Annotated in this window: 55 protein-coding genes and 2 riboswitches (2 of these 57 cut by a window edge); of the genes, 37 read left to right on the top strand and 18 right to left on the bottom strand. The window is 70.9% G+C overall.

The window, feature by feature from the left end; all coding sequences use genetic code 11:
- From ctaC to OHB13_RS08500, 4 genes are all read left to right on the top strand, one after another.
- A protein-coding gene (ctaC, locus tag OHB13_RS08515) for an aa3-type cytochrome oxidase subunit II (protein WP_266857820.1) crosses the window boundary here: on the top strand, positions 1-186 show its final stretch. It extends 780 nt beyond the left edge of the window; only the last 186 of its 966 coding nucleotides appear in the window; its start codon lies beyond the left edge, outside the window; it ends in the stop codon at positions 184-186.
- Complete coding sequence (ctaD, locus tag OHB13_RS08510; protein ID WP_164264237.1) at positions 183-1,919, top strand: aa3-type cytochrome oxidase subunit I; 1,737 nt, start codon at positions 183-185, stop codon at positions 1,917-1,919. Before ctaC ends, ctaD begins: the two co-directional genes overlap by 4 nt.
- Complete coding sequence (locus OHB13_RS08505; protein ID WP_266857821.1) at positions 1,916-2,314, top strand: cytochrome c oxidase subunit 4; 399 nt, start codon at positions 1,916-1,918, stop codon at positions 2,312-2,314. Before ctaD ends, OHB13_RS08505 begins: the two co-directional genes overlap by 4 nt.
- A gap of 118 nt (positions 2,315-2,432) precedes the next feature.
- The gene (locus OHB13_RS08500) at positions 2,433-3,689 is read left to right on the top strand and encodes a L,D-transpeptidase (RefSeq protein ID WP_328376609.1); all 1,257 of its coding nucleotides are present in this window, start codon (positions 2,433-2,435) and stop codon (positions 3,687-3,689) included.
- Positions 3,690-3,747: 58 nt separating this feature from the next.
- Here OHB13_RS08500 and OHB13_RS08495 read toward each other — a convergent pair whose 3' ends face one another.
- Positions 3,748-4,164, bottom strand: coding sequence for a hypothetical protein (locus OHB13_RS08495; RefSeq protein ID WP_266857825.1), 417 nt, complete (start codon positions 4,162-4,164; stop codon positions 3,748-3,750).
- A 214-nt stretch (positions 4,165-4,378) separates the two neighbouring features.
- On the opposite strand from OHB13_RS08495, the gene ctaE reads away from it, so the two are divergent.
- The 6 genes from ctaE to OHB13_RS08465 all read left to right on the top strand — a co-directional run bounded on the left by ctaE (position 4,379) and on the right by OHB13_RS08465 (position 11,516).
- Positions 4,379-4,999, top strand: coding sequence for an aa3-type cytochrome oxidase subunit III (ctaE, locus tag OHB13_RS08490; RefSeq protein WP_266857827.1), 621 nt, complete (start codon positions 4,379-4,381; stop codon positions 4,997-4,999).
- A gap of 65 nt (positions 5,000-5,064) precedes the next feature.
- Entirely contained in the window at positions 5,065-5,874 is an 810-nt protein-coding gene (gene qcrC, locus OHB13_RS08485) for a cytochrome bc1 complex diheme cytochrome c subunit (protein ID WP_266857828.1), read from the top strand.
- Positions 5,871-6,923, top strand: a complete 1,053-nt coding sequence (gene qcrA / locus OHB13_RS08480) for a cytochrome bc1 complex Rieske iron-sulfur subunit (protein WP_266857829.1) — start codon at positions 5,871-5,873, stop codon at positions 6,921-6,923. The genes qcrC and qcrA overlap by 4 nt, the downstream gene beginning before the upstream one ends.
- Positions 6,920-8,545: a cytochrome bc1 complex cytochrome b subunit gene (qcrB, locus tag OHB13_RS08475; protein ID WP_266857831.1), complete on the top strand. Its 1,626-nt coding sequence runs from the start codon at positions 6,920-6,922 to the stop codon at positions 8,543-8,545. Before qcrA ends, qcrB begins: the two co-directional genes overlap by 4 nt.
- Positions 8,546-8,675: 130 nt before the next feature.
- Positions 8,676-9,740 (top strand): anthranilate phosphoribosyltransferase, encoded by a 1,065-nt coding sequence (gene trpD / locus OHB13_RS08470; RefSeq protein ID WP_266857832.1) that lies wholly within the window; start codon positions 8,676-8,678, stop codon positions 9,738-9,740.
- A 133-nt stretch (positions 9,741-9,873) separates the two neighbouring features.
- Positions 9,874-9,991, top strand: a riboswitch (SAM riboswitch).
- Between the two features lie 148 nt (positions 9,992-10,139).
- Positions 10,140-11,516: an aminotransferase class V-fold PLP-dependent enzyme gene (locus OHB13_RS08465; RefSeq protein WP_328376605.1), complete on the top strand. Its 1,377-nt coding sequence runs from the start codon at positions 10,140-10,142 to the stop codon at positions 11,514-11,516.
- An 81-nt stretch (positions 11,517-11,597) separates the two neighbouring features.
- Here the strand turns inward: OHB13_RS08465 and OHB13_RS08460 are convergent, their stop codons facing one another.
- Together OHB13_RS08460 and OHB13_RS08455 are read right to left on the bottom strand one after the other, a co-directional pair.
- The gene (locus tag OHB13_RS08460; RefSeq protein WP_164264247.1) at positions 11,598-11,879 is read right to left on the bottom strand and encodes an Lrp/AsnC ligand binding domain-containing protein; all 282 of its coding nucleotides are present in this window, start codon (positions 11,877-11,879) and stop codon (positions 11,598-11,600) included.
- Positions 11,876-12,625 (bottom strand): rhomboid family intramembrane serine protease, encoded by a 750-nt coding sequence (locus OHB13_RS08455; protein WP_266857836.1) that lies wholly within the window; start codon positions 12,623-12,625, stop codon positions 11,876-11,878. Before OHB13_RS08455 ends, OHB13_RS08460 begins: the two co-directional genes overlap by 4 nt.
- A gap of 170 nt (positions 12,626-12,795) precedes the next feature.
- Here OHB13_RS08455 and OHB13_RS08450 point away from each other — a divergent pair, with 170 nt between their 5' ends.
- The 5 genes from OHB13_RS08450 (at position 12,796) to OHB13_RS08430 (ending at position 18,284) form a co-directional block, all read left to right on the top strand.
- Positions 12,796-13,038: a hypothetical protein gene (locus OHB13_RS08450; RefSeq protein ID WP_266857837.1), complete on the top strand. Its 243-nt coding sequence runs from the start codon at positions 12,796-12,798 to the stop codon at positions 13,036-13,038.
- 34 nt (positions 13,039-13,072) lie between these two features.
- Positions 13,073-14,434 carry an NYN domain-containing protein gene (locus OHB13_RS08445; RefSeq protein WP_328376604.1) on the top strand — a complete coding sequence of 454 codons (1,362 nt, stop codon included), beginning with the start codon at positions 13,073-13,075 and terminating at the stop codon, positions 14,432-14,434.
- A 273-nt stretch (positions 14,435-14,707) separates the two neighbouring features.
- A complete protein-coding gene (locus OHB13_RS08440; RefSeq protein WP_266857839.1) occupies positions 14,708-15,733 on the top strand; it encodes a C40 family peptidase in 1,026 nt (341 codons plus the stop codon).
- Between the two features lie 239 nt (positions 15,734-15,972).
- Entirely contained in the window at positions 15,973-16,998 is a 1,026-nt protein-coding gene (locus OHB13_RS08435; protein ID WP_328376601.1) for a C40 family peptidase, read from the top strand.
- 53 nt (positions 16,999-17,051) lie between these two features.
- Entirely contained in the window at positions 17,052-18,284 is a 1,233-nt protein-coding gene (locus OHB13_RS08430) for a hypothetical protein (RefSeq protein ID WP_443062935.1), read from the top strand.
- Here the strand turns inward: OHB13_RS08430 and OHB13_RS08425 are convergent.
- A complete protein-coding gene (locus OHB13_RS08425; RefSeq protein ID WP_443062934.1) occupies positions 18,265-19,623 on the bottom strand; it encodes a glycosyltransferase 87 family protein in 1,359 nt (452 codons plus the stop codon). The genes OHB13_RS08430 and OHB13_RS08425 overlap by 20 nt on opposite strands.
- Positions 19,624-19,692: 69 nt before the next feature.
- Here OHB13_RS08425 and OHB13_RS08420 point away from each other — a divergent pair, with 69 nt between their 5' ends.
- A complete protein-coding gene (locus tag OHB13_RS08420) occupies positions 19,693-20,835 on the top strand; it encodes a glycosyltransferase family 4 protein (protein ID WP_328376599.1) in 1,143 nt (380 codons plus the stop codon).
- 144 nt (positions 20,836-20,979) lie between these two features.
- Here OHB13_RS08420 and OHB13_RS08415 read toward each other — a convergent pair whose 3' ends face one another.
- Positions 20,980-22,776: an AMP-dependent synthetase/ligase gene (locus OHB13_RS08415; RefSeq protein ID WP_328376598.1), complete on the bottom strand. Its 1,797-nt coding sequence runs from the start codon at positions 22,774-22,776 to the stop codon at positions 20,980-20,982.
- A gap of 229 nt (positions 22,777-23,005) precedes the next feature.
- On the opposite strand from OHB13_RS08415, the gene OHB13_RS08410 reads away from it, so the two are divergent.
- The 6 genes from OHB13_RS08410 to OHB13_RS08385 all read left to right on the top strand — a co-directional run bounded on the left by OHB13_RS08410 (position 23,006) and on the right by OHB13_RS08385 (position 27,922).
- Positions 23,006-23,767, top strand: coding sequence for a metallophosphoesterase family protein (locus OHB13_RS08410; RefSeq protein ID WP_266857847.1), 762 nt, complete (start codon positions 23,006-23,008; stop codon positions 23,765-23,767).
- Between the two features lie 119 nt (positions 23,768-23,886).
- Complete coding sequence (locus OHB13_RS08405) at positions 23,887-24,342, top strand: SRPBCC family protein (protein ID WP_266857848.1); 456 nt, start codon at positions 23,887-23,889, stop codon at positions 24,340-24,342.
- Positions 24,343-24,348: 6 nt separating this feature from the next.
- A complete protein-coding gene (locus OHB13_RS08400) occupies positions 24,349-25,494 on the top strand; it encodes an ArsA family ATPase (RefSeq protein WP_328376595.1) in 1,146 nt (381 codons plus the stop codon).
- Positions 25,495-25,626: 132 nt separating this feature from the next.
- The gene (locus tag OHB13_RS08395; RefSeq protein ID WP_266857851.1) at positions 25,627-26,079 is read left to right on the top strand and encodes a DUF5304 domain-containing protein; all 453 of its coding nucleotides are present in this window, start codon (positions 25,627-25,629) and stop codon (positions 26,077-26,079) included.
- 69 nt (positions 26,080-26,148) lie between these two features.
- Positions 26,149-27,090 (top strand): ROK family glucokinase, encoded by a 942-nt coding sequence (locus OHB13_RS08390; protein ID WP_266857853.1) that lies wholly within the window; start codon positions 26,149-26,151, stop codon positions 27,088-27,090.
- A gap of 79 nt (positions 27,091-27,169) precedes the next feature.
- Entirely contained in the window at positions 27,170-27,922 is a 753-nt protein-coding gene (locus OHB13_RS08385) for an endonuclease/exonuclease/phosphatase family protein (RefSeq protein ID WP_328376592.1), read from the top strand.
- Positions 27,923-27,952: 30 nt separating this feature from the next.
- Here OHB13_RS08385 and OHB13_RS08380 read toward each other — a convergent pair whose 3' ends face one another.
- Both OHB13_RS08380 and OHB13_RS08375 read right to left on the bottom strand, forming a co-directional pair.
- Positions 27,953-28,531, bottom strand: a complete 579-nt coding sequence (locus OHB13_RS08380) for a hypothetical protein (protein WP_328376591.1) — start codon at positions 28,529-28,531, stop codon at positions 27,953-27,955.
- Positions 28,524-29,303 carry an alpha/beta hydrolase gene (locus tag OHB13_RS08375; protein ID WP_266857856.1) on the bottom strand — a complete coding sequence of 260 codons (780 nt, stop codon included), beginning with the start codon at positions 29,301-29,303 and terminating at the stop codon, positions 28,524-28,526. The genes OHB13_RS08380 and OHB13_RS08375 overlap by 8 nt, the downstream gene beginning before the upstream one ends.
- A gap of 160 nt (positions 29,304-29,463) precedes the next feature.
- Here OHB13_RS08375 and OHB13_RS08370 point away from each other — a divergent pair, with 160 nt between their 5' ends.
- The 4 genes from OHB13_RS08370 to OHB13_RS08355 all read left to right on the top strand — a co-directional run bounded on the left by OHB13_RS08370 (position 29,464) and on the right by OHB13_RS08355 (position 33,449).
- Positions 29,464-30,222, top strand: coding sequence for a lysophospholipid acyltransferase family protein (locus OHB13_RS08370; RefSeq protein ID WP_328376588.1), 759 nt, complete (start codon positions 29,464-29,466; stop codon positions 30,220-30,222).
- 27 nt (positions 30,223-30,249) lie between these two features.
- Positions 30,250-31,572, top strand: coding sequence for a MacS family sensor histidine kinase (gene macS / locus OHB13_RS08365; RefSeq protein WP_328376586.1), 1,323 nt, complete (start codon positions 30,250-30,252; stop codon positions 31,570-31,572).
- Positions 31,569-32,258, top strand: coding sequence for a response regulator (locus OHB13_RS08360; RefSeq protein ID WP_266857862.1), 690 nt, complete (start codon positions 31,569-31,571; stop codon positions 32,256-32,258). The genes macS and OHB13_RS08360 overlap by 4 nt, the downstream gene beginning before the upstream one ends.
- 162 nt (positions 32,259-32,420) lie before the next feature.
- Complete coding sequence (locus OHB13_RS08355) at positions 32,421-33,449, top strand: 6-phosphofructokinase (protein WP_266861148.1); 1,029 nt, start codon at positions 32,421-32,423, stop codon at positions 33,447-33,449.
- Positions 33,450-33,559: 110 nt separating this feature from the next.
- Here the strand turns inward: OHB13_RS08355 and OHB13_RS08350 are convergent, their stop codons facing one another.
- Both OHB13_RS08350 and OHB13_RS38730 read right to left on the bottom strand, forming a co-directional pair.
- A complete protein-coding gene (locus OHB13_RS08350) occupies positions 33,560-35,422 on the bottom strand; it encodes an anthranilate synthase family protein (RefSeq protein ID WP_328376585.1) in 1,863 nt (620 codons plus the stop codon).
- 117 nt (positions 35,423-35,539) lie between these two features.
- On the bottom strand, positions 35,540-35,596 hold the full coding sequence (locus tag OHB13_RS38730) for a trp operon leader peptide (RefSeq protein ID WP_405755813.1): 57 nt from the start codon (positions 35,594-35,596) through the stop codon (positions 35,540-35,542).
- Between the two features lie 104 nt (positions 35,597-35,700).
- On the opposite strand from OHB13_RS38730, the gene OHB13_RS08345 reads away from it, so the two are divergent.
- The gene (locus OHB13_RS08345; protein ID WP_266857866.1) at positions 35,701-37,056 is read left to right on the top strand and encodes a class II 3-deoxy-7-phosphoheptulonate synthase; all 1,356 of its coding nucleotides are present in this window, start codon (positions 35,701-35,703) and stop codon (positions 37,054-37,056) included.
- Between the two features lie 188 nt (positions 37,057-37,244).
- Positions 37,245-37,502 (top strand): (2Fe-2S)-binding protein, encoded by a 258-nt coding sequence (locus OHB13_RS08340; RefSeq protein WP_266857868.1) that lies wholly within the window; start codon positions 37,245-37,247, stop codon positions 37,500-37,502.
- A gap of 22 nt (positions 37,503-37,524) precedes the next feature.
- On the opposite strand, the gene bfr is transcribed toward OHB13_RS08340, so the two are convergent.
- Positions 37,525-38,004 (bottom strand): bacterioferritin, encoded by a 480-nt coding sequence (bfr, locus tag OHB13_RS08335; RefSeq protein ID WP_266857870.1) that lies wholly within the window; start codon positions 38,002-38,004, stop codon positions 37,525-37,527.
- A 154-nt stretch (positions 38,005-38,158) separates the two neighbouring features.
- On the opposite strand from bfr, the gene OHB13_RS08330 reads away from it, so the two are divergent.
- Entirely contained in the window at positions 38,159-38,791 is a 633-nt protein-coding gene (locus tag OHB13_RS08330) for a sulfite oxidase-like oxidoreductase (RefSeq protein WP_266857872.1), read from the top strand.
- A gap of 53 nt (positions 38,792-38,844) precedes the next feature.
- Here OHB13_RS08330 and OHB13_RS08325 read toward each other — a convergent pair whose 3' ends face one another.
- The 5 genes from OHB13_RS08325 to thiO all read right to left on the bottom strand — a co-directional run bounded on the left by OHB13_RS08325 (position 38,845) and on the right by thiO (position 44,096).
- Positions 38,845-39,696, bottom strand: a complete 852-nt coding sequence (locus OHB13_RS08325) for a deoxyribonuclease IV (RefSeq protein ID WP_266857874.1) — start codon at positions 39,694-39,696, stop codon at positions 38,845-38,847.
- Between the two features lie 7 nt (positions 39,697-39,703).
- Positions 39,704-41,647: a Stk1 family PASTA domain-containing Ser/Thr kinase gene (gene pknB, locus OHB13_RS08320; protein ID WP_328376580.1), complete on the bottom strand. Its 1,944-nt coding sequence runs from the start codon at positions 41,645-41,647 to the stop codon at positions 39,704-39,706.
- A gap of 196 nt (positions 41,648-41,843) precedes the next feature.
- Positions 41,844-42,638: a thiazole synthase gene (locus tag OHB13_RS08315; RefSeq protein WP_328376578.1), complete on the bottom strand. Its 795-nt coding sequence runs from the start codon at positions 42,636-42,638 to the stop codon at positions 41,844-41,846.
- A gap of 7 nt (positions 42,639-42,645) precedes the next feature.
- Positions 42,646-42,891 carry a sulfur carrier protein ThiS gene (gene thiS / locus OHB13_RS08310; protein ID WP_328380243.1) on the bottom strand — a complete coding sequence of 82 codons (246 nt, stop codon included), beginning with the start codon at positions 42,889-42,891 and terminating at the stop codon, positions 42,646-42,648.
- 2 nt (positions 42,892-42,893) lie between these two features.
- Entirely contained in the window at positions 42,894-44,096 is a 1,203-nt protein-coding gene (gene thiO / locus OHB13_RS08305) for a glycine oxidase ThiO (protein ID WP_328376576.1), read from the bottom strand.
- Positions 44,094-44,206, bottom strand: a riboswitch (TPP riboswitch). Its footprint overlaps the gene before it by 3 nt.
- A gap of 133 nt (positions 44,207-44,339) precedes the next feature.
- Between thiO and OHB13_RS08300 the strand changes: the two genes are divergently transcribed.
- The 5 genes from OHB13_RS08300 to OHB13_RS08280 all read left to right on the top strand — a co-directional run bounded on the left by OHB13_RS08300 (position 44,340) and on the right by OHB13_RS08280 (position 48,937).
- Positions 44,340-45,521 (top strand): NAD(P)/FAD-dependent oxidoreductase, encoded by a 1,182-nt coding sequence (locus tag OHB13_RS08300; protein ID WP_328380242.1) that lies wholly within the window; start codon positions 44,340-44,342, stop codon positions 45,519-45,521.
- 65 nt (positions 45,522-45,586) lie between these two features.
- Entirely contained in the window at positions 45,587-45,952 is a 366-nt protein-coding gene (locus OHB13_RS08295; RefSeq protein WP_266857886.1) for an Rv2175c family DNA-binding protein, read from the top strand.
- 130 nt (positions 45,953-46,082) lie between these two features.
- The gene (gene thiE, locus OHB13_RS08290) at positions 46,083-46,745 is read left to right on the top strand and encodes a thiamine phosphate synthase (RefSeq protein ID WP_328376575.1); all 663 of its coding nucleotides are present in this window, start codon (positions 46,083-46,085) and stop codon (positions 46,743-46,745) included.
- Positions 46,746-46,931: 186 nt separating this feature from the next.
- The gene (metF, locus tag OHB13_RS08285; RefSeq protein ID WP_266857890.1) at positions 46,932-47,849 is read left to right on the top strand and encodes a methylenetetrahydrofolate reductase [NAD(P)H]; all 918 of its coding nucleotides are present in this window, start codon (positions 46,932-46,934) and stop codon (positions 47,847-47,849) included.
- A 50-nt stretch (positions 47,850-47,899) separates the two neighbouring features.
- A complete protein-coding gene (locus tag OHB13_RS08280; RefSeq protein ID WP_328376572.1) occupies positions 47,900-48,937 on the top strand; it encodes a hypothetical protein in 1,038 nt (345 codons plus the stop codon).
- Positions 48,938-49,012: 75 nt separating this feature from the next.
- Here the strand turns inward: OHB13_RS08280 and OHB13_RS08275 are convergent, their stop codons facing one another.
- The gene (locus OHB13_RS08275) at positions 49,013-50,452 is read right to left on the bottom strand and encodes a phytoene desaturase family protein (RefSeq protein ID WP_328376570.1); all 1,440 of its coding nucleotides are present in this window, start codon (positions 50,450-50,452) and stop codon (positions 49,013-49,015) included.
- Between the two features lie 390 nt (positions 50,453-50,842).
- On the opposite strand from OHB13_RS08275, the gene OHB13_RS08270 reads away from it, so the two are divergent.
- From OHB13_RS08270 to OHB13_RS08260, 3 genes are all read left to right on the top strand, one after another.
- The gene (locus tag OHB13_RS08270) at positions 50,843-51,415 is read left to right on the top strand and encodes an SAV_6107 family HEPN domain-containing protein (protein ID WP_328376569.1); all 573 of its coding nucleotides are present in this window, start codon (positions 50,843-50,845) and stop codon (positions 51,413-51,415) included.
- 94 nt (positions 51,416-51,509) lie between these two features.
- Positions 51,510-52,268, top strand: a complete 759-nt coding sequence (locus OHB13_RS08265; protein WP_266857898.1) for a methyltransferase — start codon at positions 51,510-51,512, stop codon at positions 52,266-52,268.
- A 248-nt stretch (positions 52,269-52,516) separates the two neighbouring features.
- The gene (locus OHB13_RS08260; RefSeq protein ID WP_266857900.1) at positions 52,517-52,909 is read left to right on the top strand and encodes a DUF3040 domain-containing protein; all 393 of its coding nucleotides are present in this window, start codon (positions 52,517-52,519) and stop codon (positions 52,907-52,909) included.
- Positions 52,910-53,031: 122 nt separating this feature from the next.
- On the opposite strand, the gene OHB13_RS08255 is transcribed toward OHB13_RS08260, so the two are convergent.
- Both OHB13_RS08255 and OHB13_RS08250 read right to left on the bottom strand, forming a co-directional pair.
- A complete protein-coding gene (locus tag OHB13_RS08255) occupies positions 53,032-55,455 on the bottom strand; it encodes a transglutaminase TgpA family protein (RefSeq protein WP_328376568.1) in 2,424 nt (807 codons plus the stop codon).
- Positions 55,452-55,965, bottom strand: the final stretch of a protein-coding gene (locus tag OHB13_RS08250) for a DUF58 domain-containing protein (RefSeq protein WP_328376566.1). 920 nt of this gene lie beyond the right edge of the window; the window shows 514 of its 1,434 coding nt (coding positions 921-1,434); its start codon lies off the right edge, out of view; it ends in the stop codon at positions 55,452-55,454. Before OHB13_RS08250 ends, OHB13_RS08255 begins: the two co-directional genes overlap by 4 nt.

The raw sequence follows: 55,965 nt of genomic DNA, 5'->3' as shown, positions 1-55,965 counted from the left end.
CTGGGCAAGTGCGCTGAGCTGTGCGGCGTAGACCACTCCCGGATGCTCTTCAATGTGAAGGTCGTCTCCCCGGAGCGCTACAAGCAGCACCTCAAGGACCTGGCGGCCAAGCACCAGAACGGCTACATCCCCGCCGGGATCGCGCAGACTGGCCACGCCAAGAACGCGGAGACGAACAACCTGTGAGCATCCTCAACGAACCTCAGGGTGCCGCCGCAGCAGACGACTCCTACGAGAGCGAGCTGCCGGTACGGCGCAAAGAGCCGGGAAACATCGTCATCAAGTGGATGACCACCACTGATCACAAGACGATCGGCACGATGTATCTGGTCACATCGTTCGCCTTCTTCTGCATCGGCGGTGTGCTGGCGCTCGTCATGCGCGCCGAGCTGGCCCGTCCGGGTACGCAGATCGTGTCGAACGAGCAGTTCAACCAGGCGTTCACGATGCACGGCACGATCATGCTGCTGATGTTCGCGACGCCGCTCTTCGCCGGATTCGCGAACTGGATCATGCCGTTGCAGATCGGGGCGCCCGATGTGGCGTTCCCGCGGCTGAACATGTTCGCGTACTGGCTGTACCTCTTCGGCTCGCTCATCGCGGTCGGTGGCTTCATCACCCCGCAGGGCGCGGCCGACTTCGGCTGGTTCGCCTACTCCCCGCTGTCGGACGCCGTCCGGTCGCCGGGTGTCGGCGCCGACATGTGGATCATGGGTCTGGCCTTCTCGGGCTTCGGTACGATCCTCGGTTCGGTCAACTTCATCACCACGATCATCTGCATGCGTGCCCCTGGCATGACGATGTTCCGTATGCCGATCTTCGTGTGGAACGTCCTGCTGACCGGTGTGCTGGTCCTGCTGGCCTTCCCCGTCCTCGCCGCGGCACTCTTCGCGCTGGAGGCGGACCGCAAGTTCGGCGCTCATGTATTCGATGCGTCAAATGGCGGCGCGCTCCTATGGCAACACCTCTTCTGGTTCTTCGGCCATCCAGAGGTGTACATCATCGCGTTGCCATTCTTCGGAATTATTTCCGAAGTGATTCCAGTGTTCTCCAGAAAGCCGATGTTCGGATACATCGGCCTGGTCGCTGCGACGATTTCGATCGCCGGTCTTTCCGTGACGGTGTGGGCCCACCACATGTACGTCACCGGCGGTGTGCTCCTGCCGTTCTTCTCCTTCATGACCTTCCTGATCGCAGTGCCGACCGGTGTGAAGTTCTTCAACTGGATCGGCACGATGTGGAAGGGATCGCTGTCCTTCGAGACACCGATGCTCTGGGCCGTCGGCTTCCTGATCACCTTCACCTTCGGTGGTCTGACCGGCGTCATCCTGGCCTCGCCCCCGATGGACTTCCACGTCTCCGACTCGTACTTCGTGGTCGCGCACTTCCACTACGTCATCTTCGGCACCGTGGTCTTCGCGATGTTCTCCGGATTCCACTTCTGGTGGCCGAAGTTCACCGGCAAGATGCTGGACGAGCGGCTCGGCAAGATCACCTTCTGGACGCTGTTCGTGGGCTTCCACGGCACGTTCCTGGTGCAGCACTGGCTGGGTGTCGAGGGTATGCCGCGTCGTTACGCGGACTACCTCGCCGCTGACGGCTTCACCACGCTGAACACCATCTCGACCATCAGCTCCTTCCTGCTGGGCCTGTCGATCCTGCCGTTCTTCTACAACGTTTGGAAGACCGCCAAGTACGGCAAGAAGGTCGAGGTCGACGACCCGTGGGGCTACGGCCGTTCGCTCGAATGGGCGACGTCCTGCCCGCCGCCCCGGCACAACTTCACGACCCTCCCGAGGATCCGCTCCGAATCCCCGGCGTTCGACCTGCACCACCCGGAGATCGCGGCTCTCGACCAGCTTGAGAACCACGGCGCCGGTGACAAGGTCCTGTCCGGCGGCAAGGAGGCAGGCAAGTGAAGGTCCAAGGCAAGATGTTCATCTGGCTGGCCGTCTTCATCCTCGCCGTGGCGGTCGTCTACGGCGTGTGGTCGAAGGAAGCAGCCGGAACGACGGCCCTCTTCATGGCCTTCGGGCTGAGCATCATGATCGGCTTCTACCTGGCCTTCACGGCCAGGCGGATCGACGCCGGCGCGATGGACAACAAGGAGGCCGACGTCGCGGACGACGCCGGTGAGGTGGGCTTCTTCGCCCCGCACAGCTGGCAGCCGATCTCCCTGGCTGTCGGCGGCGCGCTCGCCTTCCTGGCCATCGCCATGGGCTGGTGGCTGCTGTACTTCTCGGCACCGCTCGTGGTGGTCGGCCTCTGGGGCTGGGTCTTCGAGTTCTACCGCGGAGAGAACCAGAACCAGTAGGGGCTGAACCCCACCGCTGGACCGTATGAGGAGGCCCGGACGCCAATCAGGCGTCCGGGCCTCCTCATTTGCAGTCATCCGGCGTGCCGTTACCAGGGGATCTTCTTAACGTGTGCATATGAGCCATGCACCTCGAATCCGTACGGTCCTGAGCTGCACGCTGCTGGTCGTGTCCCTTGGGGCAGCGGCGACCGCGTGCGGCAGTTCCGGCAGCAATCCGCTCTCGGCCTCGCCGTTCAACGCGGCCGATTCGATCTCCTTCAACGGCCCCAAGGGCGACGGCAAGGCCGACCCCGACAAGCCACTCGAAATCACCTCCAAGGATGACGACGGCCGCATCACTGACGTGACGGCCACCGACAGCACAGGACGCCAGCTGGCAGGCGAACTCTCCGCCGACGGCACCAGGTGGCACAGCACCGCTCCGCTGGCCGCAGGTGTCCACTACACGGTCCGGGTCGCCACTGAGGACGACCAGGGCGCGCCGGGCAACCGGACGATGGCGTTCGACACCAAGCCCGCCTCCAACCGGCTGAACGTCACCTTCGGCCCCAAGGCGGGGGAGTACGGAGTGGGCCAGCCCGTCACCGCCCAACTCAGCGCCCCGGTCAAGGACAAGGCGGCCAGGGCACAGGTCGAGCGCGCCCTGAAGGTCGACTCGGTGCCCGCCGTCGAAGGCGCCTGGTACTGGGTGGACAGCAAGACGCTGCACTACCGGCCGAAGGAGTACTGGCCCGCGCACGCCACGGTCAACGTGCACAGCAACCTCAACGGGATAAAGGTCAGCAAGAAGCTCTACGGCGGCACGGCCAAGCCGCTCAAGCTGAAGACAGGGGACCGCCTGGAGGCGATAACCGACGCCTCGTCCCACGAGATGACGGTCAAGCGCGACGGCCACGTGATCAACACCATCCCGGTGACCACGGGCAAACCGGGCTTCGCCACCCGCAACGGCGTCAAGGTCGTGCTGGGCAAGACGTACTACGTACGGATGACCAGTTCCAGCATCGGGATAGCCGCCGGCAGCTCCGACTCGTACGACCTGCCGGTCTACTACGCGACACAGGTCACACTCAGCGGTGAGTACGTGCACGCCGCGCCCTGGTCCGAGGGCTCGCAGGGGTCCGCCAACACCAGCCACGGCTGCACCGGTATGAGCACCGGCAACGCCGAGTGGTTCTTCAACCACGTGCGCCAGGGCGACGTAGTCTCCGTCGTCGGCAGCGACGGCGACACGATGACGCCCTTCGACAACGGCTACGGGGACTGGAACCTGTCCTGGGCCAAATGGGCCAAGGGCAGCGCCCTGACGAACGGAAAGCCGAACACGGAGACACCCGCGCAGACGGCCCGGCTGCGGCCCGCCGCGCTCTGAACCGCGACCCGCGCCGTGCTTCCGCGGGGGAGGGTCCGGGCCCCCTGTTCAGGACCCGTCAGGACCCCGCGGACACGGTGCCCGTCGCGAGCCTGTCACGCACCAGAGCGGCCAGTGAGGCCGCGAACTCCACCGGTTCCACCGGAAGGGTCACCGCGGCGTCCGCACGGCTCCAGGTGGCCAGCCAGGCGTCCTGCGGACGGCCGATCAGCAGCAGCACGGGCGGGCAACGGAAGACCTCGTCCTTGATCTGCCGGCAGACGCCCATACCGCCCGCGGGGACCGACTCGCCGTCCAGCACGCAGGCGTCGATCCCGCCCCTGTCCAGGGCGCTGAGGACCGCGTCGAGCGTCGCGCACTCCAGGTACTGCACCGGCGGCACGTCCGAGGCCGGCCTGCGACCCGCCGCGAGCCGTACCTGTTCCCGGGTATTCGCGTCGTCGCTGTAGACCAGGACCGTGGCGCTCGGCTGCATTGTTCCTCCGTGACGGCTGTGTCTTCGGGATCAGCGGGATCTGCCGGGCCCGCGGGGCCCGTTGGGGTCGGACCCTGGCGCGGATGCTACTCCGTCCGACACCCCGTCAACACCGTTACGGACCGCCTCGCGATGGGCTGTTAGGGCTGGACACGACCCGCTGACACACCGAACGGCACCCCCCAGGGTGAGGGCGGGATAAGCGACCGACATAATGTCGGTCGTGGCGACAGCAACGACAGTAGAAACCGGGCACGCGCACCCGTCGGTCAATCGGCCGAACCTCACCAGCGTCGGAACCATCATCTGGTTGAGTTCCGAGCTGATGTTCTTCGCGGCCCTCTTCGCGATGTACTTCACCCTGCGATCGGTGACGGGTCCCGAGCACTGGAAGGATATGGCGTCCTCGCTGAACGTTCCTTTCTCGGCGACGAACACCACGGTCCTTGTGCTCTCCTCTCTCACATGCCAGCTCGGCGTCTTTGCCGCCGAGCGTGGCGATGTGAAGAAGTTGCGCTCGTGGTTCTCGATCACGTTCGTGATGGGTGCGATCTTCATCGGAGGCCAGATCTTCGAGTACACCAACCTGGTGAAGGAGGACGGCCTCTCGCTCTCCTCCGACCCGTACGGTTCGGTGTTCTACCTGACCACGGGCTTCCATGGCTTGCATGTGACAGGCGGCCTGATCGCCTTCCTGTTCGTTCTCGGCAGGACATACGCAGCCAAGAGATTCACGCACCAGCAGGCGACCGCAGCCATCGTCGTGTCCTATTACTGGCACTTCGTCGATGTCGTGTGGATCGGCCTCTTCGCGACGATCTACCTGATCAAGTAATCGGGCCCGACGCCCCACTCATCCAGCAAGCACCGACGCAGAAGATCCTGACACCGGGGTAATCCGTGAAAAAGCTCTCCGCACGACGACGCCACCCGTTGGCGGCGGTCGTCGTCCTACTCCTCGCGCTGGCGGCCACCGGGGGGCTGTACGCCGCGTTCGCTCCCGCGGGCAAGGCGCAGGCCGACGACACCTCCCAGTCCCTCGCCATCAGTGAGGGCAAGAAGCTGTTCTCCGTGGGCTGCGCAAGCTGCCACGGAATGGGCGGCCAGGGCTCGTCCGACGGCCCCAGCTTGGTCGGCGTCGGCTCAGCCGCCGTGGACTTCCAGGTCGGCACCGGCCGTATGCCTGCCCAGCAGCCCGGCGCCCAGGTGCCGAAGAAGAAGGTCATCTACTCGCAGGGCCAGATCGACCAGCTGGCCGCGTACGTGGCCTCGCTCGGCGCCGGACCCATCGCGCCGACCTCGAAGCAGTACAGCGACCAGGGCGCCGACACCGCAGCCGGTGGCGACCTCTTCCGCACCAACTGCGCCCAGTGCCACAACTTCACGGGTGAGGGCGGTGCACTGACGCACGGCAAGTTCGCCCCGAGCCTTGAGGGCGCGAGCCCGAAGCACATCTACGAGGCCATGCAGACCGGCCCGCAGTCCATGCCGAACTTCCCCGACACCACGATGCCGGAGAAGCAGAAGCAGAACATCATCGCGTACATCAAGACCGTCAACGGCGACAACTCCGCCAGCGAGGGCGGCCTCAAGCTGGGCGGCCTCGGTCCGGTCAGTGAGGGTCTGTTCGGCTGGATCTTCGGACTTGGTGCGCTGATCGCAGTTGCCATCTGGGTCGCGGCCCACACCGCTAAGGCCAAGAAGTCATGAGTAGCCAAGAGAATTCCGAAGAGAACCTGCCGAGTGAGCAGGACCCCGCGCACGGCGCGGTGGAGCCCGCGGACGACCCGTTCGCGGACCCGGGACTGCCGGCCCACAAGCCGCGTATCCAGGACATCGACGAGCGGGCCGCCAAGCGCTCCGAGCGCGTGGTCGCCTTCCTGTTCACGCTCTCGATGCTGGCGACGATCGGGTTCATCGCGTCCTACGTGATCTTCCCCGTCGACAAGATCATCTTCGTCTTCCCGTTCGGGCACGTGAGCGCGCTCAACTTCTCCCTGGGCCTGACCCTGGGTGTGGCGCTCTTCACGATCGGCGCCGGCGCGGTCCACTGGGCCCGCACGCTGATGTCGGACGTCGAGATGCCGGCCGAGCGTCACCCGATCGAGGCCCCGGCCGAGGTCAAGGCGCAGGTCCTGGCCGACTTCGCGGCAGGTGCCGCCGAGTCCGGCTTCGGCCGCCGCAAGCTGATCCGCACCACGATGTTCGGCGCGATGGCCATGGTGCCGCTCGCCGGTGTGATGCTGCTGCGCGACCTCGGTCCGCTGCCGGAGAAGAAGCTCCGCAAGACGCTGTGGGCGCGCGGCAAGGTGCTCATCAACATGAACACCAACCAGCCGCTGCGTCCCGAGGACGTGTCCGTCGGTTCGCTGACCTTCGCCATGCCGCAGGGCCTTCAGGAGTCCGACGAGGACTTCCAGACGCAGATCGCCAAGGCTGCCCTGATGATCGTCCGTATCCAGCCGGAGAACATCAAGGACAAGAAGGAACGCGAGTGGGCCCACGACGGCATCGTCGCGTTCTCGAAGATCTGCACCCACGTCGGCTGCCCGATCAGCCTGTACGAGCAGCAGACGCACCACGTGCTCTGCCCGTGCCACCAGTCCACCTTCGACCTGTCCGACGGCGCCCGCGTCATCTTCGGCCCGGCCGGCCACCCGCTTCCGCAGCTGCGGATCGGTGTGAACGGCGAGGGTAATCTCGAAGCGCTCGGCGACTTCGCAGAGCCCGTCGGTCCTGCCTTCTGGGAGCGCGGATGAGCACCGTGACGGATACACAGCGCAAGGCGCCCGCCGGCGAGCGGGTGGCCGACTGGGCCGATGGCCGTCTGGGCATCTACGGCCTGGCCAAGACCAACATGCGCAAGATCTTCCCGGACCACTGGTCCTTCATGCTCGGGGAGATCTGCCTCTACACCTTCATCATCATCATCCTCACGGGTGTCTATCTGACGCTGTTCTTCCACCCGAGCATGAACGAGGTCGTCTACGACGGCCCGTACGTGCCGCTCCAGGGCATCCACATGTCCGAGGCGTACGCCTCGACGGTGAACATCAGCCTGGAGGTCCGCGGCGGTCTGCTCATCCGGCAGATCCACCACTGGGCCGCGCTGGTCTTCCTGGCCGGCATGCTGGTGCACATGATGCGCGTGTTCTTCACGGGCGCCTTCCGCAAGCCGCGCGAGATCAACTGGCTCTTCGGCTTCCTGCTGCTGGTGCTCGGGATGTTCACCGGCTTCACCGGCTACTCCCTCCCGGACGACCTGCTCTCCGGTACGGGTGTGCGGTTCATGGAGGGCGTCATGCTCTCCATCCCGATCGTCGGCTCGTACCTGTCGATGTTCCTGTACGGCGGTGAGTTCCCCGGCGGCGACTTCGTCTCCCGGTTCTACTCGGTCCACGTGCTACTGCTGCCGGGCATCATGCTCGGCCTGCTGGTCGGCCACCTGATCCTGGTCTTCTACCACAAGCACACGCAGTTCGCGGGTCCCGGCAAGACGAACAAGAACGTCGTCGGTATGCCCCTGCTGCCGGTCTACATGGCCAAGGCCGGAGGCTTCTTCTTCCTGGTCTTCGGTGTCATCGCCGCCATGGCCGCGATCGCCTCGATCAACCCGATCTGGGAGATCGGCCCGTACCGTCCGGACCAGGTGTCGACCGGCGCCCAGCCCGACTGGTACATGGGCTTCTCCGAGGGGCTCGTCCGCATCATGCCGGGCTGGGAGATCAACGCCTGGGGTCACACACTCGTCCTGGGTGTGTTCATCCCGATCGTGGTCTTCCCGCTGGTCCTGGTCGGTATCGGCGTCTATCCGTTCATCGAGTCCTGGATCACCGGGGACAAGCGCGAGCACCACATCCTGGACCGCCCGCGCAACGCCCCCACGCGTACGGGTCTCGGCGTCGCCTGGATCACGCTCTATCTGATCCTGCTCGTCGGCGGCGGCAACGACCTCTGGGCCACGCACTTCGATCTGTCGATCAACGCGATCACCTGGTTCGTCCGGATCGGGATGTTCGTCGGACCGGTCATCGCGTTCATCGTCGCCAAGCGCTGGTGCCTGGGTCTGCAGCGCCGTGACCGGGAGAAGGTGCTGCACGGACGCGAGTCCGGCGTCATCAAGCGCCTGCCGCACGGTGAGTTCATCGAGGTGCACGAGCCGCTCAAGCCCCAGCAGCTGCACACCCTGACCGCGCACGAGCAGTACCAGCCGCTCGAAATCGGCCCCGAGGTCGACGAGAACGGTGTCGCGCGCAAGGTGTCCCGTCTGACCCGGGTCCGCGCCAAGCTGAGCAAGGGCTACTACGGCGAGCACAACCAGATCGAGAAGCCCACTGCCGAGGAGTACAAGGAGATCACCAGCGGCCACGGTCACCACTGATCACCTGACCGACTGAAAAGTCGCCACAGCAGGAGCCCCGTCCATTCGCTGGACGGGGCTCTTCGCTGTCACCCGGAGCTGGATAAGCTTGGCCGCATCCCTATTCGACGGTGGACCCCAGGAGTGGACCATGAGCGTTGTGACCCCGGTCGGCGGCGACAGCGTGGCGGCACACTCCTGGCCGGGCGTGCTCGACTCGCTGCTCCGCGGCATCGACCAGAGTGCGGACGCCACCGCCTGGGCGATGGACCGCATCATGAGCGGCGAGGCGACGGACGCGCAGATCGCCGGGTTCGCGGTCGCCCTGCGTGCCAAGGGTGAGACGGTCGCGGAGATCAGCGGTCTCGTCCGGGCGATGTACGCGCACGCCAGGCTGATCGACGTGCCCGGCCCGAGCGTGGACATCGTCGGCACCGGCGGCGACGGCGCCAACACCGTGAACATCTCGACCATGTCCTCCATCGTCGTGGCGGGCACCGGCGCCAAGGTCGTCAAGCACGGCAACCGCGCGGCGTCGTCCCAGAGCGGGGCGTCCGACGTCCTGGAGAAGCTGGGCGTCAATCTCCAGCTGACCCCGGAGCGGGTCGTCGAGGTGGCCGCCGACGCCGGCATCACCTACTGCTTCGCGGTCAAGTTCCACCCCGCACTGCGCTATGTGGCCGCCGCCCGGAAGGAGTTGGGGATCCGCACCACCTTCAACTTCCTGGGTCCGCTCACCAACCCGGCGAAGGTCCGGGCACAGGCGACCGGTGTCTCCGACGCGCGGGTGGCGCCCATCATCGCGGGGGTGCTGGCCGAGCGCGGTTCGTCCGCCCTCGTGTTCCGCGGCGACGACGGGCTGGACGAGCTGACCACCACCGCCACATCCAGAGTCTGGACGGTGGCGGACGGCACGGTGCACGAGGAATCCTTCGACCCGCGCGACGTGGGCATCGGACTGGTCCCCGTGGAGGCGCTGCGCGGCGGCGACTCGTCGTACAACGCGGATGTGGCCCGCAGGCTGCTGTCCGGTGAAGCCGGTCCGGTACGGGACGCGGTCCTGCTGAACTCGGCGGCTGCGCTGGTCGCGCTGGACCCGGGCAGCGGATCCCTCAACGAGCGGATCGCGGCGGGCATCGCGCGGGCCGCCGATTCCATCGACTCCGGGTCGGCGGCCCGTGCGCTGGAGCGCTGGGTGGCCGCCAGCAACGCCTGAGCCCCTGTCCCTCTCACGACACCCCACCGCACAGGACACCCAGGGCGCAGTCGCGCAGCTCCGGCCGGCCACCGGTCTCATGCTGTGGACTGCGCCTTGGCACGTCCGGATACGTATGGCAGGATCCTCTGCAGGTCATGAGTGACAGCGACTACGGCCCCAGCCCGCTGTCCGGCAACCCTCCGTCCGTGGCGGGGTGCCCTGGGTGAAGACCAGGCCGTGGGCAGCGAAGTCCTCGGCAAGCGCGGATCCCTCGACAGGGATCCTGGTCGTCGAGGGAGATCTTCCGTGGTTCAGCGAATGCGATAGGGCAGTAGCCCCCTTCTCCGCACCCCTTTCCTTGCACTGCCGCGTGTGGCACGCGCAGTGAATTCGCCTGCCCTTTTCCGGGAGTTCGTCATGTCTGTTCCCAGTGCTGCCGTCAACGCGTCGGTTTGTAAGGATTCCTCCGAGAACCTCCCCGTCCTCGGGAGGGACGTCCTGGTCCCGCTCGTCACCGGAGGCGAGGTCACCTACGCGGCACTGGACTACGCGGCGAGCGCCCCGGCCCTCCAGCGCGTCTGGGACGACGTGGCGGCGTACGCCCCGTACTACGGCAGCGTGCACCGCGGCGCCGGGTACCTCTCGCAGCTCTCCACCGACCTCTTCGAGAACAGCCGGACGACTGTCGCCGAGTTCCTCGGCTGCCGTCCGGACGACCAGGTCGTCTTCACCCGTTCGACCACGGACTCGCTCAATCTGCTGGCCTCGGTGGTCCCCGCGGGCTGCGAGGTCTTCGTCTTCGAGACCGAGCACCACGCCTCGCTGCTGCCCTGGCGCGACGCCGCCGTGACCTACCTCAACGCCCCGCGCACCCCGCAGCAGGCAGTCGAGACCCTGGAGCGCGCGCTTGCGGACCGTACGACGCCGGAGGCACCCGCCCTCGTCTGTGTCACGGGCGCTTCCAACGTCACCGGTGAACTGTGGCCGGTCAAGGAGCTGGCGGCCGCCGCCCACGCCCACGGGGCGCGCATCGTGCTGGACGCGGCGCAGCTCGCACCGCACCACCCCGTGGACATCACGGAGCTGGACGTCGACTGGGTCGCCTTCTCCGGCCACAAGCTGTACGCGCCGTTCGGCTCCGGGGTCCTCGCGGGCCGCTCCGACTGGCTGCTCGCCGCCGAGCCGTACCTCGCGGGCGGCGGCGCCTCCCGCAGCGTGGCCCGGCGCGCCGACGGCGGTGTCGACGTCGAGTGGCACACCACCGCCGCCCGCCACGAGGCCGGATCGCCCAACGTCATCGGGGTCCACTCCATCGCGTCCGCCTGCCGGGCGCTCACCGACGCGGGCTTCGACTCCCTGGTCGAGCGCGAGCAGACGCTGGTCGGCAAGGTCCTCGACGGGCTCGGCGAGGTGGACGCGGTCCAGGTCCTCTCGCTCTTCGGCGACGATGCCCCGCGGGTCGGGGTCATCTCGTTCGTGGTGGACGGCTGGAACAGCTCGCACTTCGCGGCGGCGCTCTCCGCCGAGTACGGCATCGGGGTGCGCGACGGTCTGTTCTGCGCCCACCCGCTCGTACGCACCCTGCTCGGCAGCGACCCGCAGGACCAGGGCGAGTGCGGTGCTCCGGAGGGTGAGCCGGGCGAGCGTTCACTCAACGCCGTCCGGGTGAGCTTCGGCGCCGGTACGCCGGACGAGCACGTGGAGCGCTTCGTGGGCGCGGTGAAGGAACTGGTGCGCGACGGTGCCCGCTGGAACTACCGCACCGAGGACGGCCGCTGCGTGCCGGCTGTCTGACCGCGGCGACGCGGACGCGTGACGGCCGTCCGGCGCGGGGCGGGGCTTCTCAGGCCTCGCGGCCCTGCGGCAGGGCGGCCGTCACGCGTCCAGGCCGATGGCGAAAGCCGCTTCCAGGTCGTGCTGCGAGTAGGTACGGAACGCCACATGCGTGTCCGTCGCCTCCACCCCGGGGATCTTGCTGATCCGGCCGGGGATGATGTCCGCCAGATCGTCGTGGCGAGCCACCCGGACCAGTGCGATCAGGTCGTACGTACCGGTGACGGAGTAGACCTCGCTGATGTTCTCCAGGGCGGCGAGCGATTCGGCGATCTCGGGGATCCGGTCCACGCTGGTCTTGATGAGCACGATCGCGGTGATCACGGCTTGCTTTCTCCCTCGGTGGCCGTCGCTGGGAGTTTCACTCTAGTCGTACGCCAGTACCGCACCGCCGCGTAGCCGAAGCCCAGCGAGAACCCCACCAGATGGGCCGTGTAGGCGACCCCGGGGCCGGTGCCGGTCTGCTGCCCGGCCGCCAGCCACTGCAGGACGAACCAGAAGACCAGCACGATCCAGGCGGGGAAGCGCAGCGGCAGGAACAGCAGGAACGGGAAGATGCTCGTCACCCGGGCCCGGGGGAAGAGGCTCAGGAAGGCGCCGAGCACCGCCGAGATCGCACCCGACGCACCCACCAGGGTCTGGTCGGAGCCCGAGTGGGTGAGCGCGTACGCCGTCAGGGCGATATAGCCGCTCACCACATAGAAGACGGCGAAGTGCAGGCGCCCCATGCGCTCCTCGGCCATCGCGCCGAAGACGTACAGGAACAGCATGTTGCCCAGCAGATGCAGCCAGTTCGCGTGGATGAAGAGCGCGGTGAGCGGGGTGAGCAGGGCCCCCGCCGTACCGCTCATCAGTTCGGTGGGCACGACGCCCCAGTGTTCGAAGTACGCGCTCTGGGCGGCGAGGAGGTTGTCGCCGGTCCCGTAGGCCGGATCGAGCCCGGAGACGGGGCTCATCAGGAAGACCAGGCAGCACACCCCGATCAGGCCGTACGTCACCACCGGCCCGCCGAGCGCGTCCGCGCGCCGCCCCGGCGCCTTCCGTCCGGGTGCATCCCGCCACTTGAACATTGACCGAGCATGGCCCAACCGGACGCAATCGGGCAGATCGCCTCGCCGGGCCCCGTACGGTCGGCAGGTCCGCCCCCGGGGTATGCCGTAGGCCGTAGGGTTGCGGGGAGTACATCCGCAGTTCGATGGCGCACCGCGACCGAGGCAGTACGAACGAAGAGGACGCACGCATGACGACGGTTCCCACGCCGACCGCCGACACCCGGTGGCGCTGCACACTCTGCGGCAATCTCACCCGGTTCGACGTGACGCGCTCGTCGAAAGTTGTCGAGTACATACATCTCGACCTGGCCGGTGAGCCCACAGTGGAGGAGCGCGAGGTGGTCAGTGAGACCATCGAGCAGGTGCGCTGCCGGTGGTGCAACGCGGTGGACCAGATCGAGCTGGTGGACAGGCCGGGCGGCGGCTCCTGAGGGAGCCCCCCGAAGAGCGACAGTGGGGTGACGGATGGTGGAGGCTGAAGGCGGTGCGGAGCCGGCCGACGCGGCCGGCGACGCCGCAGAGGCGCTCGACCGTCCGCTGCCCGAAGCGGTACGGCGGCGTGTGGTCGCGCTCGTCTCCGACGCCTTCGGCGGGCTGACCGTACCCGAACTCCCGGCGCAGCTGCGGCAGTACGCCCGGTTCACCCCCACCAGGCGGGCCAAGTTCGCGGGCAACGCGATGGCGGCGGCCCTGGAGGGCGACGCACTGTTCCGCCGGCGCATCGGTGAGCGGCTGAAGGAGTCCCAGCCCGAACTGACCGGGGCGCTCGAAGCCGGCTCGCCGCCCGCGGCCGCCGACCCGGTGGACGTGGCTGCGGCCGCCTACGTACTGCGTCCGGCCGGCTGGGTGAAGCTCGTCGCCGCCGCGGGCGAGGAGGCCCAGCGCGTGGTCGCCGAGCGCGCCGACGAGGCGGGCCGGCACGAGCTGGAGCGGCTGCGCGCGGAGCTGGCGGACGCGCGGGCGCAGACCAGGACCGAGAACGAGCGGCTGCGTACGGAGCTGGACGCGGCCCGCAAGGATGCTGAATCGCTTCAGCGCAAGCTGCGCAGCGCGCAGAGCGATGTGAAGCGTGGCGAGGCGGCGCTGCGCCGCTCCGGCTCCGAGATCGAAACGGTCCGGTCCGACGCCGCGGCGCGCGTCGCCGCGGCGGAGAGCGAGTCGCGGCGGCTGAAGGCGCGGCTCGGTGAGGCCGAGGCGGCGGTCGAGGCCGGCCGCCGAGCCGTACGCGAGGGGCGTTCGGTCGAGGACATGCGGCTGCGGCTGCTGCTCGACACGGTGCTCGACGCTGCTCAGGGGCTGCGGCGCGAGCTGGCCCTGCCACCGGTGACCACGCGCCCCGCCGACTCCGTCGACGCGGTCGAGCCGGGCCGGCTCTCGCCCAAGGACATCGCGGCCAGGGCGCTTTCCGACACCGACCCGGCCCTGCTCGATCAGCTGCTCTCGCTGCCGCAGGCCCATCTGGTGGTGGACGGCTACAACGTCACCAAGACCGGCTATCCGCAACTGCCCCTGGAGAAGCAGCGGTTGCGCCTGCTCGGCGGTCTCTCGATGCTCGCGGCGCAGACGGGCGCCGAGATGACCTGTGTCTTCGACGGGGCCGAGCTCGCGGCGCCGGTGCTGCTCGCGCCGCCGCGCGGCGTGCGGGTGCTGTTCAGCAAGCCCGGGGTGACCGCGGACGAGGTGATCCGTCAGCTGGTCAGGGCGGAGCCCTCCGGGCGTCCCGTGGTGGTCGTGTCGGCGGACCGCGAGGTCGCCGACGGCGTGGCGAGATCGGGCGCCAGGCCCGTTGCGTCCGTCTTGTTGCTGAAGAGGCTTTCGCGCGCCTGATAACTCCTGCGCACAATGCCCGACTTCGCGCCGGGCGTTTTCCACCACAGCGTCAAGTGACCGTTACTGCCCGTGCGGTGTCTGTAAAATATGCACTCAGTGACCAAGATTTTTGGCAACAGGATTTGAACTGATCACAAGAAGGTCACTAAGGTCGGGCCTCGAACCTTCGCGCGGTCGATCACTCATCCAGGGTGGCAGCGAAGGAACCGCCGAAGCCTTCACGGTTTTGCTACGTGTTCGGCGGCTCTGAGGAAGAAGGAGCTCGCCTCCGTGGCGTCCCACCGTCGACTGAAGCAGCCGAGCCGCACCCGCGTGACCGTGCTCACCGCGACCGCTGCCGCTGCTGTGGCCCTGACAGCTCAGGCCGCACACGCAGACCCGAAGCCGACCAAGAGCGAGGTCAAGGCGAAGGTCGACAAGCTCTACGAAGACGTCGACGCGGTCAGCCAGAAGTACGACGGCGCCAAGGACCAGCAGAACAAGCTCAAGAAGCAGGTCGACGACCTCCAGGACAGCGTCGCTCGCGGCCAGGGCGACCTCAACAAGCTGCGGGGCCAGCTCGGTTCGATCGCGAGCGCCCAGTACCGCTCGGGCGGCATCGACCCGTCGGTCCAGCTCTTCCTCTCGTCCGACCCGAACACCTTCCTCGACAAGGCCACCGCGCAGGACCAGCTGAGCGATCAGCAGGCCGACGCGGTCAAGAAGATCCAGGCCAAGCAGCGGGCCCTCGCCCAGGAGCGTGCCGAGGCGCAGGACAAGCTCAAGGACCTGGCGTCGACGCGCACGGAACTCGGCAAGAAGAAGCAGGAAGTCCAGGACAAGCTCGCCGACGCGCGCAAGCTGCTCTCCTCCCTGACCGCTGCCGAGCGCGCCTCGATAGCCGCGGAGAACCAGCGCGCCAACCGCGACAACAGCCGTCCCGACCTCGGCAACTCCGTGCCTGCCTCCGCCCGCGGGGCCGCCGCCCTCAACGCGGCGAAGACCCAGCTGGGCAAGCCGTACGTGTACGGAGCCACCGGACCCGCCTCCTTCGACTGCTCGGGGCTGACGTCCTGGGCGTACGCGCAGGCCGGTGTCACGATCCCGCGCACCTCGCAGGCCCAGGCCAACGCCGGTCAGCGCATCTACTCGCAGAGCGCCCTCAAGCCCGGCGACCTGGTGCTCTTCTACGGCGACATGCACCACATCGGCATCTACGCGGGCAACGGCACGGTGCTGCACGCACCGCACACCGGCGCGGTCGTCCGGTACGAGGCGATGGCCGACATGCCCTTCCAGTTCGGCGTCCGCATCTGATCGGGACCCCTTCCGTGCGGCGCCGCCGACACCGCCCGATCGGGCGAATTACGGTGCTGTGAGCTGACCCCCCGCCCCGTCGTGACCTTGATGTCTACGGCGGGGCGTCACTCTGTGTGCACGGCGGGGTCTTTGGTCACAGCGTGGTCACACGGCTACTGTCCGGCGTGCGGTGCCCGGCAACCGGTCCGCCCATCGGGGCGGCAGGGACCGCACGCAGCGGAAGGAGTGCGGCTCCTGTGGTGTCCCATCGCCGTGCCACCCAGTCCGGCCTCGGCCGGAGCACCCGGATCACCGTGCTGTCCGCCGCGCTGGCGACGGCCGCGGCAGGACTCGGGGCCGCACCGGCGGGCGCCGAGCCGCACGAGTCGGCTGCGGTCACCAAGAGCGAGGTCGACGGCCTGTACGCGCAGGCCGAGCGGGCCACCCAGCAGTACGACAAGGCCGACGAGCAGGCCCAGCGGCTGCGCCACCAGGTCAGCGAGGCGCAGGACGGCGTCGCACGCGGCCAGGAGCGGCTCAACGTGATGCGCGGGGCGCTCGGTGCGCTGGCAGGGGCCCAGTACCGCGCGGGTGCCATCGACCCGTCGCTCGCCCTGCTGCTCTCGTCGGACCCCGCCTCGTATCTCGACAAGGCCGCTGCCCTGGCGCAGCTCGGCGATGTCCGGGCCGGTGAACTGCACCGCATCGAACAGGCCCAGCGCGAGCTGACACAGCGGCGCGCCGACGCGACCCGCAAACTCGCCGAACTCCGCAGCAGCCGCACCGAGGTCGCCCGCCACAAGCGCACCGTCGAGGGCAAACTCGCCCGCGCGCGCCGGCTGCTCGACGCGCTGCCCAGCGGGCAGCGCGCCCAGTACGACCAGGTCTCGCGCTCGGACCGGGGCGCACTGCCCGACCTCGGCGCGCTGCCGGTGTCGGGCCGGGCCGCCGCCGCCGTGGCCGCGGCCCGCAGCGCGCTCGGCAAGCCCTACGTGTGGGGAGCCAACGGCCCCTCGGGCTTCGACTGTTCGGGGCTGATGCAGTGGGCGTACGCGCACGCGGGCGTATCCCTGCCGCGCACCTCGCAGGAGCAGCGGTACGCGGGCCGGCAGATCCCGCTCTCCGAGGCGCAGCCCGGGGACCTCGTGGTGTACCGCAGCGACGCCAGCCACGTCGCTATGTACATGGGCAACGGCCAGGTCCTGCACGCGCCGTATCCCGGGGCCAGGGTCCGCTACGACCCGGTCGGCATGATGCCCGTCTCCTCGGTGACCCGGGTCTGACCTGTGCCGGGCGGCGGTCGGGCCGGTCCGTCGGGGCACGTACGATCGGCGGCGTGACAGCGCGGGGGAGCAGGACGGGACGGAAGCGGGCCGCCGGCTGCGCGCTCGCCCTCTGTCTGCTGCTTCCCGCGTGCAGCGGGCCTTCAGGACCCGGCTCATCCGGCACCGCGGAGCGCGACATCCGCCGCACTCTCGACCGCCGGGCCGCCGCTGTCGTCGGCCATGACGAGAGTGGCTATCTGTCCGTCGTCGACCCGCGGGCGAAGGGGCTGCGGACGGCGCAGCGCGCGGAGTTCCACAACCTCGCCGCCCTACCGCTGAGTTCCTGGCAGTACCGGGTCGACGAGGTAAGGCAGGCGGGCGCCACCGCCACCGCGCAGGTCGAGCTGCGGTACCGGATCTCCGGTTACGACAGCGCGCCGGTGGCGGCCCGGCGCACGCTCAAGCTGGTGCGGCGCGACGGCCGCTGGTACCTGGACGACGACAGCCCCGCCACCGGCACCGGGCAGCAGCTCTGGCAGCAGGGCCCGGTGCGGATCGCCCGCGGCAAGCACAGCCTGGTGCTCGGCGTCGGCGAGTCCGGCGGGCTGCTCCGGCAGGTGGCCGCCGTCGCGGACCGTGCCGTCCCCGCCGTCGACAAGGCGTGGCACCGCAAGTGGGCAGGGCGTGTGGTGGTGCTGGTGCCGTCATCGCTGGACGCGATGGGCGCGCTGCTCGGCTCGCCCGCCGCCACCTACCGGGGCATCGCGGCGGTCACCACCGGCGAGGCGGGCGGCTCCGGCGCAGCGCCCGCCGACCGGGTCATCGTCAACCCCGAGGCGTACGCCCAGCTGGGCCAGTTGGGCCGGCAGGTGGTCATCACCCACGAGAGCACCCATGTCGCCACCCGCACCGCGACGTCCGCGGCCACCCCGCTCTGGCTCTCCGAGGGGTTCGCCGACTGGGTCGCCTACCGCGGCACCGGCAGCAGCCCCCGGGAGACGGCACCGGAACTCCAGCGGACGGTGCGTTCGGGGTCGCTGCCCGCGACCCTGCCCACGGACGCCGACTTCGCCTTCAGCGACAGTGCCGACCGGCTGGCGCGGGCGTACGAGGGCGGCTGGCTGGCCTGCCGGCTGATCGCCGAGCACTGGGGCGAGCAGAAGCTGACCGACTTCTACCGGGCGGTCGGGGCGCACGGGCAGCGCGACGGCGCGGTGGAGGAGGCCATGAACGACGTGCTCGGTACGGATCCGGACGCCTTCACGGCGCGGTGGCGCGAGTACCTCAGGGCGCAGCTGGGCTGAGCGGCTCATGGCCCGCGTCGGTGTCTCCGGCGGTCCCGGCGGCTGAGGCAGCTTCGGACTGTGTGGTGCCGCCGGGCCCGACGGCGGCCCCGTCCGCCGCCGCCGTCCGCCCGTGCCGTGGGACCGTGTGCCGCCACAGCGCGCGGGCCGCGGCCAACGACGCCACGACCAGCAGGCCGTTCCGTACGCACATCAGCACAAGCCCGACCGCGTCCCCGGCCACCACATGGTCGAACCCGAGCGGGAACTCCAGGAAGGTCACGGCCGTGGCGCCCACCACCAGCAGGACCGGGACCGCCATCGCGCTGGTGCGGAAGACCAGGCAGACGGCGCCGAGGCCGACCAGCCACACCAGGTACTGGGGGCTGATCACCCGGCTCGTCGTGGTGAACAGCAGCACCGCGGTGAACGCCGCGTCGCACGGCGTCGCCGGGGCGTACTCCCTGGCCCGCAGCCGCCACAGCAGCAGCCAGCCGAAGGCCGCGGCGGTCAGCCCCAGCGCGACGGCGCTCACCGCGTGGACGTACGGTCCGACGAACTCCACCGAGCCGTAGGTGAGCAGCACCTGCCCCTGCCAGCCGAACTGCCGGGCCACCTGGAAGACCAGACCACCCAGCGACTCGACCTCGGTGCCCCGCTCGCGCTGGAAGGTGAGAAAGGCGAAGGCGCCGGGCACCGCCGTGCCCGCGAGCAGCAGCAGGCCCGCTGCCGTCGCCGTGAAGGCCGACCAGGACCGGCGCGCGGTACGGCCGCGCCGCACGCCCGCGAGCAGCAGCGCGGGCCAGACCTTGAGCAGGGCCCCGAACGCGGCCAGCGCGCCCATGGTGCGCGGCCGGCGGGCCCCGGCCAGCAGCGCGGCCACCGCGACCGCGGTCACCATCAGGTCGTACCTGGAGTACGCGGTCGGGCCGAGCAGCGGCAGGCCCCCCACCCACACCCAGACGCCGGCCGGCCGTCTGCCGGGCCGGCCCGCCGTGTACAGCAGCAGACCGAGCACCACCGCGTCGGCGACGAGGGTCAGCACGAAGAAGGCCGGTGCGTAGCCGAGGAACGGCAGCAGGGCGGGGGAGAGGACCGCGAGCGCCGCACCGGGCGGGTACTGCCAGGTCACGTCGGAGAGCGGGAAGGTGCCGGTCCGCAGCACCTCGTACCAGCCGTGGTAGATCCCCGACACATCGACGGTGACATCGGCCCCCGGCACGACAAGGACCTTGAACACGCAGAGCATCAGCAGCGCCCTGGTCGTGGCCCACACCACGACCGGAAGCGCCGTGCCGCGTACGGCCCGCCGGACCGCCCCGTCCGTTGTGACGGCCTGCGCCGTGGTGTGCTCCGACATCGGGGTCATGATGCCGTGCGAGGGCGGGCGGGAGCGGTGAGGCAGGGCCGTTGGGTACTGTCGGCGGCGATGCACAAGACGTTGATCGTGACCAATGACTTCCCGCCGCGCCCCGGCGGTATCCAGGCGTTCCTGCACAACATGGCGCTGCGTCTGGACCCCGGACAGCTCGTCGTCTACGCCTCCACCTGGAAGCGCGGCGCCGAGGGCGCGGCGGCCACCGCCGCGTTCGACGCGGAGCAGCCGTTCACGGTCATACGCGACCGGACCACGATGCTCCTGCCCACCCCACGCGTCACGGCGAGGGCGAGCGGGCTGCTGCGCGAACACGGCTGTACGTCGGTGTGGTTCGGGGCGGCGGCCCCGCTCGGCCTGATGGCTCCGGCGCTGCGGGCGGCCGGCGCCGAACGGATCGTCGCCACCACGCACGGCCACGAGGCGGGCTGGGCGCAGCTGCCCGGGTCGCGGCAGCTGTTGCGGCGCATCGGCGAAGGCACGGACACGCTCACCTACCTCGGCGAGTACACCCGCTCGCGGATCGCCGCCGCGCTGTCCCCGGCGGCCGCCGGCCGGATGGTCCAACTGCCGCCGGGCGTCGACGAGAAGACCTTCCACCCGGCCTCGGGCGGTGCGGCGGTACGCGCCCGGCTCGGGCTCACGGACCGGCCGGTGGTCGTGTGCGTATCGCGGCTCGTCCCGCGCAAGGGGCAGGACACCCTGATCCTGGCGATGCCCCGGATCCTGCGGGAGCTGCCGGACGCGGTGCTGCTGATCGTGGGCGGCGGACCGTACGCCGGGGACCTGGAGAAACTGGCGGCACGGACGGGCGTCGCGGACTCGGTGCGCTTCACCGGGCCGGTGCCCTGGGCGGAGCTGCCCGCGCACTACGGCGCGGGCGACGTCTTCGCCATGCCGTGCCGCACCCGCAGGGGCGGGCTCGATGTGGAGGGGCTCGGCATCGTCTACCTGGAGGCGTCCGCGACCGGGCTGCCGGTGGTGGCGGGCGATTCGGGCGGCGCGCCCGACGCGGTGCTCGACGGTGAGACCGGCTGGGTGGTGCGGGGCGGCTCGGCCGATGACGCGGCGGACCGGATCGTCACGCTGCTCCAGGACCCCGGGCTGCGGCGGCGGATGGGCGAGCGCGGCCGGGCGTGGGTCGAGGAGAAGTGGCGCTGGGACCTGCTCGCCGAGAAGCTCAGGGAACTGCTCTGAGGGCACTGCTCTGACGGAACCGGAACCGGAACCGGAACCGGAACCGGAACGGGTGCGGAATCGGGGCCGCGTGCGTAACCGGAGCCGTAACCGCGGCCGGGTGCGGGCCGCGCGGCCCGCACCCGGTTCTCGTGTGGTGCCAGGTCAGCCCCGGTAGATCGCTTCGATCTCGTCCGCGAAGTCCTTCGCCACCACAGCGCGCTTGAGCTTCAGCGACGGTGTGATGTGTCCCGCCTCCTCGGTGAGCTGCGCGGGCAGCACCCGGAACTTGCGGACGGACTCGGCCTTGGAGACCGCCGCGTTGCCGTCGTCCACCGCCCGCTGGATCTCGGCGAGCAGCTCCGGGTCCTCGCGCAGCGACAGCGCGGTGGACCCCACCGGCTTGCCGTTCTCCTCGGCCCACCGCGCCAGGAACTCCTCGTCCAGCGTGATCAGCGCGCCGATGAACGGCCGCCCGTCGCCGACCACCATGCACTCGGCGACCAGGGCATGAGCACGGATGCGGTCCTCGATCACCGCGGGGGCGACGTTCTTGCCGCCCGCGGTGACGATGATCTCCTTCTTGCGGCCGGTGATCGCGAGATAGCCGTCCTCGTCGAGCGTGCCGATGTCACCGGTGTGGAACCAGCCGTCCGCCAGCGCATCGGCCGTCGCCGTCTCGTTGTTCCAGTAGCCGCTGAACAGGTGCTCGCCGTGCAGCAGCACCTCGCCGTCGTCCGCTATCCGTACGACCGAACCGGGCAGCGGCTGGCCGACCGTGCCGATCTTCTGCCGGTCCCACGGGTTGAAGGCGGTCGCCGCACAGGACTCGGTGAGGCCGTACCCCTCCAGCACCGTGAAGCCGATGCCCCGATAGAAGTGGCCGAGCCGCTCGCCCAGCGGCGCGCCACCGGAGATCGCGTACTCGCCGCGTCCGCCGAGTACCGCCCGCAGCTTGCTGAAGACCAGCCGGTCGAAGACCTTGTGCTTGATCCGCAGGCCCGCGGACGGGCCCTGCGGGGTACCGAGCGCGCGGCTGTATGCGATGGCGGTGTTCGCGGCCTTGTCGAAGATCTTTCCCTTGCCGTCGGCCTGCGCCTTGGCGCGCGCCGAGTTGTAGACCTTCTCGAAGACCCGGGGCACGCCCAGGATCAACGTCGGCCTGAAGGAGGCCAGTTCGTCCGTGAGGTGCTTGATGTCCGGTACGCAGCCGATCTTGATCGGCGCCATCACGGAGGAGACCTCGACCAGCCGGCCGAAGACATGTGCGGCGGGCAGGAAGAGCAGCACCGAACACTCGCCGCTGCGGAACAGCGGTTTCAGCCGCTCCACGATGTTGCCGCACTCGGCGAAGAAGCTGCGGTGGGTCAGCACGCAGCCCTTCGGGCGGCCGGTGGTCCCCGAGGTGTAGACGATGGTGGCCGGATCGTCGGCCCGTGCCCGGGAGCTGCGCTCGTCCACGGTCGCGTCCGCGACCCCGGCGCCACTCGCCCTGAGCTCGTCGACGGCGCCCCGGTCGATCTGCCAGACGTGCTTGAGGGCCGGCAGCGAGTGCCGTACGGCCTCCACGGTCGCGGCGTGCGCGTCGCTCTCCACGAGCACCGCGACCGCTCCGGAGTCGCCGAGTATCCACTGCACCTGCTCGGCCGAACTGGTCTCGTACACCGGCACGGTGATCGCGCCCGCGCTCCAGATCGCGAAGTCCAGCTGCACCCACTCGTACCGGGTACGGGACATCAGCGCGACCCGGTCCCCGGGCTGCACACCCGCGGCGATCAGGCCCTTCGCGGCGTCATGGACCTCGGTGAGGAACCGCGCGGCGGTGACATCGGTCCAGGCGCCGGCCACCTTGCGGCCCATCACCGCGGCATCGGGGTGCTGAGCGGCGTTGCGGCGGATCAGATCTGTCAGATTGCCGTCCGATGGGACCTCGTACAGGGCCGGAAGGCTGAACTCACGCAAGACTGCTGCTCCTCTGGTCGACATCGCTGTCGCCACGACTGGACCTGACCGCCCGGACGTTACCCATGGGTACGCGGTTCCCGATAGGGGGTTCCGGCCAGATGTTCCATGCGTCACACGACACCGCTGTGCTTCGCGCAGAGTAGTCCACGCATGTCGAGCGGCGGCGGTATTCGCAGGTCCGGCACCCTCTATCCATGTTGTGCCCAGGAGTCCTAGGGTGATCTCCATGCGCGTGCATGTGGTCAGTGACGTCCATGGCAACACCAGCGGTCTGGCGAGGGCCGGCGACGGCGCCGACGCTCTCATCTGCCTCGGCGACCTGGTCCTCTTCCTGGACTACGCCGATCACTCCCGCGGGATCTTCCCCGACCTCTTCGGGGTCGAGAACGCCGACCGCATCGTGGAGCTGCGCACCGCGCGCCGCTTCGACGAGGCGCGCGACCTCGGCCGCAGGCTCTGGAGCGGGGTGGACCGCGACACCGCGATCGAGACGGCGGTGCGCAGCCAGTACGCCGACATGTTCGCGGCCTTCCCCACTCCGACGTACGCGACCTACGGCAACGTCGACATCCCACCGCTCTGGCGCGAGTACGCCCGCCCCGGTACGACCGTCCTGGACGGCGAGCGCGTCGAGATCGGCGGCCGTGTCTTCGGCTTCGTCGGCGGCGGCCTCAGGACCCCGATGCGCACGCCCTACGAGGTGAGCGACGAGGAGTACGCGGCCAAGATCGAGGCGCTCGGCGACGTCGACGTGCTCTGTACGCACATCCCGCCCGAGGTCCCGGAGCTGGTGTACGACACGGTGGCCCGACGCTTCGAGCGGGGCAGCCGCGCCCTGCTCGCCGCGATCCAGCGCATCCGCCCGAAGTATGCGCTCTTCGGGCATGTGCACCAGCCCCTGTCCCGCCGGGTCCGTGTCGGCCGGACCGAGTGCGTGAACGTCGGCCACTTCGCTTCGACCTCGCGGCCCTGGGTCATGGAGTGGTAGCGGTCAGTGGCGGGCGGTCAGCGGTGGCCGGTCGGTGGTGGGCGGTCAGCGGTCCGGTGCGCACGCGATAGCCTTCACAGCGCATGCACACCGGATTCCGCACTGGAGGAGCCACGGCGATGGCTGAACACACCAGCTCAAGCATCACGATCGAGGCCGCACCGGCCGACGTCATGGGCGTGATCGCCGACTTCGCCCGCTACCCGGAGTGGACCGGCGAGGTCAAGGAGGCCGAAGTGCTCTCCACCGACGCCGAGGGCCGCGCCGAGCAGGTCAGGCTGGTGCTCGACGCCGGCGCGATCAAGGACGACCACACCCTCGCGTACACCTGGACCGGCGCCGACGAGGTCAGCTGGACGCTGGTCAAGTCGCAGATGCTCCGCGCGCTCGACGGTACGTACCTCCTCGCCCCGGCCGGCGACGCCACCGAGGTCACCTACCGGCTGACCGTCGACGTCAAGATCCCGATGCTCGGGATGATCAAGCGCAAGGCCGAGAAGGTCATCATCGACCGCGCCCTGGCCGGTCTGAAGAAGCGGGTCGAGTCGGGCGCCGCAGCACAGTCCGAGGGCTGACGCCCGATGCGTACGGTCCTCGTCACCGGCCTCGGCGGCGCGGGCCGCACCACCGTCGCGGCGGCCACCGCGCTGGCGGCCGCGCGCGAAGGCGAACGGGTCCTGCTGCTCTCCACCGACCCGGACCCGGGGGAGAGTCTGTCCGCCGCCCGCGACGCGGGGGTGCGGGCCGAACGGATCGACTCCGGCGCACACTTCCGTACCGAACTGCTGGCCCTCCAGGAACGCGGCGCCGCGGCCCTCGATCTGCTCGGCGCTGCCAGGCTGGACGAGGAGGAGCTGACCGAGCTGCCGGGCGCCGGGCAGCTCGCGCTGCTGCACGCGCTGCGCACCGTCGACAGCGCCGAGTGGGACCTGACCGTCGTCGACATGCCTCCCGTCCAGGAGACCCTGGCCGTCCTCGCCCTCCCCGAGCAGCTCCGCCGCTACCTGCGCCGGCTGCTGCCGCCCGAGCGGCAGGCGGCCCGCGCGCTGCGCCCGATGCTGGCCCAGCTCGCGGGCGTCCCGATGCCCGCGCAGTGGGTGTACGGGACGACCGCCCGGTGGGAGGACGAACTGGCCGCGGTCCAGGCCAGGATCGACGACCCGGACACCACCGTGCGGCTGGTGGCCGAGCCGGGACCCGCCGCCACCCGGGCGCTGCGCACCGCCCGTACCGGGATCGCCCTGTACCGCCGCACCCTCGACCTGGTCGTCGCGAACCGGCTGCTGCCCACCGGCTCCCGCGACCCCTGGCTCGCCGCGCTCGCGGCCCAGCAGCAGGAGCACCTCAAGGAGCTGTCGGCCTGCTTCGGCGACGTGGACGTGGCGGAACTTCCCCATCTGGGACGCGCCCCGCGCACCGCGGACGAGCTGGTCCCGCTGGAACGCCCGGCCGCTCGCCGTGCGGCGGCCCCGGAGTGGAGCGTCGAGGACCGGCTCGCTGACGACGGCGTGGTGGTCTGGCAGCTTCCGCTGCCCGGCGCGGTCAAGGAGGAGCTGGGCCTGGTGCGGCGCGGCGACGAACTGCTGCTCACCGCAGGGCCGTTCCGCAGGACCGTCACCCTGCCGTCCGCGCTCCGCCGCTGCACGGTCGAGGGCGCGGGGCTCACGGACGGGGTGCTGGGCATCCGGTTCGCGCCCGATCCGGGGCTGTGGCCGCAGAGCCGCTGACCGGCCCGGACACGGAGCCGTCGACCGAGCGGCCCGACTGCCGCTGACCGGGCCGGTGAACGTAGCAGGGCCGTTCGGGTAACGTCGTAAGTACGGTCCGAAGTACACCCGTATCCGTCGCAGGAGTCCGCCATGAGCGAAGCCACCGAGCAGCCCGACACCGACTCGGACGCCTGGGCGAAGGCCTGCGCCGAGGACCTCGCAGCGGAGAAGGCCCGCCGCCGCGCCCAGTACGGAAGCCCCGAGGGATCGGCGGCCGACGAGCTCAAGAAGCTCTTCGAAGCGGTCGCCGACAAGGTGTCCGACTTCCAGTCGTCGCTCCCCGGCATGGCCGCCCAGGGCGCCGTGCAGCAGTTCCTCAGCCAGGCGAAGTCCGTCGTCGAGCCCGTGGTCGAGCGTAACCCCGATGTCTTCGACCACCTGGCGGCCGCCGGCGGTGAACTCCTCGCCGCCTACCGTTCGGCGGTGGAGAAGCAGGAGCAGCGGTGGACCGCGGGCCGGGAAACGGCCGAGGGCCGGGACGCGGGCAAGGACGACGGCGGCGACGAAGGCCCCGGCCCGGCCGAGCGCATCGATCTGGACTGATCACCCCGTGCCTGCGGCCCTCGGGTACGGTTGCCCCTCAGCGGGGCTCGACCGAAAACTGAGGGACTCATGGGACTCACCATCGGCGTCGACATCGGCGGCACGAAGATCGCGGCCGGAGTGGTCGACGAAGAGGGCGCCATTCTCGATGTGCACAGGGTGCCCACCCCGCCGACCGCCGAAGGCATCGTCGACGCTATCTGCGCGGCAGTCTCCGAGGCCGGCAAGGGGCACGAGATCGAGGCGGTCGGCATCGGGGCAGCCGGATACGTGGACGACAAGCGGGCGACCGTCCTCTTCGCGCCGAACATCAACTGGCGGCACGAGCCGCTCAAGGACAAGGTCGAGCAGCGCATCGGCCTGCCCGTGGTCGTGGAGAACGACGCCAACGCGGCTGCCTGGGGCGAGTACAAGTTCGGTGCGGGCCAGGGGCACGAGGACGTCATCTGCATCACGATCGGCACCGGTCTCGGCGGCGGCATCATCATCGGCAACAAGCTGCGCCGTGGACGGTTCGGTGTGGCCGCCGAGTTCGGCCACATCCGGGTCGTCCCGGACGGGCTGCTGTGCGGCTGCGGCAGCCAGGGCTGCTGGGAGCAGTACGCGTCGGGCCGGGCCCTCGTCAGGTACGCGACTCAGCGCGCCAACGCCACCCCGGACCACGCACAGGTGCTGCTCGGCCTCGGCGACGGCACCCCCGGCGGCATCCAGGGCAAGCACATCAGCGAGGCCGCCCGCCAGGGCGACCCGGTGGCCATCGACTCGTTCCGCGAGCTGGCCCGCTGGGCCGGCGCCGGTCTGGCCGATCTGGCCTCGCTCTTCGACCCTTCGGCCTTCATCGTCGGCGGTGGTGTGTCGGACGAGGGCGAACTGGTCCTCGACCCGATCCGCAAGTCGTTCCGGCGCTGGCTGATCGGCGGCGCATGGCGACCGCACGCCCAGGTGCTCGCGGCCCAACTGGGCGGCGAGGCAGGGCTGGTGGGCGCCGCGGACCTGGCCCGCCAGGGCTGACACGGGCAGTTGGACCGGCGCCTGCCGCATCCCCGGGGTGCGGCAGGCGCCGCCCGTTGCCCGTCGTAGGGTGTCGCCCATGGCGATCACTACGCTGCCCGAATCTCGTACTGAGAGCGGCTCGGCCGTAATCCGGGTGCTCAGTTACAACATCCGCTCGATGCGCGACGACCGCGCGGCGCTGGTCCGGGTGATCCGTGCCTGCGACCCCGATCTGGTCCTCATCCAGGAGGCCCCGCGCTTCTTCCGCTGGCGCAAGGCCGCGGCCCGGCTCGCGGCCGCCACCGACCTGGTGACACTCGGCGGCGGAGCTCCCGCGGCCGGCCCGCTGCTGCTCTGTTCGCTGCGCGCCACTGTGGAGCGCAGCGAGGACGTGCTCCTGCCGCGCACCCCGGGGCAGCACCGGCGCGGTTTCGCGACCGCTGTGATCCGTATCGGGGGTGCCCGGCTCGGTGTGCTCAACTGCCATCTGAGCCTGCAGCCCGCCGAGCGCCACACGCAGGCGGGGCTGCTGCTCGACCGGCTCGGCTCGATGGACGTCCCGCACGCGGTCGTCGCCGGAGACCTCAACGACCGCCCGGACGGCCGGAGTTTCCGGCGGCTGGCGGCGGAGCTCCAGGACTGCCGTGCGGTGAAGCCGTGGGGCGGCGAGCACACCTACCCGGCGGCCGACCCGGACCGGCGGATCGACGCGGTCTTCGCGACGCCGGAGGTCGAGGTACTGGGGTGCGGGGTGCCGCAGGACATCCCGGAGGCGGACCTCCGGGCGGCGTCCGACCATCTCCCGGTACTCGCGGCGCTCCGGGTACGGACCGGCCCGTCCGGCGCCTGAGGCGACCGGATCAAACCAAGGGCAGCAGTCCTAGACCACGGCGCCCCGGCCGGGATCGTCCTCGTCGTCGTCCCCCGGCCCCATCCGCACCACCAGCGCCGCGAACCCGCCGAGGAACCCGCCGATACCGAGCGTCGCGAGCCACCACGTCATGTCCCAGCCCAGCACCACGGCGAGGATCAGCAGCACCGGCCCACCCACGACGGCCAGCCACGCGAACTTCGCTGTGACGTCCGCCTCGGGGAGATCCGGGTCGGGCTGGACGAAGTGGCCCTCGTCGGAAGGGCCGAGGTCGTCGTCGGACGGCTGCGCCAGGCCGTGGTCGCGCGGGCCGCCGACGCCCGGGGCAAAGACGACCGAGCTGCCCAGCGGCCGGCCGGGCCCGCTCGCCGGACCGGGCTCGGCGTCCGTGTCCGGTTCCTCGGCCGCCGGCTCCCGGGCCCCGTCGGCGTTGACCCCCTCCTCCAGCAGGGCGAGGTCCTCCACCGACTTGAAGGGCTTGGTGCCCGCGGGATCGGCGGGCTCCTCGCCGTACCCCGCGACGATCGCCGCCCACACCGCTTCCTCGTCGATCGGCTGCGGTTCGCGCTCCGCCTCGTTCTCAGCCACCGGTGGTGCTCCCCTTCATCCCGACGCTCGGAGCGAGGCGGCCGATGAACGCGTGGCTCTGCTCGAAAATCCGCTCCGCATCGTGGTCCAACGTCGCCACGTGGTAGCTCTGTTCCAGCAGGACCTCCTCGACGTCCGTCGACGAGACCCGGCTGAGGATGCGGGCCGAGTCCGAGGGCCGCACCACATGGTCCTCGGCGCTGTGCAGCAGCAGCAACGGCTGAGTGACCTGGGGCAGTTCACGGTCCACCAGCCGGCAGAAACGCCGCAGCGAGTGGGCGCAGTGCAGCGGCACCCGGTCGTAACCCACCTCGACGGAGCCGCCCAGCGCGATGTCGCTGGCGATCCCCTTCGTCGTACGCACCAGATGCCGGGCGACCGGGAGCGCCTGCGCCGCGAGGCCGTGCACCTTGTTCAGCGGGTTGACCAGGACGAGGCCGCTCACCGAGTGGCCGTGCTTGGCGGCCAGCCGCAGGGCCAGCGCGCCGCCCATCGAGAGGCCGAAGACGAAGACCCGCTCGCACCGGTCGAGCAGGGCGCGCAGCTCGCGGTCCACCTCCGCGTACCAGTCCTGCCAGCCGGTGACCTGCATGTCCTGCCAGCGCGTGCCGTGCCCCGGAAGCAGCGGCAGCGAGACCGTCAGTCCCTGCTCGGCCAGATACCCGGCCCAGGGCCGCAGCGACTGCGGCGATCCGGTGAATCCATGGCAGAGGAGGACGCCGGTCTCTCCGCCTTCGTGGCGGTAGGGCTCGGCTCCAGGAAGCACCGGCACCGGGGTCTCCTGTTCGTCAGGTCTCGAAAGGTGTACTTCACCGTACGCGACCGGACCGACACCGACCAGGGCCGTCACCCCAGGACCGGGGGCGGATGGCCGGGGGCGCACGCCCCGCGCGGGATATGGTCGGTCCGACCGTCACAGGAAGGCATGCGAGTTGATCTACGGCGCAATGAAGTTCGCCATCGGGGGATCTCTGAAGGTCGCCTTCAGGCCCTGGGTGGAAGGGCTTGAGAACATCCCCGCGGAGGGGTCCGCCATCCTCGCGAGCAACCATCTGTCGTTCTCGGACTCCTTCTTCCTGCCCGCCGTGATGGACCGCAAGGTCACCTTCATCGCCAAGGCCGAGTACTTCACGTCGCCCGGTGTGAAGGGGAAGCTCACCGCCGCTTTCTTCAAGGGCGTCGGCCAGCTGCCGGTCGACCGCTCGGGCAGCCGCGGCGCGGGCGAGGCCGCGATCAGGAGTGGTGTCGAGGTGCTGGCCCGGGGCGAACTCTTCGGGATCTACCCGGAGGGCACCCGCTCACCGGACGGCCGCCTCTACCGGGGCAAGCCCGGAGGTCTCGCCCGGGTGGCGCTGGCGTCCGGTGCCCCCGTCATCCCCGTCGCGATGATCGACACCGAGAAGATCCAGCCGCCCGGACAGGTCATGCCCAAGCTGATGCGGCCGGGCATCAGGATCGGCAAGCCGCTCGACTTCAGCCGCTACTACGGCATGGAGAACGACCGGTTCATCCTGCGCTCGGTGACCGACGAGGTCATGTACGAGATCATGAAGCTCTCCGGCCAGGAGTACGTGGACATCTACGCGACCGCTGCCAAGCGCCGGATCGCGGACGAGGACAAGGCCCGGAAGGCCGCCGAGGCCGCCGGGGCCGGAGAGAAGAGCGACGGGGCGGACGGGTCCGGCAGCTAGCCGTACTGTCCGTCGGGGGTGGGTGTGATGGCGAAGGACCGGCGCGAGCGCGTCGTACGGATGTCGGTGGAGCTGCCCCTGTGGCGGGCTCTGACCGCGTACCGCGTGCTGACGATGGTCTACGCGATCCTGCTGTTCGCTTTCGCGTACCGGGAGTTCCACCGCCCGTGGGTGGCCATCGGCTACTTCGCGGTACTGACCGTCTGGACCCTGGCGACCCTTCCCAGGGTGGCCAACGCCGCCCGCTGCACCAAGCGCTTCCTGGGCGCCGATCTCACCGTCGCCCTCGCGGGCATCCTGCTGACGCCCGTCGCCGACTCGCACGCCCGGGTCGTCGGGGGCGCCACGACGATGCCGTCCATATGGACCGCCGGCTCCGTCCTGGCCTTCGCCATCAAGGGCGGCTGGCGCTGGGCCGCCTTCGCGTCGTCGCTGGTGGCGGTCGCCAACGTCACCGAGCGCGGTGAGCCCAGCGGGGACACCATCCACAACGTGATCCTGGTGTGGATCGCCTCCATCGCCATCGGCTACATCGTCGAGGTCGCCCGGGCTTCCGAGCGCACTCTCGCGCGCGCCCTGGAGATCGAGGCGGCCACCCGTGAGCGGGAGCGGCTGGCCCGCGACATCCACGACAGCGTGCTCCAGGTGCTGGCCATGGTGCAGCGGCGTGGCGCCGAGCTGGGCGGGGAGTCGGCCGAGCTCGGCAGGATGGCGGGGGAGCAGGAGGTGGCCCTGCGCACCCTGGTCTCCAGCGGTCTCGTCCCGCCGGCCCGGGACCCCGTCAGCACCGACGGGGCTCCCGGCGGCACTGACGGGGACGGACCGGATGGACGGGACGGACCGGACAGGCGGGGCGGCGGGTACGGGGCCGGACGGGAGCCCGGTGCGCGGGAAGCCGGCGGGCCGGAGCCGGGGCCCTGCGATCTGCGGGCGCTGCTCGCCCCGAACGCCGGATCGCGGGTGACCTTCGCGGAACCGGGTGCTCCGGTGCTCCTGGAGCCGGTGGCCGCGAAGGAGCTCGCCGCGGCTGTCAGTGCCGCCCTGGACAATGTCCGCAGACATGCGGGCAGCGGAGCCCGGGCGTGGATCCTGTTGGAGGACGAGCCGGACGAGGTGATCGTGACCGTACGGGACGACGGCCCCGGTATCCCGGCGGGGAGGCTCGCGGTCGCCGAGGGGGAGGGGCGCCTCGGTGTCGCTCTCTCCATCCGCGGCCGGCTGCGGGATCTGGGTGGCAGCGCCGAGCTGATCTCGGTACCGGGCCAGGGCACCGAGGTGGAACTGAAAGTCCCGAGGAGCCCGCGGGATCCGGGGCACAAGCGGAACGCACGGGGGAGCGGACGGACATGAGCGAGCGGAACCGGATGAGTGAGCAGCGGACGGTCAAGGTGATGGTGGTCGACGACCACCCGATGTGGCGGGACGCGGTCGCCCGGGATCTGGCGGCCGCCGGCTTCGACGTCGTCGCCACGGCGGGCGACGGCCCGCAGGCGGTGCGGCGGGCCAGGGCCGTCACCCCCGACGTCCTGGTGCTCGACCTCAACCTGCCGGGCATGCCGGGCGTACAGGTCTGCAAGGAGCTGGTCGGAGCCGACCCCGGGCTCCGGGTCCTGGTGCTCTCGGCGAGCGGTGAGCACGCCGACGTACTGGAGGCGGTGAAGTCCGGCGCCACCGGCTATCTGCTGAAGTCGGCCAGTACACAGGAGCTCTCGGACGCCGTCCGCAGCACCGCGGCAGGCGACCCGGTGTTCACCCCGGGCCTGGCGGGCCTGGTGCTCGGCGAGTACCGCAGACTCGCGTCCGACCCGGCGCCCGCGGCCTCCGACGAGCCGAAGGCCCCGCAGCTCACCGAGCGGGAGACCGAGGTGCTGCGGCTGGTCGCGAAGGGGCTGAGCTACAAGCAGATCGCCGAACGCCTGGTCATCTCGCACCGCACCGTGCAGAACCACGTACAGAACACCCTGGGCAAGCTCCAGCTGCACAACCGTGTGGAGCTCGTCCGGTACGCGATAGAGCGCGGCCTCGATGATGCCTAGGTCCCTTCGTCCGGAACAGGCCGCGGCAGTCAAGGCCAACCGCACCCGGCAGGGCGGGAATTGACCTTCCGCCCTATCCCTTTGTGACCTGGGTCACCGTAGCGTGGACGGCGGTGTCTTCCACTGCGAACGGTGTCTTCCACTGCGAAGGGACGTGGTTCCATGCGGGTCGGAGTGCTGACCGGGGGCGGCGACTGCCCCGGGCTCAACGCGGTCATCCGGGCTGCCGTCCGCAAGGGCGTGCAGGAGTACGGCTTCGGGTTCACCGGATTCAAGGACGGCTGGCGCGGCCCCCTGGAGGGCGACACCGTCACACTCGGCATCCCGGAGGTGCGCGGGATCCTGCCGCGCGGCGGCACCATCCTCGGCTCGTCGCGCACCAACCCGTTCCGCACGGGGGACGGCGTCGACCGGGTACGGGAGAACCTCGCACGGGACGGGGTCGACGCGCTGATCGTGATCGGCGGCGAGGACACGCTGGGCGTGGCCGGCCGCCTCTGGGACGAGTACCGGGTCCCCTGTGTCGGCGTACCGAAGACCATCGACAACGACCTCTCGGCCACCGACTACACCTTCGGGTTCGACACGGCGGTGGGTATCGCGACCGAGGCCATCGACCGCCTCCACACCACCGCCGAATCGCATATGCGGGTCCTGGTGGTCGAGGTGATGGGCCGGCACGCGGGGTGGATCGCCCTGCACTCCGGGCTGGCCGGCGGCGCCAACGTCATCCTCATCCCCGAGCAGCGCTTCGACATCGACCAGGTCTGCTCCTGGGTGACTTCGCGCTTCCGCGCCTCGTACGCCCCGATCGTGGTCGTCGCCGAGGGGGCGATGCCCAGGGACGGCGACGCGGTACTCAAGGACGGCACCCTCGACTCCTTCGGCCACACCCGGCTCTCCGGGGTCGGCGAATGGCTCGCCACCGAGATCGAGAAGCGGACCGGCAAGGAGGCCCGCACCACCGTCCTCGGCCATGTCCAGCGCGGCGGCACCCCCAGCGCCTTCGACCGCTGGCTGGCCACCCGGTTCGGCCTGCACGCGATCGACGCCGTACGCGACGGGGACTTCGGCAAGATGGTCGCCCTCAGCGGGACGGACATCGTGCGGGTGCCGATCGCCGAGGCGACCGCACGGCTCAAGACGGTCGACCCCGCGCTCTACCGTGAGGCCGGGGTCTTCTTCGGCTGAGCCCGGGCGGGCGGGCCCGCGCCGCCGAGGCTGAGCGGGCCCGCGCACTACGCCGTGCACCAGCGCCGTGCACCAGCGCCGTACGTCCGCTGTCCGCGCCGGACGGCCGTCTACACCAGCACCCCCGCCAGCAGCCCGGCCACGAGACGGGCGCCGTTCTTCGTCAGTACCGACTCGGGGTGGAACTGCACACCGGCGAACCCGTCCCCGCGCAGCGCGTGCACCTCGCCGCCGACCGGTTCACGGCTCAGCTCGATCCGGTGCATCGCCAGCTCCGCCGCCGCGCTGTCGTCGCACCGGGCTGTGTACGAGTTGTAGAACCCGACCGTCTCCCGGCGTCCGAAGAAGTCGATCCGCTCCTGGGCGCCCTGGTGGGGGACCGCCTTCCGGACGATCTCCAGGCCCAGTTCGGCCGCCAGCAGCTCATGGCCCAGACACACCCCGAGCAGCCCGTGCCGGTGGTCGCGGACCAGCTCCGCGGTGAGCCCCCGCAGGAACCGCATCTTCGGGTCGGTCCGGTCCGCCGGGTTGCCGGGCCCCGGGCCGAGCACCACCGGGCCCCGGTGCCCCAGGACGCTCTCCCGCAGACCGGGCTCGTCGTACCGCCGCACCGTCACCTCCAGCCCCGAGGACCGCAGCAGATGCGCCAGCATCGAGGTGAAGGTGTCCTCCGCGTCCACCACCAGCGCATGGCCCGCCACGGTGGCGGTCGTCTCCTGCATCCGCAGCCAGAACGGCGCGAGGTCGGCCCGCCGCGACTCCAGGGCTGCCCGCACCCGGGGGTCGTCCGCGAGCCGCGGCCCCGCCGTCTCCCGTCGGGGCCGGCCCTCCCGTACTCCGAGGGCCGTCAGCACCCCCGCCGCCTTGGCATGGGTCTCGGCGACCTCGCTCGCCGGGTCCGAGTGGCGTACGAGCGTGGCGCCGACCGAGACCCGCAGCGCGCCCCCGGCCGAGATGTCCGCCGTACGGATCAGGATCGGCGAGTCCAGCGTCTGCGCCCCGCCCGCGTCGCGCCCGATGAGCGCCAGCGCGCCCGCGTAGTAGCCGCGCCCGTCCGCCTCGTACCGCTCGATGACCCGGCAGGCGTTCTGCACCGGCGAACCGGTGACGGTCGCCGCGAACATCGTCTCCTTCAGCACCTCCCGCACATCCATCGAGCTACGGCCCCGCAACTCGTACTCGGTGTGCGCGAGATGGGCCATCTCCTTCAGCCGCGGCCCGACGACGACCCCGCCCATGTCGCCGACGGTGCACATCATCTTCAGCTCCTCGTCCACCACCATGGAGAGCTCATCGGTCTCCTTGCGGTCGCCGAGGAACTCCAGCAGCGCCTCGGTGGTCGGCCCCTCCGGCGGATAGCGGAAGGTCCCGCTGATCGGGTTCATCACGACCGTCCCGCCGGACATCCGGACGTGCACCTCCGGGCTCGCGCCGACCAGGGTGCGCTCCCCGGTGTGCACCACGAAGGTCCAGTACGCGCCCCGCTCACCGTCGAGCAGCCGCCGGAAGAGGGCCAGCGCGTCCGCCCGTCCGAAGCCGGGGACCGAGCCCGTGTACGTACGGCGGATGACGAAGTTCGCCCCTTCGCCGCGGCCGATCTCGTCCGCGACGACCCGTCCGACGATCTCCCGGTAGGCGTCGTCGCTGATGTCGAAGCCGCCGTCCTCGACCTGCACGCCGTGGGCGGGCAGCTGGTCGAGCACCTCGCCGAGCGGCAGCTCGTACGTCTCGTCGGCGACCAGCACCGCCAGCGGAGTCCCGTCGTCGCGTACGTCGAAACCGCGCTCCGCGATCTGCCGGAACGGCACCAGGGCCAGCACCGGACCGCTGCCGCCGTCCGGGATGTCCGCGAGCCGTGCCACCTCGTGGACCTCGCCGGTCAGCAGCTCGACCGTGTCGTGGTCATGGCCGGGAGCACGCCTGCGCAGCAGGGCGAAGGGGCGGTGGTCGTCCAGCAGTGCGCTGATGAGCATCGGGGTTGTTCCTTCCGGGCGCCCCGCGGTGCGGGGAGGGGATACGGAGAGGAACGGCCGGTGGAAACACGGAAGGCCGCCCCTCGGGCGGCCTTCGCTTCGTCTGTGCGCGCGATGTCAGTGGGCCGCCGGATGAGCGGTCCACCACCAGTTTCGAATCGTCGTCGCGAACATGGTCGGGACTGTAGCGCATCGGCGATGCCCGTCCGGGATGCCCGTCCGTCTCATCCACCGGGCACCACCAGAACCGGTGACGGTGACCCCGTACTGTTGGCGGTGTGACCGTGAACGCTGAAACCCAAACCCCCGCCGCAGAGGCGGCCTGGCGACACCTTCCCGCGGTGCAGCAGCCCGAGTACCCGGATGCCGGAGCCCTGCGCGATGTGATCGCGGACCTCACGTCGTATCCGCCGCTCGTCTTCGCGGGCGAGTGCGACCAGCTGCGCGAGCGTCTGGGAGCCGTGGCCAGGGGCGAGGCGTTCCTGCTTCAGGGCGGGGACTGCGCCGAGGCCTTCGACGCCGTGTCCGCGGAGCAGATCAGGGCGAAGCTGAAGACGCTGCTGCAGATGAGCGCCGTGCTCACCTACGCGGCCTCCGTGCCCGTGGTGAAGGTCGGCCGGATCGCGGGGCAGTACTCCAAGCCGCGCTCCAAGGGCACCGAGACCCGCGACGGCGTGACGCTCCCGACGTACCGCGGTGACTCGGTCAACGGCTTCGACTTCGACGAGAAGTCCCGGATCCCGGACCCCGAGCGGCTCAAGCGGATGTACCACGCGTCCGCCTCGACGCTGAACCTGGTCCGCGCCTTCACCACCGGCGGCTACGCCGACCTGCGCCAGGTGCACGCCTGGAACCAGGACTTCGTGAAGTCCTCGCCGTCCGGGCAGCGTTACGAGCAGCTCGCCCGCGAGATCGACAGCGCGCTCAACTTCATGAAGGCGTGCGGGACCGACCCGGCGGAGTTCCGCGCGGTCGAGTTCTACGCCTCGCACGAGGCGCTGCTCCTCGACTACGAGTCGGCGCTGACCCGCACGGACTCCCGTACCGGCAAGCTCTACGACACGTCCGGCCACATGGTCTGGGTCGGCGAGCGCACCCGGCAGCTGGACCACGCGCACATCGAGTTCGCCTCGCAGATCCGCAACCCGATCGGCGTGAAGCTCGGCCCGACGACCACGCCGGAGGAGGCGCTCAGCTACATCGAGCGGCTGGACCCGGACCGCGAGCCCGGCCGGCTGACCTTCATCGTCAGGATGGGCGCCGACAAGGTCCGCGACAAGCTGCCGAACCTGGTCGAGAAGGTCACCGCGTCCGGCGCCCAGGTCGTCTGGGTCACGGACCCGATGCACGGCAACACCTTCGAGGCGGCGTCCGGCCACAAGACCCGCCGCTTCGACGACGTGCTCGACGAGGTCAAGGGCTTCTTCGAGGTCCACAAGAGCCTCGGTACGCACCCCGGCGGCATCCATGTCGAGCTGACCGGTGACGACGTCACCGAGTGCGTGGGCGGCGGCGACGAGATCTTCGTCGACGACCTGCACCAGCGCTACGAGACGGCCTGCGACCCGCGGCTCAACCGCAGCCAGTCGCTCGACCTGGCGTTCCTGGTCGCGGAGATGTACCGGGCGCAGTAGGCGGCAGGACAGCGACACCGGCAGTACAGCGGAAAGGGCCGTGGGGCGCGGATCACAGCGATCCGGACCCCACGGCCCTTTTGCACCCCCGGAGCGGCGGGTAAGGTTAGGATTGCCTCACCGAAGCTGCTGAAGCTGCTTCGGGGTGGTCCCCGTCGTCAGCGATCCCGTCCGGGAGGTGAACCCGCGTGTATGTCTGCTCGTGCTTCGGCGTGACCGAGAAGCAGGTGAAGGACCACGCGGACGCCGGTGCGTGCACCCCCCGCGAAATAGCGTCGGCCTGCAAGGCCGGTACGGACTGCGGCGGCTGCGTACGCAGCATCCAGGCGCTCCTCGGCCGGGGAAGCTGCCCCCGCCGTGAACTGCTCGACGGGCGGCGGCAGCCCGCACAGGAGCCCGTCGGCCGGCCGGAGCCCGCCGGATCACCGCTCCCCGAAGCCGCCTGAGCCCCGCCCCGGCCCGTCCCTCTCAGCTCTCCGGCTGCTCGATCAGCTGGGCGATGTAGAGCGGCTCACCGAGTTTCTCGACCAGCTCCAGCTGGGTGTCGAGATAGTCGATGTGGTGTTCCTCGTCCGCCAGGATCGACTCGAAGATGTTCGCGGATGTGATGTCGCCCTTGTTGCGCATGACCTCGATCCCGCGCCGGAGCCGGTCGATGGCCTCGGCCTCGACCTGCCGGTCCGCCTGGAACATCTCGGTGACCGTCTGGCCCACCCGTACGTGGAAGAGCCGCTGGTAGTTCGGCAGCCCCTCCAGGAAGAGGATCCGGTCGGTGAGGATCTCGGCGTGCTTCATCTCGTCGAACGACTCGGACCTGGTGTATTTCGCGAGCTTGGTCCAGCCGAAGTTCTCCTGCATCTTCGCGTGCAGGAAGTACTGGTTGATCGCCGTGAGCTCTCCGGTCAGCTGCTCGTTGAGAAACTCGATGACCTCGGGGTCGCCCTGCATCGCAGAGGCTCCTTCCAGGGGTGGATCCGGGCAGATTCCGCGCATCCTGTCACCGCCCACCGGGGCAGTCCAGTAAGTGCAGGCTTAGTACGAGTTGACCTCATCGGTGCAGACCTGGTCATGACCACCCCGCGAGGTCTGTCACCATGGATGCATGGGTCAGCCGGAGAGCCGGGAGCAACAGGGAGCGGTGCAGTCCGAGCTCCCGCCGGGGCAGCGGCTGCAGCGCGGCTGGCCGGTGACGCACTACGGCCCCGTCCCCAAATTCAAGCCCGACCGGTGGGAATTCCGGGTCTTCGGCGCCACCGCGGACGGTGAGAAGCACTGCTGGAACCACGAGGAGTTCTCGGCTCTGCCGTTCTCCACCGTGGTCGCCGACCTGCACTGCGTGACGAAGTTCTCCATGCTGTCGGCCGAATGGGGCGGCGTACGGGCCCGGACCCTGGTCGAGCTGGCACCGCCCGCGCCCCAGGTCACCCATGTGATGGTCTGGGCCGAGTACGGCTACAGCGCCAATCTGCGCCTGGCAGAATTCACAGATGCGAAGACTCTCTTCGCGACCCACAAGGCCGGTGAGCTGCTGACCGCCGAGCACGGGTTCCCGCTGCGTCTCGTCGTACCGAAGCTCTACGCCTGGAAGGGCCCGAAATGGGTCCGCGGGATCGAGTACATGACCGCGGACCGCCGTGGCTTCTGGGAGGAGCGCGGGTACCACAATCTCGGCGACCCCTGGCAGGAGCAGCGCTACTCGTACCAGGAAGGCCCCGGCGACGGCCCCGAGCTCTGAGCGGGCTGCTCACCGGCGGTGGAACCGTTCAGCGGAATTATTCAGGGGCTTCCTCAGAGGCGGAGCGACTTCAGGCGGGCCACGTCCGCCGTGTGCCCCTCCTTGCCGCCGGGTGTCTCGATGATCAGCGGCACCCCCTCGGTCGCCGGGTGGGCGAGCAGTTCCCGGAACGGCTCCGCCCCGATGTGACCCGCGCCGATGTTCTCGTGCCGGTCCTTGTGGGCGCCCGTGGCTTCCTTGGAGTCATTGGCGTGGATCAGCTTGAGCCTGCCCTCGCCGACGGTGTCCACGAGGAGGTCCAGGGTCTGGTCCATCCCGCCGGGACCCGCGAGGTCGTGCCCGGCCGCGTGGATGTGGCAGGTGTCCAGGCAGACGCCGAGCCGCGGGTGGGAGTCGAGCGCCTCGAAGTACGGGCCGAAGTCCCAGGTACGTGAGCAGAGCGAGGAGCCCTGGCCCGCCGTCGATTCGAGCAGCAGGAACGGGTCGTCGTCGTGGGTCAGCTCGTCGAGCAGCGGCAGCAGATGCGTACGGACCTGCGCGAGCGCCTCGGACCGCGGACGGCCGCCGGTCGCGGAGCCGGTGTGCACGACGACGCCCAGCGCGCCGATCTCCCGGCCCCGGCGCAGTGAGTGGCGCAGGGACTCCACCGACTTCTCCACGGTCGCGGCCGTGTGCGAGCCGAAGTTGATCAGATACGGCGCGTGCACATAGGCCGCGATCGACTCGTTCGCGCACTCCTTGCGGAACTGCTCGTCCTGGTCCGGGTTCCCGGTGGGGGTGGCCCAGCCGCGCGGGTTGGCCACGAAGACCTGCACGGTCTCCGCGCCCAGTTCACGGGCGTAGGACAGTCCGGCCCTGGCGAGGCCGCCGGCCACGGGGACATGGCCGCCGATGGGGTTGCGCACGGTGTGTTCAGAGTCCCTTGGTCTTGATGGTGATGGTGCTGCCCTCGGGGGCCTGGCTGCCGCCGTCGACGGACTGGGTGTCGACGGTGTCGCTGAAGGACAGGAACGGCTTGTCGACATGGACCTTGAAGCCCTTGTCGGTGAGCGCGCTCTTGGCGTCGTCCACGTTGTCGCCCGTGACATCGGGGACGGTGATCATCCGGGGGCCCTTGGACACCGTCAGCGTGACGGTGTCGCCCTCCGCCGCCCGGGCTCCGTCGGCGGGTGACTGTTTGGCGATCTGCCCGGCGTCCTCGGGGGAGTTGATCCGCCCCGGTGCGACCACGACCTTGAGGTTCTCGTCCTGCAGGTCGGCGCGGGCGTCCTCCAGGGACTCGCCCGTGACATCCGGTACGTCGACCGGGGCGCCCTTGGAGACGACCAGGGCGATCGCCGAACCGGCGTGCCGGGTGCCGGACGCCGGGTCCGTACGGATCACCTTGCCGCGGTCGACGTCTTCGCTGAACTCCTTGGTGACCATGCCGGAGGCCAGTCCGGCCTTCGTCAGATCCTGCCGGGCCCGTGCGAGCGGCTCACCCCCGACGTGCGGCACCCGGACGATCTCGGGCCCGCGCGAGACGACCAGGGACACCGCGTCGTTGTCCCGGATGCGGGCGCCCGACGCCGGACTGCTGCTCATGACCTGGCCGCGGTCGTAGGTGTCGCTGAATTTGTGCTCGGTCTTCTTCACGTCGAGACCGGCGGCCGACAGCCGCGACTTCGCGGCCTTCTCGGGCTGGCCGAGGAGTGAGGGGACCCGGGTGAACTGGCCCGAGTTGATGTACCAGACACCGGCGCCGACCCCCAGTACCAGAAGGACGGCGACGACCGACGCGACCAGACCGCGGCGGGTCCGCCGGCCGCGGCGCACGGGCTGCCGTCCGGGCTCGGGCTCCTCCGCGGGGGGCATCACCAGACGGCTGGTCCGGTTGATCCCCGCGGCGGGCAGCGGGCGCCGGATCACATCCGTGCGGTCCTCGGAAGAGCCGGCCCCGGCCGCCCGGGAGTCCATCGGCCCGCTCGGGAGCGCCTGCGGCGGTACGGCGTCCAGCTCGGCGTCGCTCAGTGCGGCGCGGGCCTCACGGACCTGGCCGAGCAGCGCCACGGCGTCGTACGGCCGGTCATCGGGGTGCCGGGCGGTGGCGCTCGCCACCAGGCCGTCCAGCCGGGCGGCGAGCCCCGGTACGGCGGCGGACGGCGCGGGCACGCCTTCGTTGAGGTGCTGGTAGAGGACCTGGGCGGCGGTGTCGCCGCTGTGCGGTTTGGCGCCGGTCAGCATCTCGTACAGCACCACACCGCAGGCGTACACGTCCGCCCGGGTGTCGGCCGTGCCCTGCTCGATCTGCTCGGGGGCCAGATAGGAGACGGTGCCCAGGATGGTGCCCGTGCTGTTCGTCTCGGTGTCCACGGCCCGGACGAGGCCGAAATCGGCGACCTTGACCCGGCCGTCGTCCCCGATCAGGACGTTCTCCGGCTTCATGTCGCGGTGGACGAATCCGGCCCGGTGTGCGGCGCCGAGTGCGGCCAGCACCGGCTCCAGGATGTCCAGGGCGGCGCGGGGGCACAGCGCGCCCCGCTCGCGCAGGACGTCGCGCAGCGTGCACCCGGCGACGTACTCCATCGCCAGATAGACATGCGCGCCGTCCGCGCCCTGGTCGAACATGCCGACCACATTGGGGTGGTCGAGGCGTGCGACGGACTTGGCCTCGCGGATGAACCGCTCCACGAACGTGGCGTCGACCGCCAGCGCGGGGTGCATCACCTTGAGGGCGACCACCCGGTCCAGACGGGTGTCGACGGCCCGGTAGACCGTGGCCATGCCACCGATGGCGATGCACGCGTCCACCCGGTAGCGGCCGTCGAGCAGCTGCCCGACGAGCGGGGCTTGCGGGTCACCAAGCGTCGTATCCACGCTGGCGAGTGTACGAGTCGGCGCTGACAGGGCCTAAGCCGTCCTGGTGAATCGGCCGCGACTGAAGCCGAGCTGTGACAGGGCGGGCGGGGGCCGCGGGGAAGGCATCACACCCCTCCACGGCCCCCCGCCCGATCCGAGCGGGAGGCCCTGGAACGCGGGCCGCTCCGGTGGAGGGCCGCGCGCCTCTCAGAAGTCAGAAGGCGGGCCGCTCCGGATCGAGGGCCGCGCGGCCCTCCTCCGGTGACGACGCCCGGGCGAAGTGCCTCCGGGGGATCCGGCCCGCCCGGTACGCGAGCCGGCCCGCCTCCACGCCCCGCCGCATCGCCGACGCCATCAGCTCCGGCTCCTGCGCGCGCGTCACCGCCGACGCCAGCATCACGGCCGCGCACCCCAGCTCCATCGCCAGCGCCGCGTCCGACGCCGTACCGGCCCCCGCGTCGAGGATCACCGGCACTCCGGCCCGCTCCACGATGAGCTGGAAGTTGTGGGGGTTGCGGATTCCGAGCCCGGAGCCGATGGGGGAGCCGAGCGGCATGATCGCCGCGCAGCCCGCCTCCTCCAGCCGCCGGGCCAGGACCGGGTCGTCGTTCGTGTACGGCAGGACCGTGAAGCCGTCGTCGACCAGTGTCTCGGCGGCGTCGAGCAGCTCCACCGGGTCGGGCAGCAGGGTGTGCTCGTCCGCCACGACCTCCAGTTTGATCCAGTCGGTGCCCAGCGCCTCGCGGGCCAGGCGGGCGGTCAGGACCGCCTCGCCCGCCGTGAAGCAGCCGGCGGTGTTCGGCAGCACCTTGATGGCGAGCTTGTCGAGCACCGAGAGGACCGAGCCCTGCACCGTGGGATCGAGGCGGCGCATCGCGACCGTCGTGAGTTCGGTGCCCGACGCGATCAGGGACCTCTCCAGCACGTCGAGGCTCGGCGCACCGCCGGTCCCCATGATCAGCCGGGAGGAGAAGACGGCGTCCGCGAGAGTGAGGGAATCATCTGCCATGTCCGGTTCAGCCTCCTTGGACTGCGGTGAGGATCTCGACGCGGTCGCCGTCGCCGAGCGGGGTGCGGGACCACAGGCCCCGGGGTACGACGGTCTCGTTGACCGCGGCGGCGACCCCCGACGGAGCGCTGGTGAGGCCGGTGACCAGCACATCGAGGGTGGTGCCCGGCGCGATCCTGCGGGGTTCGCCGTTGACCGACACAGCGACCGGCGGCGCATCGGCCGGCGGCACGTCCGTGGGTGTGGGAGGCATGTTCATGCGGACTGCTCCTGTTGTACGGGGGAGAAGCGCCGGGGAGTGAAGGCGCGGGCCTCGGCGGGCAGCTCCCCGGTGGTGAGCAGTTCGGCCATCACATCGCCGGTGACGGGGGTGAGCAGCACACCGTTGCGGAAGTGGCCGGTGGCCAGCAGAAGGCCGGGCAGCGCGCTCGGGCCGAGCAGCGGCGCGTTGTCGGGCGACGCGGGACGCAGCCCCGCGATCGTCTCGGTGAGCGGGAGTTCGGTGATGCCGGGCACCAGCTCATGGGCGTCGCGGAGCAGTTCGTACACCCCGCCCGCGGTGACCGTGGTGTCCCAGCCCAGCTCCTCGCTGGTCGCGCCGATCACGAGTTCGCCGTTCTCGCGCGGGACCAGATAGAGGTGGCTGCCCCGGACGACCGCCCGGACGGTCCGGCTGAGGAACGGCGCGTACACCGGCGGCACCGTCAGCCGCAGCACCTGCCCCTTGACCGGGCGTACGGGCGGAAGCACGTCGTCCGGTACGCCCGCGAGCTGTCCGCTGCGGCTGCCGGCCGCCAGCACCACCTGGCCGGCGCTGAGCGCGACGCCGTCGGCGAGCACCACACCGGTGGCCCGGCCGCGCTCCACCGTCAGACGCTCGGCCCGGTCGCGGTGGAAGACGACCCCGGCCCGCTCGCACGCGGTGAGCAGCGCCTTCGCCAGCCGTCGTGGGTCCACCTGGTGGTCGCCGTCCACCCGCAGCCCGCCGCGTACGCCCGGCGCGAGCATCGGTTCGAGGCGCCTGCACTCGCGCCCCGTGAGCCACTCGGACTCCAGGCCCGAGCGGCGCTGAAGTGCGTGCAGCTCCCGCAGATGTGCCCGGTCGTCGAGGTCGAGCGCCACGGCGAGGGTGCCGCAGGAGCGGTAGCCGAGATCCTGTCCTGAAGCCTCCTCCAGCTCGGCGGCGAACGCCGGATAGCGGCGGGCGGACTCCAGGTTCAGCCCGAGCAGGACCTGCTCGCCGTAGTGGAGTTCCGTGACGGCCGCCAGCATGCCGGCCGCGACCTGTGCGGCTCCGCCGCCCGGCTGCGGGTCGGCGACCGCGGTGCGCAACCCGCGCTGCGCCGACCGCCAGGCGGTGACGAGACCGATGATCCCGCCCCCGACGACCAGTACGTCCGGCAGCGCGTCCGAGGTGTCGGCGCGGTGCGCGTGCTGGTTGGAGTGGTGTGCGTGCATGGGCGTCCAGCCCCTCCCTTCGCCGGCATGACCCGGATCAGGTTCGTACGGTCGGAGGCCGTCCAGCCTCCCTCTCAGCCCGGTGCGCCCGGACTCCCGCGAGTGGTTCAGCCCGGCCAGCCTAACCCCGGTCCCCGCCGCCCCGTAAGGCGTCCCCGGGCGGCCCCCTGTCCTGACGGTGTGTCAGCTGTTTATGGTGACCGGGTGAGTGAGCCGAGGAACGTCGTCATCGCCGGTGCGGGCATGGCCGGAGTGCAGACCGCTGTCGCCCTGCGGGACCAGGGCTTCACCGGACCCGTCACGCTGATCGGTGAGGAGCCCCACCAGCCGTACGACAGACCGCCGCTCTCCAAGTCCGTGCTGCTCGGCAAGGCCGATGGCTCCGCCTTCGACGTCGACTTCGGCGCGCTCGGGGTCGAGCTGCTGCTGGGGTGCGAGGTGACCGGCGTACGCCCGCACGACCGGGAGCTGGACACCGCGCGCGGCCCCGTCCCGTACGGGTCGCTGGTCGTCGCCACCGGCGCCGGTCCGGTCACGCTGCCCGGCAGCGAGGGCGTCCCCGGCGTCCATCTGCTGCGCACCCTCGACGACGCGGGGCGGCTGCGTGCCGTTCTCGCCGAGCGGCGGGACGTCGTGGTGGTCGGCGCGGGCTGGATCGGCGCCGAGTTCGCCACGGCCGCCCGCGAGGCGGGGTGCGCCGTGACGGTCGTGGAGGCGGCCGGCCGGCCCCTGGCCGGGGCGCTGCCGGCCGAGATCGCGGCGCCCATGGCCGACTGGTACGCCGACAGCGGAGCCGAACTCGTCACCCACGCGCGCGTGGCCCGTGTCGAGCCGGGCGCCGTGGTCCTGGAGTCCGGGCGGCGGCTGCCGGCCGGGGCCGTCCTCGTCGGCATCGGGGCCAGGCCCGCGACCGGCTGGCTGGCCGGCTCGGGCATCGCGCTGGGCGCCGACGGCTCGGTCACGGCCGACGAACGGCTGCGCACCTCGGTCGCCGATGTGTACGCGGTCGGCGACTGCGCGTCCTTCCCCTCCCGCCGGTACGGCGAGCGGCTGCTGGTCCACCACTGGGACAACGCCCTCCAGGGGCCGCGCACGGTAGCGGCTGACGTGATCGGCGAGACGCCGCAGATCTACGACCCGGTGCCGTACTTCTGGTCCGAGCAGTTCGGCCGCTTCGTCCAGTACGCGGGACACCACGCGGCCGCCGACACCCTGATCCGGCGCGGCGACCCGTCGGGTCCGGCCTGGTCGGTCTGCTGGCTGCGGGAGGAGCGGCTGGTCGCGGTGCTCGCCGTCGGCAGGCCCCGGGACCTGGCCCAGGGCCGCAAGCTCATCGAGTCCGGAGCCCCGGTGGACCCGGTCCGCGCCGCCGACCCCGCCGTGCCGCTCAAGTCGGCGGTCCGCCGGGAGGTGAGCCGACCGTGACGGCGCGCGCCCTGAAGGGCTGAGTCCGGGTATCGGCTGTCAGTGCGGGATGGCAGGCTTGTCCCGTGACCGAGATTGACGCAAAAACCGATGCTCTCATCCCCGCCTGGCTGCACCTCCCCGATATCGCCGAGATGTTCGACATCGAGGTGACCCGCGTACGCCAGCTGGTCAAGGACGGCAAGCTCATCGCCGTACGCCGTGGTGAGAACAGGGCGCTCCAGGTGCCCGCCGCCTTCATCGACGGCACCAAAGTGGTCAAGGGCCTCTCCGGGACCCTGACGCTCCTGCGGGACGACGGCTTCAGCGACGAGGAGATGCTGGAGTGGCTCTTCACCCCCGACGAGACCCTGCCCGGCACGCCCGCGCAGGCGTTGAGCGAGAATCGCGGGACGGAGGTGAAGCGCCGGGCCCAGGCGCTCGCCCTCTGAGCAGAGTGTGATCACCTCGCGGTGTACGGACCGGGCCTGCCCCGGGCCGTACACCGCGGTCCATCGCTGTCCGGCCGCCCAGCTGTCCAACGGCCCGGCAGCCCGCCGCCGTCCATGGGGGGAACGCCCGATGTCCACCGCACCCGCACTGCTGTCCGATGCCCGCCTGTACCTCTGCACGGACGCGCGCAGGCGCCAGGGGGACCTGCCCGAGTTCCTGGACGCAGTCCTGGCCAACGGCGTGGACATCGTCCAGCTCCGGGACAAGGGCATGGAGGCGGCCGAGGAGCTGGACCACCTCCAGGTCTTCGCCGATGCCTGCCGCAGGCACGGCAAGCTGCTCGCGGTCAACGACCGGGCGGATGTCGCACACGCCATCGCGTCCGACGTGCTGCACCTGGGCCAGGGCGACCTGCCGGTGCCCGCGGCCCGTGCCCTGCTCGGCCCCGACGTGCTCATCGGCCGCTCGACCCACGCCGAGTCCGAGGTGGACGCGGCCGTCGCGGAGCCGGGCGTGGACTACTTCTGCACCGGCCCCTGCTGGCCCACCCCGACCAAGCCGGGACGGTACGCACCGGGGCTCGGCCTCGTGCGGTACGCGGCGGCGCTCACCACCTCGCGCCCCTGGTTCGCGATCGGCGGGATCGACGCGGGCAACCTGGACGAGGTGCTGGACGCGGGAGCGCGCCGAGTGGTGGTCGTCCGCGCGATCACCGAGGCGGACGACCCGGCCGCCGCCGCTGCTGCTCTCGCCGCCCGGGTCCGGGCCCGTACCGGGCAGGAAGCCGGATAGGGAGCCGGGCCGGGAGTCCCGGAGGGGGGATTCGGCAGGGGGCCGGGCGGTGAGCCCGGCAGGGAAGCGGACGCGGCAGTTCCGGAGGATCCGGGAAGTGTCCGATGGGTGGACAACTATCTCGCAAATCGGTCATAAGGTCCCGGCGTGGTTGGGGTAGCGGCAAGCCCTGACTAATCTGCCCGTATGGCCTTCGGCACCTCATCCACCAGAACCGACCACGCCCCGACCGTGCGTGACCTGCTCGCGACCGGCAGGACGCTGTACTCCTTCGAGTTCTGGGCGCCCAAGACCGAGAAGGGCGAGCGGAACCTGTGGAACGCGCTGCGCCGCGTCGAGGCGGTGGCACCCAGCTTCGTCTCCGTGACCTACGGCGCGGGCGGTTCGTCGCGTGCGGGCACGGTCAGGGCCACCGAGCAGATCGCGTCCGACACCACGCTCACCCCGGTCGCGCACCTCACGGCCGTCGACCACTCCGTCGCCGAGCTCCGCAACATCATCGGCCAGTACGCGGACGCCGGAATCCGCAACATCCTGGCCGTGCGCGGCGACCCGCCCGGTGACCCGATGGGCGAGTGGGTCAAGCACCCGGAAGGCGTCATGTACGCCGCCGACCTGGTCCGGCTGATCAAGGAGTCCGGCGACTTCTGCGTCGGCGTCGCGGCCTTCCCCGAGATGCACCCGCGCTCGGAGAACTGGGAGAGCGACATCCGGCATTTCACCGACAAGTGCCGCGCCGGTGCCGACTACGCGATCACCCAGATGTTCTTCGACCCGGAGGACTACCTGCGGATGCGCGAGCGGGTCGTCGCCGCCGGCTGCGACACCCCGGTCATTCCGGAAGTCATGCCGATCACCAATGTGCGGCAGTTGGACCGGTTCGCACAGCTCAGCAACGCACACTTCCCGTCCGACCTGAAAGAGCGCATCCACGCGGTCAAGGACGACCCGGCCGCTGTACGCTCCATTGGCATCGAGTTCGCTACGGAGTTCTGCGCGAGGCTGCTCTCCGAGGATGTCCCTGGGCTGCACTTCATCACGCTGAACAACTCCACCGCGACCCTCGAAATCTACGAGAATCTCGGACTGCACAAGCAGTCCTGACCGGCACATCCGCCCCCCGCACGGGGCGGTGGCCGCAGAGAGGGGCGTACATGGGCTGGACGGTCCTCTATGTCGGGTTCGCATTCGTCGCGCTGTGGCTGCTGGGCGAAGTGCTCCTCCAGTACAAGGCCAGGCTGCGCTGGCGGCTGCTCGCCTTCGCCGGATTCCTCGGCGTGGTCATCGGTGTGCTGCTGCACTCCGTGCCGGTGATCGTGGTCGGGGCCATTGCGTTCGCCGTCGGCCAGCTGTACGTCACGCTCTCCTTCCGGCGCGGCTTCTCGACCGGCTGGGCCATAAAGGGCGCACCCCGGGAGAAGAAACGGCGCAGGGCACGCGGCGGGAGCGCGGCGAAGGACCCGGTACTCGAAGTCTCGGACCTGGAGTACGAGCAGCCCGGGCAGGAGCAGCCGGGCAGCCAGGACCAGCTGGACGGCACACAGCCGGACGGCACGCAGCGGGGCGGCCACGAGGACGCCTTCGCGCAGCACGGCCACGGCCAGGACCAGGATCACGACGGCTACGGGCAGCCCGCGTACGGCGGCAGCGGCTACGGGACGGACGAAGGCTCCGGCTACGACGGATCCGCCTACCCGCCGCACACCGCGGACTCCGCCGGCTCCCCGCAGTCGCAGACCCCCGAGCCCATGGCCGCCGGCGTCTACGCCCCGCAGCCGATGCCCGACGACACCGGCCAGTACGGCATATACAGCGACACGGCGTACGGAACCGGAGCGCAGTACGGCTCCGGCTACGACCGCAACGGCCAGAACGGCCAGTCGTACGACGGCCAGTACGGCTACGGCGGCGAGCAGCAGCAGTACTCCGCCTACTCGGACCCGTACATCGGCGCGGGCCAGTACGGAGCCTCCTACGGAGGCCAGCAGCAGTACACCGATCCGTACGCGGACCAGTACGCCAACGACACCCCGCCCGGCGGGGTCTGGGTCCCGCAGCAGCGCGACACCGAACCGGCGTACGGCGCCCCGTACACCCCGCAGTACGACGAGTACCCCGAGCACCCCGAGCCCCCGGGGCAGCCGCCGTACCAGAGCGGTCACAACGGCTACAACGAGCAGCAGCGGTACTGAGAGCCGGCGGCGGCGCCGGGCGCGGGACGCACCGACCCGGCGCGGGCGGCCGGTGCCGCGCCGTCCGCCGGGCGCTCACTGCGAGCCGCGGAACCCCTCGCCCTCGACGATCAGCCCGGCGGCCAGCGCCCCGGACATTCCGGCGTGAGCGAGTCCGCCGCCCGGGTGCGACCAGCCGCCCGCCAGATACAGGCCGGGCAGCGGCGACCGGTTGGGGGCGGGCAGCAACTGCCCCTGCGCACCGGCCAGGGCGGGCCCGGGTACCCGGAGCGAACCGGTTTCCCGCAGGGTGTCGGCGGGGGTCCGTACCTCGCGCCACAGCACGCGCTCGCGCAGCCCGGGCACGGCGGTCTCCGCGGCTGCCACCACCCGGTCGGCGAACGCCGCAGCGTGTTCCTCGGTGGCCCACTCCTGCGCGCCGCCGACGGTCCCGCCGGTGACCGGCACGGTGACCGTCAGCGTGAGGGACTCGTGACCCGGGCCGGGGACCAGCGCCGGATCGTCCGGGCGCAGCACCGTCACCATCGGCAGGGCGCGCTCCGTCCGGTGCACCACGGTGCGGTGGACGGTGCCCGCTTCCCGGTCCCCGCGCAGCGCGAGGCAGACCACGAACCGTCCGGTCCGCAGGTCCGTCTCCCGGTGCGGCCGCTCGTGGGCCGACGGCAACGGGGCGCCCGCGACCACCTGATCGGCATCGACGCCACTCCCGTCGGCCAGCTCCAGACCACAGGCCCGGCCGTCCTTCTCGCGTACGCCGGTGACCTCGGCCGAGAACACGAACTCGACCTTCCGCGCCAGGCACCGCGCGTACACCGCGTCCGCCAGCGCGCGCATCCCCCCGCGCACGTACCAGTTGCCGAAGGTCTGCTCCATGTACGGCAGAACGGCCGCCGACGCCGGCGCGGTCAGCGGATCGAAACCGTAGGACAGCGCGTAGCTCGCCAGCAGGGCTGCCAGCCTCGGATCCCGCAGCTCCCTGCCGCCGATCTCGCCGAGCGTGGACGTGCCGCGCCGCAGCAGCCCGGTCCTGAGCGCCGGGTACGGATCGCGGCCGAGCGGGCCGGGATCGGCGGGCAGCGGCTCTTCGAGGAGCGGGCGCCTGGTCCTGTCCCAGGTCTCCCGCGCCCGGTCGAGGAACGCACCCCAGCGGGCGCCCGCGCCGCCGCCCAGCGCCGCGTCCAGGGCCGCGACGGCCCCGGCGCGTGAGGCGTTCGGCAGCACGACGTCGGTCCCGTCGTCGAAGAGATGGCGGCTCGCCGGGTCCACCTGCACGAGTTCGACGCACTGCTCCAGCGGTTCACGGCCCGTCTTCACGAACAAGTCGCGGTAGACGGCGGGAAGTTGGAGCAGTCCGGGCCCGGTGTCGAAGGCGAAGCCGTCGCGTGCGAAGCGGCCCACCGCCCCGCCGTGGGTCGCCGTACGTTCGTACACCGTCACCCGGTGGCCTGCCACAGCCAGCCGGGCGGCAGCCGCCATGGCGCCCATCCCGGCGCCGATCACCGCAATCCGTGCCATGGCGGGAACTTTATCGGTGCCCTGCGCGCCCCCGGTGGGGTGGCGCACACACGTCTGAGTATCCGTACCTAGAGGCAGAGATGAGTAGTTACGCGGATGGGCCCCCACCTGCGAAGACGGCAGAGTGTGGGACACGGAAGGGGCGCAGCGCCGGCACTGCCGACACGGGGCGGCGGAACGGCGCGGCTCCCCCGACGAGTACGGGATGTACGGGGGAGTACAGCGGGGGAGTACGGGGGAAGCGCCGCCAGGAACGGCCCGGGAGACCGGGCCGGGACGGGCGGCGCTCTTTCTTTGTGAAGGCCCAGGTCAGAGCCGATTGTCAGTGGTGGCCCGCACGATGGGCACAGACGGCCACAGTGCCGTCACACGACGACAGGAGGTTCCGTCATGGCCGGCTCGAACGCCGCACCAGCCCACCGGCACCGTGTCACCGCCCCTGCCCCTTCACTTGTCCCCGCTCCATTCGTCCCCGCGGGCGACATCCACCCGGTCGCGCGCCGCAGCACGGCGCCCGCTGCCGCCCTCGACCTGCTGACCCAGGCGCGGGCCGGACTGGACGAGGCCGCCGGGCTCGAAGCGCCCAACGAGCGGTACGCGACGGCCCACCTTGCCGCGCTGCGTACCGCCGCCGCGGTCCTCGCCTCGCGGGCCAGGCCCGAGGAGGTGCCGCGCAGGAAAGCGGGCGGCCCCCGCCGCCGGAACGCCATCCGTACGGCCTGGGAGCTGCTGCCGGAGCTCGCGCCCGAGCTGACCGAGTGGAGTGCCCTCTTCGCCTCCGGAGCCGGCCGCAGGGCCAGGGCCGAGGCCGGTATACCGGGCGCGGCGAGCAGCCGCGACGCCGACGATCTGCTGCGCGACGCGGCCATGTTCCTGCGCCTGGTCGAGCGGTTGCTGGCCCTCCAGCCGGTGCTGCCGCGGCCCGGGACGGAGCAACCCCCACGGGGTGAGCACGTGGGGTGACCAGGGGGACCTTCCAAGGCAATAGGGTGGGAGCCAGTCTTTGCTGTCTACGGCCCGCCGTCCGCGGCGGCACCGCGCCGAGGAGTCAACCGCCGTGTCGGACCAGCCGCGCCCCCGCGCCTCCCTTCGTACCGCCGTGGTGTGGGACGTACTCAAGGACGCCCTCGACCGTCGGGCCGAAGCGTCCGGCCGGTCCACCCTGGACGTCCTGGACACCGGCGGCGGCACCGGGAACTTCGCGGTGCCCGTCGCCCTCCTCGGTCACCGGGTCACCGTGGTCGACCCCAGCCCCAACGCGCTCTTCGGCCTGGAGCGCAGGGCCGCGGAGGCCGGGGTCGCGGACCGGGTGCGCGGGGTGCAGGGCGATGTGCTCGGCCTGTTCGACGTGGTGGAGCGCGGCGGATACGACGCGGTGCTCTGCCACGGCGTCCTCGAATACGTGGAGGACCCGGCCGAGGGCATCAGGAACGCGGTGGACGCGCTCCGCCCCTCCGGCGCGCTCAGCCTGCTCGCCGCCGGGCTCGGTGGCGCCGTCCTGGCCCGGGCGCTGGCCGGGCACTTCAGCGAAGCCAGGCAGGCGCTGACGGACCCGGCGGGACGCTGGGGCGACGGCGACCCGGTGCCCCGGCGCTTCAGCGCGGAACAGCTCACCGGGCTGGTCACCACGGCCGGTCTGGAGGTCGGCGCGGTGCACGGTGTCCGGGTCTTCGCCGACCTGGTTCCCGGGGTTCTGGTCGACACCGAGCCGGGTGCCCTGGAGGCTCTGCTGAAGCTGGAGGCGGCCGCGGCGGAGCTGCCCGCCTTCCACTCGGTCGCCACCCAGCTGCACGTTCTGGGCGAGAAGCAGGGCTGATCAGCAGTGCAGTCGCGCACGGACTGACACACAGGCCCCCCATACGGGGGCTAGTCCCCGTATGATCGGGGTAACCATCCGGCATGACGGTCCGGCCGTCGGGGAATGCACGCCCCGGCAGCTGTGCCTGCATGGCGGCCCGGATGGTGAATTGGCGTAGAGGGCGGGTTTCACGGGGGCGAATCCCTGCCTATTCTGGAAGGGCCGCATCACGGTCGTACCCCGCGACCGACGAGTAGGAGGACTCCGTGCCGCTCTCGGAGCACGAGCAGCGCATGCTCGAGCAGATGGAGCGAGCGCTGTACGCCGAAGATCCCAAGTTCGCGACAGCGCTTGAGGGAAGCGGGCTGCGTACGTACACCCGTCGCCGGGTGTACCAGGCGATCGCTGGCTTTCTGGTGGGTATCGCCCTCCTCATGGCAGGAATGGTCGCTCAGCAGATCTGGATCAGTGTGGTGGGGTTCCTCGTCATGCTCGGCTGCGCGGTGCTCGCGGTCACCGGATGGCGCAAAGCGCCCAAGCCCGGTGAACAGCAACAGGCCGGAGCCCCGGCCCCGGGCCGGCAGGCCAGGAAACACCGTTCGGTGATGAATCGCATCGAGGAGCGCTGGCAGCGCCGCCGCGACGAACAGGGGCACTGACCCCGGCTGTCCGACGATGGACCAACGCTGGACCAGCAACGGACCAGCGATCGAGGGGCGACCGCCCGGAAGCGGTCGCCCCTCAGCCATGACCGGCCCCCGGCGGCCCGTGCGCGGGCGGTTCAGCCGCGCTGCCGGGAGGGCCGCAGATTCGCCATCCGCCTGCCCAGCCCCGCACGGCGGCGGCCCCAGCGGTCCGCCGCACGCTCCCGGCGCCGGGAGATCTCCCACACCACTCGTACGGATGAGGACGGCGCCAGCACCGCACGGACCCGTGTCACCCGGCCCGCACCGGTCCGCAGCGCGGCCCGGACCAGCAGGACGTCATCGGTGAGGCGGCCCACCTCACCGGCTCGGGGCGCGTACAGCACCTGCTCCACCGCGTGCGCGGCCCGGTGCACCGCATCGGCCGCCGGACCCGCCAGCCCACCGGTCCGTACGATCCGGTCGGCCGACTTCCGAGGGGTGAGCGAGTCATCGGGCCGGACCCCGTAGTCCCACGCCGAATCGGTGATCTCCCGCCAGGCCGACAGCGTCCGCTCTGCCGCCGACGCTCCGGCGGACCCGGGCGTGCGCCCGCCGGACCCCAGCCGCCGGGCCCGCGCTCTGATACGCCAGAGCATCGGCAGCACGAGCAGCAGGACCACGAGCAGTGCAGCCAGCCCCAGGCCCACCTCCGCGCCCAGGCCGGTGCCCCGGCCGGCCGGCGGCACTCCGCCGCCCTGTGCCGCTGCCCCGCACCCGCTGATCTTGCGCAGCTGCGGCGGACAGGCGGACGCCGCGGACGGGGTCGCCTCCGGAGCGGGCGATGACGTGGACTCCGGCTGCGCAGGAGAGGCCGGACCGTCGGAGGAGTTGTCCGCCTGGGTGTAGGACGGTACGGAACCACGGGTGGGCGTCGGCTCGAAGCGTGTCCAGCCCACCCCCTCGAAGTACAGCTCGGGCCAGGCGTGCGCGTCGCGCAGCCCGACCGACATCGTGCCGTCCGGCTGCGCGGTGCCCGGAGTGAAGCCCACCGAGACCCTGGCCGGGATGTGCAGCGTCCTGGCCATCGCCGCCATCGTGAAGGCGAAATGGACACAGAAGCCCTGCTTCTCCTTCAGGAAGCGCGCGATGGCTTCGGTACCGGTGCCCGACTGCACCTGAGTGTCGTAGGTGAAGCCGCCCTCCGACGCGAACCAGTCCTGCAGTTTGACCGCACGCTGGTAGTCGTTCGTGGCGCCCTTCGTCACCTGCTCCGCCGTGGATTTCACCACGCCGGGCAGCGAGCCCGGCACCTCCGTGTACTCCCGGAGCAGGGCGTCGGGCGCAGGCGGGGCCGAGGCCAGCTGCGCCGGCGTCGGCTGTACGACCAGGCTGTCCACGCCGTACTGCGCACCGCGGGTGGTCTGCCCGCGGTCGCCGACGAGCGTCCGCCCGGCCGGCTCGAAGCGCCAGCGGCCCTTGATGTCCACCTTCGTCGCCGGATAGGGGAGCGGCAGCCAGTTCTGCGCGTACCAGCCGGCCGCCGAGATATTGGTCTTGACCTCGGTGGTGCCCACATCGGAGCCGAGCCCCTCCGGTCTCGGCAGTTCCTTCGGAACGCCCTGGATCCGGCGCTCCGACGACTTCCACGCGGTGCCGTCGAACTGGTCCAGCGAGACGATCCGCAGATACATCCCGTCGGTGTCGACCGCGTTGGTGCGGTAGCGCAGCACCTCGCGGTCGTCGGACTGGGTGAGGCTGTTCTGCAGCGAGACCAGCGGGTTGACCGCGGAGATGGTCCCGCCGCCCCCGGCTCCGGTGCCCCGCCCCGCGCCGCCGAGCAGCCCGGTGTCCATCGCGGGCAGCGCGGCCGGGAGCACCAGGGCGAACCCCAGCGCGGCCACCCCGATGCGCCGCCCCGTGCGGACCGGCGCCGACGGGCCGCCCGTACCGCCCGTGGAACCGGCGCTCCCGCGCTCGCGGGGCGAGCCGCCGAAGACCCGTCCCCACTGGGAGAGCCTCTCCTTGCTCTCGGCCAGCAGGAGCAGCAGATAACCGGACGCGGCGAGCACGAACCACAGCCAGGCCGCGCTGCTCTGCGAGATGCCGGCCGCCACCGAGTACAGCGCGAGGAGCGGCAGTCCGGCCGGCGCGGCACTCCGGAACGTCACCGCCAGCGCGTCCACCAGCAGCCCGACCACCAGTACTCCGCCGAACAGCATCAGCCGTATGCTCGCGGTCGTCGGCGCCGGTATCGAGTACTGCCCGATGTCGTCGGCGCCCGTCCGCAGCATCGCCCCGAAATGCTCAACGGCCTCCGGGCCCGGCACGATGCCGCCGAGCGCCTGGCCGTGCGCGAAGACCACGGTCAGCATCAGCAGCGCGGTCACCGCCTGCGCCGCCACGGTCAGGGGCCGCGCCAGCGGGACCCGCCGGGCCAGCGCGCCCACGCCGCTCTGTACGGCCAGCAGCAGTGCGGCCTGGATGATCCACGTGACCGGCTGGACGAGCGGCAGCAGCGCACACGCGGCCAGCATCGTGGCCGCGTAGGCGCACAGCGCCAGCCTCGCCCGGCTGCTCATGACCATCCCCCTGTGCTTGCGCCTGTGCCTGCGGCGCCTGTGCCACTGCCCGCGCCGGTTCCCGTCGCCGCCGTGCCGCCGCCCGTAGCCGCTGTGCCGCCGTACCAGGACGCCGGGCCCGTACCGCCGCGCTGCTGCCCCGCCTGCCGCCACAGCTCGGTGAGCACCGCCCCGGGCCCGACCTCCAGCGCGGTCCAGCCGGCGTCCCGCAGCAGCCGCAGTGTCCGGGTGCCGTCCTCCGCCGCCTCACCGTGCACCCAGGCGTCACTGTGCAGTACGAAGGCGACGGCGGCCCCACTGCGCTGCCGCATCCGGGCGGCGACCGCGGCCTGCTCCTCGTCCAGACTGCCGAAGAAGGCGACGAGAAGTCCTTCGTTCCCGCCGCGCAGCACGTCGTACGAGCGGGAGAGCCCGGCCCCGTCGGAGTGTCCGACGACGGCGAGCGTGTCCATCATCAGCCCGGCCGAGTCGGCGGACTCCTGGGTGGCCCCGGCGAATCCCCCCGAGCCC

This window comes from Streptomyces sp. NBC_00440 (assembly GCF_036014215.1).
Taxonomy (GTDB): domain Bacteria; phylum Actinomycetota; class Actinomycetes; order Streptomycetales; family Streptomycetaceae; genus Streptomyces.
Note: the sequence above shows the minus strand (reverse complement) of the source record. Positions and strands in the feature narration are given on the sequence as shown.

Excerpts from the sequence above, each read along its gene's own strand:
- OHB13_RS08500 (WP_328376609.1), top strand. The coding sequence starts at position 2,433 with ATGAGCCATGCACCTCGAATCCGTACGGTCCTGAGCTGCACGCTGCTG.
- OHB13_RS08495 (WP_266857825.1), bottom strand. The coding sequence starts at position 4,164 with ATGCAGCCGAGCGCCACGGTCCTGGTCTACAGCGACGACGCGAATACC.
- ctaE (WP_266857827.1), top strand. The coding sequence starts at position 4,379 with ATGTCGGTCGTGGCGACAGCAACGACAGTAGAAACCGGGCACGCGCAC.
- qcrA (WP_266857829.1), top strand. The coding sequence starts at position 5,871 with ATGAGTAGCCAAGAGAATTCCGAAGAGAACCTGCCGAGTGAGCAGGAC.
- qcrB (WP_266857831.1), top strand. The coding sequence starts at position 6,920 with ATGAGCACCGTGACGGATACACAGCGCAAGGCGCCCGCCGGCGAGCGG.
- trpD (WP_266857832.1), top strand. The coding sequence starts at position 8,676 with ATGAGCGTTGTGACCCCGGTCGGCGGCGACAGCGTGGCGGCACACTCC.
- OHB13_RS08465 (WP_328376605.1), top strand. The coding sequence starts at position 10,140 with ATGTCTGTTCCCAGTGCTGCCGTCAACGCGTCGGTTTGTAAGGATTCC.
- OHB13_RS08455 (WP_266857836.1), bottom strand. The coding sequence starts at position 12,625 with ATGTTCAAGTGGCGGGATGCACCCGGACGGAAGGCGCCGGGGCGGCGC.
- OHB13_RS08450 (WP_266857837.1), top strand. The coding sequence starts at position 12,796 with ATGACGACGGTTCCCACGCCGACCGCCGACACCCGGTGGCGCTGCACA.
- OHB13_RS08445 (WP_328376604.1), top strand. The coding sequence starts at position 13,073 with ATGGTGGAGGCTGAAGGCGGTGCGGAGCCGGCCGACGCGGCCGGCGAC.
- OHB13_RS08425 (WP_443062934.1), bottom strand. The coding sequence starts at position 19,623 with ATGTCGGAGCACACCACGGCGCAGGCCGTCACAACGGACGGGGCGGTC.
- OHB13_RS08420 (WP_328376599.1), top strand. The coding sequence starts at position 19,693 with ATGCACAAGACGTTGATCGTGACCAATGACTTCCCGCCGCGCCCCGGC.
- OHB13_RS08410 (WP_266857847.1), top strand. The coding sequence starts at position 23,006 with ATGCGCGTGCATGTGGTCAGTGACGTCCATGGCAACACCAGCGGTCTG.
- OHB13_RS08405 (WP_266857848.1), top strand. The coding sequence starts at position 23,887 with ATGGCTGAACACACCAGCTCAAGCATCACGATCGAGGCCGCACCGGCC.
- OHB13_RS08400 (WP_328376595.1), top strand. The coding sequence starts at position 24,349 with ATGCGTACGGTCCTCGTCACCGGCCTCGGCGGCGCGGGCCGCACCACC.
- OHB13_RS08395 (WP_266857851.1), top strand. The coding sequence starts at position 25,627 with ATGAGCGAAGCCACCGAGCAGCCCGACACCGACTCGGACGCCTGGGCG.
- OHB13_RS08390 (WP_266857853.1), top strand. The coding sequence starts at position 26,149 with ATGGGACTCACCATCGGCGTCGACATCGGCGGCACGAAGATCGCGGCC.
- OHB13_RS08385 (WP_328376592.1), top strand. The coding sequence starts at position 27,170 with ATGGCGATCACTACGCTGCCCGAATCTCGTACTGAGAGCGGCTCGGCC.
- macS (WP_328376586.1), top strand. The coding sequence starts at position 30,250 with ATGGCGAAGGACCGGCGCGAGCGCGTCGTACGGATGTCGGTGGAGCTG.
- OHB13_RS08360 (WP_266857862.1), top strand. The coding sequence starts at position 31,569 with ATGAGCGAGCGGAACCGGATGAGTGAGCAGCGGACGGTCAAGGTGATG.
- OHB13_RS08355 (WP_266861148.1), top strand. The coding sequence starts at position 32,421 with ATGCGGGTCGGAGTGCTGACCGGGGGCGGCGACTGCCCCGGGCTCAAC.
- OHB13_RS08350 (WP_328376585.1), bottom strand. The coding sequence starts at position 35,422 with ATGCTCATCAGCGCACTGCTGGACGACCACCGCCCCTTCGCCCTGCTG.
- bfr (WP_266857870.1), bottom strand. The coding sequence starts at position 38,004 with ATGCAGGGCGACCCCGAGGTCATCGAGTTTCTCAACGAGCAGCTGACC.
- OHB13_RS08330 (WP_266857872.1), top strand. The coding sequence starts at position 38,159 with ATGGGTCAGCCGGAGAGCCGGGAGCAACAGGGAGCGGTGCAGTCCGAG.
- OHB13_RS08315 (WP_328376578.1), bottom strand. The coding sequence starts at position 42,638 with ATGGCAGATGATTCCCTCACTCTCGCGGACGCCGTCTTCTCCTCCCGG.
- thiS (WP_328380243.1), bottom strand. The coding sequence starts at position 42,891 with ATGCCTCCCACACCCACGGACGTGCCGCCGGCCGATGCGCCGCCGGTC.
- thiO (WP_328376576.1), bottom strand. The coding sequence starts at position 44,096 with ATGCACGCACACCACTCCAACCAGCACGCGCACCGCGCCGACACCTCG.
- OHB13_RS08300 (WP_328380242.1), top strand. The coding sequence starts at position 44,340 with ATGGCCGGAGTGCAGACCGCTGTCGCCCTGCGGGACCAGGGCTTCACC.
- thiE (WP_328376575.1), top strand. The coding sequence starts at position 46,083 with ATGTCCACCGCACCCGCACTGCTGTCCGATGCCCGCCTGTACCTCTGC.
- metF (WP_266857890.1), top strand. The coding sequence starts at position 46,932 with ATGGCCTTCGGCACCTCATCCACCAGAACCGACCACGCCCCGACCGTG.
- OHB13_RS08280 (WP_328376572.1), top strand. The coding sequence starts at position 47,900 with ATGGGCTGGACGGTCCTCTATGTCGGGTTCGCATTCGTCGCGCTGTGG.
- OHB13_RS08275 (WP_328376570.1), bottom strand. The coding sequence starts at position 50,452 with ATGGCACGGATTGCGGTGATCGGCGCCGGGATGGGCGCCATGGCGGCT.
- OHB13_RS08270 (WP_328376569.1), top strand. The coding sequence starts at position 50,843 with ATGGCCGGCTCGAACGCCGCACCAGCCCACCGGCACCGTGTCACCGCC.
- OHB13_RS08255 (WP_328376568.1), bottom strand. The coding sequence starts at position 55,455 with ATGAGCAGCCGGGCGAGGCTGGCGCTGTGCGCCTACGCGGCCACGATG.